Here is a 55272-nt window from a genome sequence, read left to right as displayed (position 1 = left end):
TACAACGCAATGGGTGAAATGGCTACGGCGATTGCGCACGAGTTGAGCCAGCCGCTTGCAGCGGTACGCAATTTCATCGAGGGTGCCATTCAGCGTTTGAGTCCACTCGACGCGGCAGTCGACGCGATCTGGGGGCTGCGCGCCGCGGACCGGCAAGCGGAGCACGCGGCTCATATCATCAAAAGCGTGCGTGAGTTTGTCGTGAAGCGCGAGCCGGTCGAAACACAAGCGGACTTGCGCGACGTGCTCGCCGATGTCGCGTACTTTATCCAGCTTCGCGCACGCGATGTCGGCATCGCGGTCGCGATCGAACAGCATGACACGCCATTACCGATACGCTGCGAGCGCGTGTTGATCGGTCAGGTGATTCTCAATCTTGCATTCAATGCGGTCGAAGCGCTGACGGGCGCGCAGCAAACCGCCGGCGTAGTGACACTTGCCACCTCCGCGCATGACGGCGTGGCCGAGCTTCATGTCATCGACAATGGCCCCGGTGTGGCAAATGAAGCGTTGGGTCGTCTGTTTGACGGCTTTTCTTCGTCTAAAGCGGGTGGCAACGGGATTGGCCTGTCTTTGTGCAAGAACATCGTCTCGCGTCATGACGGGCGAATCTGGGCGCAACGCTCGGCGTCGGGCGGACTCGATTGCGGTTTCGCATTGCCTTTGTCGTTGCGAGCCTGAAAACATATACGACCTGATCTAACTGCCTCGCAGACCTTCGGGTAGATAGATTTCGCGTGCGGGTATCACGGAGGGTGGCATCTCTGCAGGAAGGCGCGCATCGACGCATACAGATCTCGACGCGCGACACCTCGTCAAAGCAGGAAGCCGATTGCGCTTAGCGCGTCGGTGGAATCGATCAGACGGATAACTTTGTCGACCAGGCGCGGCTCGCCACTCGCCATGCTGATCTTGTGCGTGAGATTGGCGGCAAAAATTGTCGACACGCCACGCTTGTAGGCAATCACCACTTGCGACGAGTTCACTTCGACCAGATCGGCGCTGTCGCTCGACAGCGTGAATCGCGACACGGTACGCACCGTGCGCGCAGCATCCGATGCAGACGCCGAATAGCCCGACATCATCCGCTGAACGCGCTTTTCGCGCATGTCCTGATCGTCGTAGGCGTAGTTCAGTGTGGCTGCGTAGTCGGTCGCGTTCGGGTCGATCGGCACCACGTAGTGACCCTTCGGGTCCCACAATTCAAGCCACGCTCGGTAATCGCGGTGATCTAGCAATTCGGCTTCGCGCCAGATGAATTCGATTGCGCGCGCGAAGGTTTGCTGGGAAAAGAGTGCGTTGCGGTCATCCATCATGCTTGCTCCATCATTGCGCGCCATTGCCTGTAGGCTTCACGCATGCCGGTTTCGTCGGTTGCGTGTGCGGTTTTTTCTCCATTCGCCGAGGTGGTTTCGCGGTTCAGGCCGCGGTTGACGAGGATCGGCACATCCGGACCCGCGTGCGAGCCACGCTGTACTCGCTCCCATGCCTCTGCGTCGTCAGGGCTGCCGAAACCGAAGGGGCCCTGGAAGTGCTCGTGAATCCGCAGGCGTACGCGATTCGCTTCGTCCGGGCCGCCATCCATGGCGAGCGCGACGTGACGAATTTCGGTTTCTTCCGCGGAAATGGGACGCAGCACGCGGAAAAATGCCATCGACAAAGCAAGGTTCGGAAAGAGGTTGAGATTGAAACCGACCCCCATCAGCGACCGCACTATGCGGCGGACTTCTTCGGGTGTGTGCTTTTCGGCAAGCTGTGCTGCGAGTTCGCCAAAACGTTCAGGCAACGGCGCACCATCGTCCTGATCGAGATCGACGATTTCCGGCATCAGGACTGCGAGGCTGTGGCCATTGCCCAATGAGCGGCAGAACGCCTGATCGCTGGTCATGAAGCTGGTGATTGCAGCCGCGGTTTCGTCGTCGATCGATTTCATCCACGACTTGTGGACGACCGGGAAGTGATAGAGGTCGGTCGTGTTTTCGAGCTGGATTTTCCAGTTGCCCTTGAATTTGAACTTGTGCTCGCCGTTCGCCTTGATCGGATAGCCCGCGCCCTGTTTCATGAACAGGTCGATCCACGGCTTCGCACCGCCGAGAAAATCTTCCAGCGGTTCGATCGACTCGTTAAAGCTTGCGAAGATCAAGCCTTGATAGATGCCGACGCGCAACTTCTTCAGCGGTAAATCTCCCTTCTCGCAGACGCCTTCGTAGCCATCGCCATAGGGCAACGCGCGCAACGTGCCGTCGAGCGCGTAGGACCAGCTGTGGTACGGGCAGGTGAAGCCTTTCGCGTTGCCTTTGTGCTCTTCGCAGACGGTCGCGCCGCGATGTCGGCAGCGGTTCTGCAACACGTGCACCGCGCCCGTCTTGTCTCGCACCACGATGACGGGCTGACGGCCAATTGTCGTCGTGACAAAGTCGCCGGGCTTCGGCAATTCGCTTTCGTGTGCAACCCAGATCCACGTCTTGTAGAAGATGCGGTCGAGTTCGGCTTCGAACAGATCGGGATCGTAGTAGAGGGAAGGCGCAATGCGATCGCTGTCGGCGCGCCTGGCCAGCGCGCTGGTGTCGATGGTTTGATAGGTGGGCGTGCTCATTGGGTTCGCTGTGGGAAAGTAGATGAGTTGATTGAGCGGCTAACAACGAGGATGGCGGCGTACTCGGCGAATCAGCACATCCTCTCGTTGACATCAGTCTCGCTTTCCGAAGATCATGCGTCAAATCGATTAAAAAGCGGTCGGCAAATAAGCGCGATCTATATCTTGAGATTCCCCATGACCTCCATCGACCACGTTGATCTGAATCTTTTGCGCGTGTTTCATGCGATCGTCGAAGAGCGCAGCCTGACGAAAGCGGGCGAACGCCTCGCGTTATCGCAACCTGCAGTGAGCTATTCGCTCGGACGCTTGCGCACACTATTCGACGACCCGCTGTTCGTGCGCACGCGCGCGGGCATGCAACCCACGCCGGTCGCGCTGGAACTGGCTGAAATCGTCGGCCGTGCGCTCGACACCGTGCGGCAGGCGTTGCGTTACGCCGAGCGCTTCGACCCGGCAACGAGTACCCGCACGTTCCGTCTTTCGCTTTCTGACGCAGGAGAGATGGCGTATTTGCCGGCTATTTGCGCGGTATTGCACGAGGTGGCGCCGCGCGTGAAATTGCTGGTAGAGCCGTTGCCGGTCGAAGAAATCGAAGAAGCACTTCGTTCGAGCAGGCTCGACTTCGCGATCGGCAATCTGCCGTCGCTGCTGCCGCGCACGCGCCACGTGCTGCTGTTTGAAGAAGCCTACGTATGCATGACGCGCAAACGCAAAGCGTTGCCGTCCGGCAGTACATTGAAGCTCGACCAATTTCTCGCCGCATCGCACGTGCAGGTGCGTTCGCTCGAACATAGCCACCGTGAACTCGACGATGCACTGCGTGCGCAACGCGTAGGACGCAATATCTCGCTAGTATTGCCGCATTTCGTGGCGGTGCCGGGCGTGCTGGCAGTCACCGATCTAGTCGCCACGCTGCCCGAAAGGCTCGCGCATATCCTCAATCGGGGTGACGCATTCCGAATCTATGCATTGCCGGTGCAACTCCCCAAGGCGGCAGTCACGATGCACTGGCATGAGCATTTTCACGAAGACGAAGGCATCGCATGGATGCGCGATCTGATGACCGGCATCCTCGCAAACTTCGATAAGAAGCGCTGAATCTCAGAGGTCGAGCACCAGCACGGGCGAGCGCGAACGTGAGATGCAACAGCAGATCACATTATTGCTCGCGCGCTCGGCTTTGCTCAGACAATGGTCGCGATGCTCCGGCTCGCCGCTGACCACGTCGACCATGCAGGTGCCGCATACGCCTTCGCCGCATGAAGTGTCGACTTCGATACCGATCGAAGCGAGTGCGTCGACGATCGATGTTTTTTCATCGACGCGAACGGTTTGGCCCGTGCTGGCAACACGCACGTCGAAGCAGTCGAGCGATGCCCCGGTCGCGGTGGTGGGCTCGGCTTTGAAACGTTCGAGATGAATAGCCTCTGCGGGCACGCGCGTTTCAGCGATTTCGACGACAACGTCCATGAACGGTGCCGGACCGCACGTGTAGACATGCGTATTTGTTCCCGCGTCGCGCACGCATGCATCGAGTTCTGCGCGAAGGGTTTCGCGCTCCACGCCGACATGGAGTTTGACGTGCTGATCAAAAGGCGCACGCGTGAGTAGCGTCATGAATGCGGCATGCACTTCGCTGCGCGCGAAATAGTGCAGCGTGAAGCGTGCATTTCTCGCGAGAAGCCGGTAAGCCATGGAGAGCAACGGTGTAATCCCAATGCCTGCGCCGATCAGAATGTGTTCGTCCGCGCTTTCTTCAAGCCGGAAGAGATTGCGCGGCGCGCCTACCGACAACTCAGTGCCGATCGTCACTTCCTCATGCAATGAACGCGAACCGCCGCGCGATTGCTCTTCCTTCTTCACGGCGAATACGTGCGAATCGAGGCAGGCGGGGTCGCCACAAAGCGAGTACTGACGCGTGATGCCGGACGGACTGGTGACGTCGATGTGCGCGCCGGGATCGTAGCCGTCGAAGGGCAGGCCGTCGAGGCGCGAGATGCTGAACGACCGCACGCCATGTGCTTCCTCGCGCAGGGCATCGACCCGGACTTTCAGGGTGGGAGCTTGCATGATGCCTTCCGTTGCATTGATAGAGACGATGCACCGAGGTTAGCGTCACGTGATGGATAAGCCAAATAGATAAAAAAGTGTCGAGGGTATCAGTACCGTTTATTTTTAACTGATGCCGAAAACGTGAAACGGCAAACGGTTTCCGTTTGCCGTTTCTTTGTGTTTGCTTTAGCCGGTCACCCGATTGAATGTCGGCGCACGGCGAAGACGCGGCTCGTCAGTCCGTCAAAAACGAAGCGCGTAACGTATCGGCAAAGATGCGAGCAACACAAGCTCACATCACGACGACAGGTTCAGCGCGTTGGTCAGGTCGCCCATGCCCGCTTGTCCGCGCGCAGCCATCGCATCGTCGCGCATGCGGATGCCATCGAGTGTCTCGAGATCGAACACTCGTGTGATCAGCCGCAGGATCGACGCAGTGTCGTACACCGTGTGATCGACATAGCCTTGTTTCGCGAACGGCGACACCACCAGCGCCGGTACGCGCGTGCCCGGCCCCCAGCGGTCGCCTTTGGGCGGCGCGACGTGATCCCACCATCCACCGTTTTCGTCGACGGTGATGACCACCACCATGTTTTCCCATTGCGGGCTGGCGCGCAGCGCTTTCACCGCGTGCACGATATGGCGGTCGCCCGAGGCAACGTCGGCGTAACCAGCGTGCATGTTCAGATTGCCCTGCGGCTTGTAGAACGTGACGGCGGGAAGCTTGCCGGCGCGAGCATCGGCGAGAAAACGGTTGGTGCTTTCGTCGTCGCCGAGTCCGCCGTCGCGCAGATGTTTCGCGCGCGCAGCCGTGCCCGGTCCCAGATTCGCAAAGTAGTTGAATGGCTGATGGTGATACTGGAAGTTGGGAATCAGCGGCGTGCCGTCGTTCGTGTTCTTGCCGCGCATGTCCAGCGTCTGCTGGAATGCTCCGGCATACCACGCCCAACCGATGCCGCGCTTGTCGAGCTTGTCGCCGATGTTCTCGTGCACCTGCGGCGGCACGGCCATCGCGTTGCTATCCTGCGTAAAGTCGACCACGCCGTTAGCGCCGACCTTATAGGGCGTGGGGGCGAACGGCGGCATCATCGTATTGACCGCATAGCTGACGGTGCGGCCGTCCGTTAACGTTTCCGGCGGCGTCAGTGCACTCGGGCCGAACTTGGGGATGCCTTCCATCGCGCTTTTCGGCGATGTGGCGAGCGGCTTCAGATTGGGATCGTCGGGTCGTCCGCTGACGGTCTCCGCGATCTGGAACTTCGCGATGCTGTGCGCGGGGTCGGGGTAGACCGGCGGCATCGCCGCGATCAGATACTGGTGGTTCATGAACGAGCCACCAAACGCGCCCTGGAAGAAGTTGTCGCACAGCACGAATTCGCTGGCGAGGTCCCACATCCGCAGGTCATAACTGGTATTGGCGTAATGACCCATGGTGAAGGCCGCCGAGTCCGCCCATGCGACAAACATATCGTTCTTGCCGCCGTTGATCTGCATCTGGTTCTGATAGAACACGTGCCACAAATCATGCGTGACGAGTGATAGCGGCAGATTCTCGCCATTCGGGCCTCTTAGCGGGAACGGCCCGTTCGGCAGGTTGGTCTGGAATTGCTGGCCAGCTTTGTACGTCACGCCGTCCACGGTCTGGTCTTTCGTCAGCCAGCCACCCGGCACCGGGGGCAGTTGCGGCAGCACGGTCGAGCCGTCGCGGTCGCGTTGCAGACAGTCGTCTGGCGTCAGGCTGGAAAGCGGACGTTCGACGCCGGGAAAATCGGCGAACAGATTATTGAAGCTGCGATTTTCGGCGTAGATCACGACGACCGTCTTGACCTTGGAGCGCAGTGCCCGATCGAACTGCGGTCCCGCTGCGACGCCGGTGACGGCGCTCGTGCGCGATGCCGGCTGCGCACAGCCGGCCAGTCCGCCTCCCACCGCCACCGCGGCAACACCGCCGAGAAAGTGACGGCGGCCCGGACGCTGGGGCGCTTGCGTGGCGTTGGTGTCGGCTTTGCTGTCGGGGTGTTCGTTTTCGGAGGAAGGAGCAGGCGGTTCTTGGTTTTTCATCTGTTCTCCAGGGATGAGGGAAACAATTGCACGAAGCTTGCGCCGGGCGTGGCACATCGCCCGGTTCCGTCAGCGAGCAGCCGCTCTTTAGCCGACGGTCGGGGCCCTATCTTTGCGTGCCGTTCGTGACATTCCCATGACAGAGAAAAATGTGCAACCGGATCGGGGAGGTTTTGGAGGGGCGTTGCGCCAGGTGGGGACCGCACATTTCTCATTGAGGATACGGGGACGGGGCGCGCCGTCTCACCCCACCTGATCGCGAATATGCGTGGCGGCATAGATGGTTGCCTGATTGACAGGCGTCTTTATTCCGCACGCATAGCGGCAAGGAGAAGTCAGATCACGCTTGCCGGCCTGCCATCACACCGCCGTCCACCGGCAGTATCGTGCCGGTAATCCACGAGGCGCGAGGTGACGCCAGGAACAGGATTGCTTCGGCGACGTCGGCCGGCTGACCGTTACGGCCAAGCGGATGGAACGCATTGAACGAAGGCAGCGTGCTCTTCACCTGATCTTCAGTCATGAACGTGTTGTAGACCGGCGTTTCCACAACCGCGGGCGCCACCGTGTTGATGCGGATGTTGGCGGAAGCGAGTTCGATGGCCAGGTTGCGGGTCAGCGCATGCACGCCCGCGTTCGCTGCGGAATAAGCCGCGGAGGGCGTCGCGCCGATGGCCTGGAGCGCCCACAGCGAGCCGGTCTGCACGATGGCGCCGCCTCCGCGCAGCATCATGGCGCGAGCGGCCGCCTGTGCCATGAAAAACTTGCCTTTCAGGATGGTGTCGAGAAACCAGTCGTACTCAGCTTCGTCGACTTCAAGGAACGGCTTTGGGCGGAACACGCCCGCGTTGTTGACGAGAATGTCGACGCCGCCGAAGGCCTTTGTCGCGAGGTCGACCAGCGCCTGGGCAGTGGCGGGCGATGCGATGTCGCCCGCGAAAGTGCGGACCCTGGTTCCATCCGGATTGATATCGCTGGCGGCCTGCACCAGCTTGGCCGCATCACGGCCGCCGATGACGACTGACGCCCCCGCCTCGACGAGGCGGCGCGCGACCTCCTTGCCAATACCCGATCCGCCGCCGGTGACGATCGCTACATGAGAAGAAAAACTGTCCATGGTGAATCTCCTTGATGAAAGTCCGAGCCCTGTCGCCAGCATGGCTGCCATTGCTCATTTCCCACAATTAAGCTTAATCTGCAGTACCATTATTGGTAATGCGGCGTTGCCGGACAACCCAGATTAACTTCGCAACCGGTAAAGAAAAACTTTCAATCATGACGTCTCCGGTTTACCTGAATGCGCTGCGAGCGTTCGAGGCGAGCGCCCGCCATCAAAGCTTTTCCGCTGCCGCGTCTGAGCTCAACGTGACCCCCGCAGCCGTCGGGCAACTGGTGCGTAGCCTTGAAGAATGGCTTGGCGCACCGCTGTTTCATCGCAGCAATAGCGGGCGAGCGCGTCTCCTGCCTACCGAGACTGCGCAGCGCGCACTACCCGATATTCGCGAGGGATTCGACCGGCTGAACCTCGGTCTGATGAGACTGCGGGAGGGGTCGGCAAACGGCGTGCTGACGGTCACAGTCAGCCCCGCCTTTGCGGCGAAATGGTTGTTGCCGCGCATCGACCGCTTCCAGGCCGCGTGGCCGGATACCGACGTGCGACTCGATACCAGTCTGAAGCCGCTCGACTTCGCCGCACAGGCTATCGACATTGGTGTGCGCTACGGAATGGGTGCGTGGCCAGGTCTGCTGGCCGAAAAGCTGCTGGACGAGGAGTTGTATCCAGTCTGCTCACCAGCATTGCTGGCGAGCCATCCGGGCGTGCGCAAACCGGCCGATCTTGCCGGGCTGACGCTTATCCACGATCAGTCGATGGAAAGTCACGCGGGGTTCGCAACGTGGGACGCGTGGCTCAGGGCGGCCGGCATCAGGGGTATCGCGACGCGGCGCGGCTTGCGTATCAATAACTCCGCAGCGGTGTTGCAGGCCGCTATCGACGGACAGGGTGTGGCGCTTGGCCGTAGCATCATGGCGCGTGACGATCTGGCAACGGGCCGATTGATACGGCTCTTTCCAGACATGACGCTGGCCTCAGATCTGGCCTATTACGTCGTCTATCGCGCCGAAAGCGCGACGTCGCCAAAGCTGGTTGCGTTTCGTGACTGGCTCTTTGAAGAGGCGTCGGTTGGGTAGGCAGCGCATGGTCGGCGCTTCTCGTGTTCTCGTGTCTGGTGCTGATCCTGCATTTCAAGAGCCGCGCGCGCCGATTGCAACTCGACACTTTTCTTCGCGATGGCGCGCGGCTCCGTTGGCTTATCCGACCGACGAGGCGACGCGTTGCTCAATCACCGCCACGTGCTTCGTCCGCACGGTCAATCTGTTCGACACGCCCGTCACTCCGCGCACCGATCGCGCTGCGTTGGCGGCGCGTGAGATCTGCCAGGTTTCCGGTACCGTGCCTGTGAGCGTCACGACGCCGCGGTGCGCCCGGATGCGAATCTCTGAATCGACCATATCCGGTACGCGCCGGATGGCGCGCCGAACGTCGAGGATAATCGCGTCAGCTGATCTGCTTCCCGGCGGCGAGGTCGAGACCGTCATCATGTGCGCGGCTCCCGTCGCGACAGTTGGCGTGCCTGCCACGGTCTGAGCACTCGCACAGGTCGCGCAACTCACCATGACCGCGATCAGCGTTGCACTGAAGTTTCTGCTAACACCATTTCTGTTCATGCTGCCCCCTGTGGGTTCTTTCGACTCGGCAGTGGAAAAAGAAAAGAGTTGGGCGTGGTCCCAACAGTGCATCACGCGGTCGACAGATTGCGTGGCGCCGTCGTGCAGGTGTCCACGCAGCAAATCAAGTTGCACGATGCCCGTCATACACAAAAACTCGCAGCACATGCCGCTTAAGCGCGACGTGTCCCTTGCATCTTACGCAAGTCTGCTAGCGAGACAAGAGGTCTCGTCGTACTTGTGCTGCGCACGGTGGAGAAAAGGCACGCGATAGCGGCGGTGCGTGCCTTACTTCTGCTGGTCCGGCGACAAAGACGCAACTGTTAAACTCGCTCTGTCTTCGGCGTAAATGTCTCTGAGTAAAATTCAATCATGAAGAGTAGTTCGACCAGTGGCCTTGTCTATTCCACCGAGAGCGGGCGGATGTGCGCTGAATGCCGGCGTGCGCTAGCGGAATGTATCTGCAAGACGGTTGCGAAGACGCGGCCGGTCGGTGACGGTGTGGTGCGAGTGAGTCGCGAGACCAAGGGCCGGGGTGGCAAAAGCGTGACGATCGTCAAAGGCCTGGCGCTCGATCCCGTTGCGCTGGCATTGCTGGGTAAGCAGTTACGCACGGCATGCGGCTCGGGCGGAACGGTCAAGGACGGCGTGATCGAAGTGCAGGGCGACCATTGCGAGCGGATCGTCGAAGCGCTCAAGAAGCACGGCCACAGCGCGAAGCGGGCAGGTGGATAGGTCGGTACCTGATCGAAGCGCGTTGCCTATCGCGCTAAGTGGCAAGTACGTCGGGATGCACTTGCTCCACATGAGTGCCACGGTCGTCAGCAATCTGGTGACTTGCTCTCCGCACCGGACCGCACCCAGCACCGCCCCTTCAACCATTCACAATCGTCTCCACTTTCCTGCGCTCCATTCCTGCAGGCGGTTCCCATCCCAATCGCATCGAAACCGCGATCGCTTCTTCCTGAAGCATCGATTCCCACTCGCGCAGACGTTCGTCGGTGACACGCGGACTCGGCCCTGACAGGCCAATCGCGGCTGCCACCGAATTGTCGTGTTTGAAAATCGGCGTGGCAATGCAGCGTACGCCTACGCTGAACTCTTCGTCGTCGAACGAGACGCGGCGCTCGCGCACCTGCGACAGATCACGCGTGACCGAGCCGATATCAGTGAGCGTGCGGCGCGTGAATGCTTCGAGATTCAGCGATGGCAGCAAGCTTTCGATCACCGCTTCCGGTTGAAACGCCAGCAGGCTTTTGCCGAGCGCGGTGCAATGCAGCGGCGCGAGCGTGCCGATGGGGGCATCGATACTCACGCCGCGAAGCGGAGCGGCCTGGTCGATATAGAGCGCGCGGCCACCAACCAGCACCGCGATGTGTGCGCACTCGCCCGAGCGGCTTGCCAGTGACTCCAGCGAACTGCGCGCCGCGTTGCGCAAATTCAACCGCCTGAGCACCTTTTGCCCTAAGTGGACCAGCGTCAGACCGAGCAGATAGCTTTTGCTGACCGGATCTTGCGACACGTACCCCGCCGTTTCCAGTGTGCGAAGCATTCGCGACACCGAACTCTTGTCCATGTCGACTTGACGCGCCAACTCAGTGACGCCGACTGGGCCGTCGGCGTCTGCCAGTGCTTCCATGACGCGCACGGCTTTGATGACAGATCGGATTTCCACTGTTGCCTCTCATTCGAATTGGTCGCCAATGCGACTCGCTGCTCATCATGATAGCGATCAACATCATTTTGTGCCACCAGATGATCTTGTGTTGTGTATAGCGCAACGCCATTGGTCAATGTCTGCCTGACAAAGGCACCCAGCACGTCATAACTTCCGTTAAGCCGCCAAAACATAACGATCTGAAGAATCAGGGTTAGTTCTACCCAGATAAAACACGCAACAGTGTTGACGATAGTGAAACGCGCTCCTATATTTAATTCGTCCGGCATCACATGGACCCGATAGACGCAGCTAAATGGGGCTTCTAACCCCTCAAACAGGAGACAACCATGTTTAGCGTATCAAGGCGTGGCGCGCTGTTGCGCGTCTTGGGGGCCGTGCTGCTGTCGTGCGCGGCAAGCTACGCGGTGCCGGCCGCCGCGCAGTCAAAGGAGGTCACGATCGGCGTGTCGATTCCCACGCTCGACAATCCGTTCTGGGTCCGCGCGGTGTCGTTTGCGCAGCACGTGGCGACGCAGCTCAATGCAAAGCTGGTCGTGGTCGGTGCGGAAAATCGTGAAGAAAAGCAGATTAGCGATGTGCAATCGCTGATTTCGCGCGGCGTTCAGGCGCTGGTCGTCACGCCGCAGTCGACGGCCAGCGCGCCGGGTCTGATCCGCATCGCCAATCGCGCGAATCTGCCGATCATGATCGTCGACCGTTATCCAGGCTTCGCAGCCGATAACAAAGATGCGCCCTATCTCGGCTTCATCGGCCCGGATGACGTGTACGCGGGCCGCTCCATCGCAGACCATCTGATTGCGGCGGGTTCGACGAAACTGGTCGCACTGGGCGGCCTGCCCGGTTCGTCGGTGGCCGAGGGACGCCAGAATGGGTTGAACGAAGCCATCAAGGCGCATTCAGGTGTGCAGCTCGTGCAATACATCGGCGTCGGCGAATCGGAAGATCTCGGCTACAAGGCGATGCAGAACATTCTCGCTGCGCACGGTAAAGGCCAGATAGACGGTGTGTGGTGCTACAACGACGCGTTGTGCCTCGGTGCCTTCCGGGCGATTCGCCAGGCCGGCCGGTCGGATGAAATGAAGATCGCGGGCATGGACCTCGTGCCACAGGCGCTGGACCTGATCTCACAGAAGACCAACTACATCTTCTCGACTGGCGGACACTGGCTGCAACTGGGCTTCGCCGTGATGGTCGCTTACGACAAGGTGAACGGCCATGATCCGATCGACCGGAACATCCGTCTGAGTCTGCTCGACATCGACTCCGGTTCGTTTGCGAAATTCAAACAGCAGTTCATCGATTCGCAACCGCCGTACAACGTCAAAGATTATTCGCTGACCTACAACCCGCAGGCGAAGAGTCAGACCTTCCCGTTGAAGATCAAAGAGTAAATCAATGTCCACGACGAACCACTCCTTGCCCGCAGTGCCGCCCACCAAAAAGCGCTTCGACTACAACGAGTTCGTCGCGCATTACATCGCGTATCTCGCACTCGTACTAGTGGTGCTGGTGTTCGGAGTGCTCGCGCCGGATCGCTTCCTGACGCTCGCGAATCTCGGCACCGTGCTGCAGAACGGCGCGGTGCTGTGCCTGGTCGCGATCGGGCTGACGTTCGTGATCATCGGCGGGAGTATCGATCTGAGCGTGGGGTCGGCGATGGCGCTCGCCGGCGTGTGCGCCGCGTATTTCACGCCGCAACTGGGTGTATGGGCTTTTCCGATCGCGATGCTGGTGGGCGGCGCGATCGGTGCGGTCAACGGCGCGCTGTTTGTCTGGGGACGCATTCCGTCGTTTGTCGTGACGCTGGGTATGTTGTCGATGGCGCGGGGTGCGACTGTCATGCTCACGCAAGGCACGCCCGTGTCGATCTCGCTGACAAGCCCGTATAACGCGCTCGGCAATCCACCCGTGCCGTTTCTGTTCATGCTGGTGGCAGCGGTTTTGACGGCTCTGCTGCTCAAGTTCACTACATTCGGCCGCTACGTCTTCGCGATTGGCGGCGATGAAGAGAAAACACGCATTCTCGGCGTGCCGATCCGGGGTGTGAAGTTCGCGATGTTCATTCTCGCCGGCGTCATGGCCGGAACGGGTGGCGGCATTCTCACTGCGCAGATCGGCTCGGGCAGTCCGACTACGGGCATCGGTTTCGAGTTGATGGCGATCTCGGCGGTCGTGATCGGCGGTACGCCTTTAACGGGCGGTATGGGTTCGATTGTCGGGACAGTGGTCGGCAGTCTCGTGATGACCGCGCTGGCAAACGGCCTCGTGATTCTCGGCGTGTCGACCAATGTGCAAACAGTTCTGACGGGCGCGGTGCTGATTGTGTCGGTGCTGGTTTCGATTCGTCGCGGCAGGATTCGCATCATCAAATAGCTGGCTTATTCATTCAGGAATGAACATGGCACAAGAGAAGCAACTGGGAATCGGTTTGATCGGCGCGGGCGCGATCATGCGGTTGAGTCACATCCCGACTGTGATGAAGTCCGGGATTGCGAAGCTGGTGGGCATTTACGATCCCAGTCGCGAACGCGCCGATGCGCTAGCGGAATCGAGCGGCAGTCGCAGCTTCGAGACGCTCGACGCATTGCTCGATTCGCGCGAGATCGACGCGGTGATTATTGCAACGCCGAACAATCGTCACGAGGAAGCGGCTGTCGCCGCAGCGAAAGCGGGCAAGCATATCCTCTGTGAAAAGCCGCTTGCTATCGATATTCAATCGGCAACACGCATCGTCAAAGCCGCCGAAGAGGCGCACGTCGTGTTGCAGGTCGGTTTCAATCAGCGCTTCTGGAGCCAGGTGCAGATTGCGAAGCAATTGATCGACTCAGGTTTTATCGGTGACGTGCATGCATTCCGTTCGGTCTATTCGGAGAAAGCATCGGCGTATCCCGCCGCGTCGCGCTATCGCTACGATCTTGCGCAGTCGGGCGGCGCGACCATTATCGATCTGACGATTCATCGCATCGACCTCGCGCGTCATCTGGTCGGAGACATGACAGGCGTGTTCGCGGAACTGTCACATCATGTGCTGCCTGAAAAGGTCGACGACAACGTGTGGTTATTGACGCGCTTCGCCAACGGCGCACGCGGTGGACTGTCGTCGGATCGCTATTCGCCCGCAATTGGCGACGGCACGGATCTGTACGGTACCGAAGGCTCAATTCATATTGCGAGCGAAACCCTTAATCCGTTCCATGCCGCACCGCTCGCTGTTTACACCGAACGCAAAGCGGCCGACCTGCCTGACGTTCTGCGTGACGCGCATTATCCGGATGCATGGTGGAACACGTTCGAGGGTGGCTGGATCAAGATCTTCCCGCCACGTAAAAGCCCGTATGCCGGGCAATTTGCCGAGTTCTGCCGATGCATTCAGGAAGGCGCGGTGCCACTCGCATCAGGCATTGACGGATTGCGCGCACAGGAAGTGGTGCAGGGTGCGTACATCTCGAAGAATGAAGGGCGCTGGGTCGACTTGCCGTTACCTGCCGACGCACCGTTCAATCTGCCGTCGTACTGATACACACGCATACGGATAGACCGTTCACACGGCACGCAAACCGTCGAGAGAAGGAGAACACATGTACGCAGCATTTCATACGGTGGGGCTGCCGGGGCGCACGCTCACCGACGTGGTCGGCGCGGTGAAGCGCGCGGGCTATGCGGGCATCGAACTGAATGCCGAAACCTTGCCTTGGGCCGACGCGCATATTACGCCGGACACCTCGCCACAGGAGCGCACGAACGTGCTCAAGGCGATACGGTCAGCGGATCTGAAAGTGGCTGCGGTGGGCGCGCATATTCCGATGTTGCATCCTGATGCGCAACGCCGCCGCGCTGCGATCGACTTCGTGAAAGGCTGCAGCCAACTCGCGGTGGAAATGGATACGCGGTACATCCACATTCTTTCGGGACCGCTTGCCGCCAGCACGAGTGAAGAAGTCGCGTGGCGCTGGTTTGCCGAAGCGGTCGCGGAAGTGGTCGAACATGCGTTGTCGCTGGAGGTCGACGTGGGTATCGAGGCGATCGCCGGTCATCTGTTTCATAGCGCCGATGACTATGCGCAGCTTGCCGCCGATCTGCCCGGCGTGCCGTTCAAGGTGAATTTCGATCCGAGCCAGATCGCGGTGCAGGGCGCGAATCCGCTGGAGATCGTCAACCGTTTCGGCGATCGGATCGCGCATGTGCATATGAAAGACGGCGCCGGTCATTTCCCCGATTTCTCGTTTCCCCCGCTGGGCAGAGGCGGAATCGATTTTGACGCGCTCGTTGCCGGTTTGCGCGGAATCGGCTACGGCGGCGCGTTGTCGGTGGAATATGAAGCACAGGTGTATGGATTCCAGTTGAGCGAACAGCAGATACTCGACGAAAGCCGTGCGTTTCTTGCGCGGTTCGACGTGTGACCGCACTGTGACCCCACCGTGACCGCACCGACAGGACTCGATGACATGCGCTCAGAACACACACAACCCTTCATGCAATTGCGTTCGGTCGGCAAACGCTTTGGCGGCGTCGAGGCGTTGCGCAACGTCGACCTCGATATTCATTCGGGCGAGGTATTGGGGCTTCTCGGCGACAACGGTGCGGGCAAGACGACCCTCGTCAAAGTGCTGGCCGGTGTTCACTCATTGAGTTCCGGCGAGATCTGGTGCAAGGGGCAATCGGTCGATATCTCCGCGCCGAAAGTGGCGCACGAACTCGGCATAGAAACCGTGTTCCAGGATCTGGCGATGGTGCCCAATCTAGGCGTCACCGATAACTTCTTTATCGGCCGCGAGATCACCACGACGCTGATTCCGAAACTCATCAAGGTGCTGCGCAGCAAGGCGATGCATGCCGACGCGCGCGAGACGTTGAACCGGCTGGATATTCATATTCCGTCGCTGAAAGTGTCGGTGGACAGTTTGTCCGGTGGTCAGCGACAAGCCGTTGCGATTGCGCGCGCGATCCGCTGGAAAGCGAACCTGGTGATTCTCGACGAACCCACCGCCGCGCTCAGCGTGCCCGAACAGAACAAGGTGCTGGAGTTGACGCGCTCGCTGGCGAATCAGGGCGTCGCGGTGATCTATATCACGCACAACATGAGCGACGTGCTCGCAGTAACCGACCGGATCGCCGTGATGTATCGCGGACTGAAAGCCGGGGAATTGATTACCGCGCAAACCAGTCAGGGCGAAATCGTCGAGATGATCATGTCGGGCAAGCGGAGCCGCGCATGAGGGCCCGGCAGACTTCTATCGCGCGGGGGCATGCGCGCGACGAACGGAATCAACGCGACGATGCCGCGCCTGCCGCGCCGGAAGATGCTGCGACAGCCGAAGTGCGGCAACGGGCGCGAGCGATTGCACGCGCGGGTGACGTAATGAACGCGATCGCTGTCGGCACGTTGAATGCATCGCTCGATGTGACCGTTTCCGAAGCGCTCGTGCTTGCGTTGCTGCGTCAGAACGTGAGCAAGTATCTCGGCATTCTGGGACACGGCACGACCGACCTCGGCAACATTTTGCGCATCTATTCCGAAGAGCGCGTCACGCGTTTTTATCAGTGCCGCAACGAAGTCGCGATGGCGCATGCGGCAACCGCGCTTGCGTGGGTGTTTGGCGAAACGCCGGCTGTTGTTACGTCGATTGGACCGGGGGCATTGCAGGCGTTTGCCGGATCGCTGGCCACGGCGTCGAACGGAGTGGGCGTTTATCACATCTATGGCGATGAAACGACGCATGGCGAAGGCTACAACATGCAACAGATTCCCGGCCCCCGGCAGAATCAGTTTCTACGTCTGACCGAAACCATGAGCGGCGCGTATACGTTGCACACACCGGAGGCATTGCGCGACGCGATGCGGCGTGGCACGGAGACTGTGCATCGTCCGTATTTTGCGGGCCCGTTCTTTCTGATGCTGCCGATCAACGTTCAGCCGAGGCGCGTGCAATTGCGTATCGACGCATTGCCGGAACGCATGCTGATGCCGGTACTGGCGCCCGCGCATAGCGATGCTTACGATTCAGCGTGTCTGTTGATCGAGCGTCATCAGCGCATTGTTATCAAAGCGGGCGGCGGTGCGCGCCGCTATGGCGCTGAACTTGCGCGTTTAGCCGAAGCGGCCGGTGCGGTTGTCGTGTTGTCGCCGAATTCGCTGGGTGTGCTGCCTGATGCGCATCCGCGCAATATGCATGTGGGCGGCAGTAAAGGTTCGCTGTCGGGAAACCACGCGATGGAAAACGCCACCCTGCTGATTGCGATTGGCTCGCGAGCGGTGTGTCAGGCCGACTGTTCGGGCACAGGCTATCCGATGGCCGAAGCGGTGATCAATATCAACGGCGACATTCACGATGCGAACCACTACAACCATACGATTGCGTTGACCGGCGACATTGGCGCCGTGGTCGACGGGCTGATTCTTGCTTTGCAGCGGCGAGCAGCAAAGCCGCTCGTCCGTAGTGACTGGATAAACGCGTGCATCGCTAAAAAAGCCGAATGGAACGCGTTAAAGCGCTCGCGCGTCAGCGGCGTGACGTTGATGGACGCTGCGTGGAACAGAGAAGTGCTGACGCAACCCAGCGCGATTTACGCGGCGGCGTCGTTTGCCAAACGCGTCGGTGCGGTCAAGCTGTTCGATGCGGGCGACGTGCAGGCCAACGGCTTCCAACTCGCCGAAGACGATCTTCCGGACGACACCTTCACCGAAAGCGGCGCGTCATACATGGGCTTTGCCGCGAGCGGACTGCTTGCTGGCGCGTTCGCGAACCATAGCCGATACATGATGGCGTTCACCGGCGACGGCTCGTTCATGATGAATCCGCAGATTCTGATCGACGCTGTGGTGCACGGTGTGAAGGGCATGCTCGTGCTGTTCGACAACCGCCGTATGGGTGCGATTTCATCTTTACAGGTCGCGCAATACGGCCCCGACTTCGGCACTCACGACGATGTGCGGGTCGACTTCGTCGCCATGGCCAATTCGGTGACCGGCGTGAAAGGCGTATTCGGCGGCTGGTCGGCGCAGGAGCTGGCAGCCGCGCTCGACGAAGCCTATCGTCACGACGGTCTGTCGGTCGTGCACGTGCCGGTCTACTGGGGACGTCTCGACGAAGGCGGCATGGGTGCCTATGGACGCTGGAACGTCGGCCCCTGGGTGCCCGCCGTTGAAAAGCTGTATGGCGACCAGACGCTCTAGCACCAACGAGTAAGCAGCTCATAGCGAGGCCCCTATGTACGACGACCACGGTTTGTTTATCGATGGCGAGTGGCGGCGCGCGTCGTCAGGCGCGACTGTGCCGGTCATCAATCCGTTCGACGGCAGTACGCTAGGCGCGATCCCGAGCGCCAGTAGCCGCGATCTCGACGACGCACTCGAAGCGGCGCAACGCGGCTTTCGCGCGTGGCGCGCGGTGCCGGGCTGGGACCGCGCCGCGTTGCTGCGCCGCATCGCGGACGAGATCCGGCATCGCGCCACGGACGGCGCGCGTTTGATGACGCTGGAAACCGGCAAGCCGCTCGCGGAATCGAAGGGCGAATTCAACGCGATGGCCGATCAGTTCGACTGGTATGCGGGCGACGCGTGTCGCGTGTTCGGCCATACGCTCGACGGCCGCGATGCTGCGACGCGTTTGCATGTGCGCTTCGATCCGGTCGGTCCGGTGGCTGCGTTCACCGCGTGGAATTTCCCGGGTTTGCTACCCGCACGCAAGATCGCGCCTGCGCTAGCTGCCGGATGTTCGATCGTGATCAAGCCTTCGGAGGAGGCCCCTTCAGCGACCTACGTGATCGTCGAAGCTGCGCTCGCAGCGGGATTGCCGCGCGGCGTGCTGAACGTCGTCACCGGCGACCCGCCTGCGATTTCGGCGCATCTGATCGGCTCACCTGTGATCCGGAAAGTAAGCCTGACTGGGTCGGTGCCGGTCGGCAAACAGATTCTGCGGATGTGCGCGGACGGTGTGAAACGCGTCAGCATGGAACTGGGCGGCCACGCGCCGGTACTCGTATTCGAAGATGCCGACCCGGTTGCAGTCGGCACGCTATGCGCCCGCACGAAGTTTCGCAATGCCGGACAGGTCTGCATTTCGCCGAGCCGCTTCTATGTTCATCAAAGCATCAAGGCTGCGTTCGAGCAGGCCATGGCCGATGTTGCCAGCGGCTTACGAATCGGTAACGGTCTCGCAGCGGAGACCGAATTCGGCCCGATGACCAACGAACGTGGCCGCGCCCGGGCATTGACGCTGGTCGACGACGCCGTGAAAAAAGGCGCCACGTTACGTGCCGGCGGGCGGATTCCTCCCGAATTGACGAGCGGATTCTTCTTCCAGCCCACCGTGCTGGCCGACGTGCCCGAACATGCCGATATCATGACCTGCGAGCCTTTCGCGCCCGTTGCGCCCATCGCGTCGTTTTCATCGTTCGATGAAGTGATCGGGCGCGCCAACAATGTGCCGTTCGGTCTGGCCGCTTACGTGTTCTCGAATTCGCTTAGCGTCGCGACGCGCGCCAGCGAAGCGCTGGAATCAGGTATGGTAGGCGTGAATGACATGCTGCTGGCGTCGGCGGAAATTCCGTTTGGTGGCGCGAAGGAAAGTGGCATCGGGCGGGAAGGGGGACAGTTGGGCATACGCGATTACCTCGAACCGAAGTACATCAAGTTTCGTCTTCAGTGAGTGTCTCAATGAGCGATCAGAAGAAAGACAAAGAGCCGAAAGCCGATTCAGCCCCAGTGGGTTTCGCACGCGGACTGACGAACTACGGCGACCGCGAATTCAGCGTGTACCTGCGGCGCACGTTTGCCAGTTCGATGGGCTATAGCCGCGAGATGCTCGACCGGCCGATTGTCGGCATTGCGCATTCGGCGAGCGGTTTCAACAATTGTCACCGCCACTTTCCTGAAATGATCGACGCGGTCAAGCGGGGCGTGCTGGCCGCTGGCGGTTTGCCGATCGAGTTTCCTACCATCTCGCTCGGCGAAACCTTTCTGGCGCCGACCAGTTTGAAGTTTCGCAATCTGATGTCGATGGATGTCGAGGAAATGACGCGCGCCCAACCGATGGACTCGGTCGTGTTGCTGGGCGGTTGCGACAAGACCGTACCCGCGCAGTTGATGGGCGCGGCCTCGGCGAACATTCCCGCGATTCAGCTGGTGGCGGGGCCGATGTCGACGAGCCGTCATCGCGGTGAACGGCTGGGCGCGTGTACCGACTGCCGCCGTTTCTGGGCCAAATTCCGCGCGACCGAAATCGATGCGCAGGAAATCGACGTGGTCGAACGGCGTCTCGCGTCGACGGCGGGCACGTGCGCGGTGATGGGTACGGCCAGCACGATGGCGATCATCGCGGAAACGCTCGGCATGATGCCGGCGAATAGCGCCGCCTGCCCCGCGGTCGATGCAGACCGCCTGCGGATTGCCGAGGAAACCGGCCGCGCGGCGTTCGGGTTGATTGGCCACCCGATCCGCCCGAGCGAGGTGATCACGGCGAATTCCGTTGAAAATGCGTTGCGCGTGTTGCTGGCGATCGGCGGGTCCACGAACGCGGTGATCCACCTCACTGCGATTGCCGGGCGGCTTGGGCTGAAAGTCGATCTGCAACGGCTCAACGAATTGAGCGACACCACACCCGTGCTGGTGAACCTGAAGCCGACTGGCGAACACTACATGGAAGACCTGTACGCGGCCGGCGGCGTGCCGGCCATTCTGCGCGAGATCAAACACCTGTTGCATCTGGATTGCCGGATGGTAACCGGCGAGACGCTCGGCGACCGCCTGCACGACGTGAGTTGGGTCGATCACGCGGTAGTGCGCGAATTCGCGGACCCCGTGCGTGAGACGGGAGGCCTTGTCGCCCTGTTCGGCAACCTCGCGCCGCGCGGCGCCATCATGAAGCGCTCGGCAGCCGATCCGAAACTGTTCGAAAAAGAAGGGCGAGCGGTCGTGTTCGATTCGCTGGAGGACCTCGCGAACCGTATCGACAGCGACGCTCTGGATGTAACTGCGGAAGACTTTCTGGTGCTCCGCAATGCCGGGCCGACCAGCGATTCCGCGATGCCTGAAGCCGGTTATCTGCCCATTCCGGGCAAGCTCGCACGCGCGGGCGTGAAGGATATGGTACGGATGTCCGATGCGCGGATGAGCGGGACCGCGTACGGCACGATCGTGTTGCATATCACGCCCGATTCCGCTTCTGGCGGCCCGCTCGCGCTTGTGCGCAACGGCGACCGGATCAGGCTCAGCGTGGCGCAGCGCAAACTGGAATTGCTGGTATCGGACGACGAACTGGAACGGCGGCGCGCAGAGCAACCGCCGCGTGCGGCCTCGAAGGCGACCCGCGGCTATGCAAAGTTATACGAGCGGGAGATTCTGCAAGCGGACGACGGATGCGATTTCGAGTTCTTGAGGTAGCGTCGGCCGTAGCGCAGGGCAGATCTATCGTGATCAGAAGCTGACGAACGCGCGCACGGCCCGGTTGAATGCGCCGGCATTCGACACGTTCATCCCGTGCGACGCACCGGCGATGGTCTCGCGTTCCGCATAGTCGATCCACTCGGCGAGCTTTTCGACATTGTTGCGAAACATGCGTGGGCTTTTTTGTCCGTCGATCAGCAAGGTGCGGCATTTGACGTCACGTGCCGCGTCGCGCGAAAAGGCGGGCAGCGGATCGCGCAACTGCTTGGGCAGCGTGCTCGCGTTGTCGATGGCCATGGTGCGGAACGCAATCGGGCTCTTGCGCCAGGATCCCGGCACGCTTACCGAATCGACGAAAAGCTCCAGCCCCGCGTCGATTTCCTGACTCTCGATCAACTCGACGACGCGTGCGCGCAACACATTGGTCGAGGTCGGCAGCGACGCGTCCGGCATCCCTTCGATTTGCAGCGGACCGCCCGGGTCCGCGAGCGTCAGCGACTTGATGAGGCGCGGATATTCGCGGGCAACCTGGAACGCCACGTTGCCGCCGCGCGAATGGCCGATCAGATGGACGGGACCCAGGTCGATCGCCTCGATGAACTCGGCCAGTTCAGCGACGTGCGTCTGCCAGCCGAACTCGCTCTGGATAACCGCCTCGCTGGCCGGCCAGTAGTGGCTCAGGCTGACCGAAATACAACGGAAATGCTCGGACAGCGCCGCCGTTTGAGCGTCCCAGTACCGGTAGTCGCACAGCGATCCGTGCACGAAAACCAGCGGCTCGCCCTGTCCACACTCGACGTACGGCACGCTGATGCCCGATCCGATGGTCGCGAACGACAGATCTGCTACGGCAAGCACTGAGTGGTCGGTACGGGCGTTCATTTTGGGGAGGCTCCTTTTGCCGCCAATATGCCCGATGTCGTAAATTTAGAAAATCGCGTAATATTGATCGAAACTATCAATTTATCTGATACCAACTCAATGACCATGAAGGCCCTCGACCTGGACGTGATGGCGATGATCGTCGCCGTCGCCGACACGGGCAACATCAGCCGGGCGGCAGAAGTCGTGCATCGGTCGCAGTCGGCGGTCAGCATGCAGATCAAGACGCTTGAGACGGCGCTGGGCAAGCCGTTGTTCGTCCGCAAACCGCGCAATGTCGTGCCGACCCAGGACGGCGAGGTGCTGCTGACGTACGCCCGCCGCATGCTGGCCTTACGCGACGAAGCGTGGGCAGCGGTGGTGCGGCCGGACGTGACGGGGCGCGTGAGCATCGGCGTGCCGGACGATTACGCGTCGTCGCTGCTGCCGCCGATCCTCAAAAAGTTTTCCGTCACTTACCCGAAAGTGGAGATTCAGGTGGTCGGCTTGCCGAGCGTCGCCCTCGCGCCGATGGTCAAAGACGGCTCCGTCGATCTGGTGTGCGCGACGCGAGTCAAGGGTTTATCGGGCGAGTTCATCCGCTTCGAACCGATGGAGTGGGCGGCCGCGCCGAGCGCGCATGAAATATGGCAGGAAAGGCCGTTGCCGATCGCTGTGTTTCTGCCCGGCAGCGTTGCGCGGGAAAACGCGATCCGTAGCCTTGAGCGCGCGAAGATCACTTACCGGACCTCGTATGAAAGTCCTAGTTTGTTGGGACTGATTTCGATGGCCGAGGCCGGACTCGCGGTCGTCTCGCTGGCACGATGTGCCGTGCCCGCGCACTTCATGCTGCTCGGGCAAGCGCAAGGCTTGCCAAAGATCGATGCGCTCGAAATGGTGCTGGCGCGAAGCACCGGCTCGAAGCGGCCGCCTTGTGAGTTCCTTGCAGAGGCGATTCTGTCGGAATTGAGGCGTTAGGAGCCGGGCAGGAGACGAGCTGCCGCAGCCGTTGTGGCCTCCTGGCTGGCTGCTCGCTCGTCGTACGCAGACTCCGTCATGACGCGACGTTTTCTCCGGGCGCGACTCAGGAAAAAAAGCGGGACGAGGGTAGTTGAAAGTATTTCATTTTGTGTGGTCACAATACCTTCCTGAACGCAGGTACCCAGAGAAGGAGGCCCGCAATCAGATAGCACACGAAACAAGCCACGCTTCCCGTCACGGCAAATTTTAGAAAAGGGCTTGCTGGAATGTTTTTCCACATCAACGCCACGCCAACCAGCACGGGCGGATGAATGATGTAGATCGTATAAGCGCGCCTCGACAGTGACGACCATAAACCATCAAGTCGGTGGAAGTGTCGCTGAAAGCCGTCCAACAGAATAAGAATGATGCCCCACGCGACAAGCGGCTCCCAGAAAGCATAAACGACCGCAAGTGGAAATCCGCGTAATGCAGGGAACGGTTTGCCGGCGAAATAAACAATGGGCAGCACAGGTAGAGCGATTAACGCAATACGCCACCATAAGCGAACCTGTCGTTCTGGCAAGTGCTCGATCCAACGCGCACGCGCCGTACCGTAACCTGCCGCATATAACACGATATAGCTCGCGAAGTACCCCAACTGCAAGCCCCACACATTGACGCCAACAGGCCATACCGAGCGCAGCGCAAGTGCAGCGGCGCCCGTGAGAAGCGCCGCGATACACAGCATTGAATTGGAAGGTACCAGGTTTCGGAGATTCTGGAGTCGCGGACTACCGTTATAACCTGAAAGGATCCAACGTCCCGCGACAGTCGCTGCGCTGAATAGCAGCAAAGCCTGGGCGAACCACATAGGCCCATTTTCGAATGTGCCTTTCCGCCACAGGTAGATCAGGGTTCCGAAAAACGGCTGCCCTGCACGGGTTGCCGCCAACGCAATGGTGATCGGACCGAGGAGCAGTCCATACACGAGCAGCGGTGCCCCCAGCCTGAGCAACCGGTCCGCGAGAAAGCGCGTTGAACCTTTCTTATCGATAGACCTGGCGGTGTAGTGTCCAGCCAGCAGGAAGAAGAGGCCCATGAAGAAAGCCTGATTGACGGAACAGAACAGCACCAGCACAACCGATGTGAAAGATTTGTCCGGTGGTATTTCGTGGTAATACCAACCGCCAATCGCGCCATAGGTAATAGCGCAGTGATGAAAGACCACGAGCAGCGTGATGCAGGCTCGTAATGCATCCAAACCTGAATTTCTGGTACTTGTCTTTTCTATCGACTGAACCTTGAATCCGGCAAAAGAGCTGTTCTGCGTGCTCATCACACCGCCTGCTAGTTTATTTAGTATCTGGTCTGAACAGTTGGCAACGAAACGGCTTTGATCGCGGCGATACAGGAACATGCTGATTGCCGATAAATTACGCGACTGTGCTTACATATAACTAACGCAACGGCGACGGAATACGCCCGATACACGAAATGAGCGAGTCGGGATCGATCGCTGGCCGCGCGATACCCGCGAAGTCATCGATTGATTGAATTCCAGCGAAGATCAGATTATTGTGTCGTCTGATACAGAAAGGAAAAGTCGATGCCAGTCACGGGTAGACCCAGAGAGTTCGATCGCGATGCCGCGCTGCACGCCGCCATGCTGGTGTTCTGGCGCAAGGGCTTTCTTGCGACCTCGATGAACGATCTCTGCGAGGCGATGGGGATCCGTTCTCCAAGCCTCTACGCAGCGTTTGGCAGCAAGGAGAGTCTCTACATCGAGGCCGTGCAGCGCTACAACGCTGGCGCTCGTTCGTTGATCTGGGATCACATTAAAGACGGGCCCACGGTGCGGGAAAGCGTGCGCAAGGTGTTGCTTGCCGCGGCGGACGTACTGTCTGGCGATGCCGGAAATCCGTCGGGCTGCATGGTAAATCTGGCGACCGTCGGGTACGAAGGTTTAGGGGCGGTCGCGCAGGCCGTCGAGGAGGCGCGGCTCGGCGGATTGAAGGCGTTGCGTTCAGGAATCAAGCGCGCAGTGGCCGGAGGCGAGCTGCCCCGGTCGACGAACGTCGACCGTCTCAGCCGTTTCTATCTGGGCGTGATTCAAGGAATGGCCATTCAGGGCCATGACGGCGCGACCCGGGCAGACCTGGCGGGCATCGCAGAGGCGGCGATGCTCGCGTGGCCCGCGACTAGCTAGCGGTTCACAGGCCGATCTTGTTGGGCAGCGCACGTTCTCACTTTCGTGCGCTGCCCGGGAGTGCTACTCGTCACGAGCCGCTGTCAGGCGTTCGCGCCGCCGTCGACAGTCAACACGGCGCCCGTGATATAGCTGGCGCTGTCGCTAGCAAGGAAAACCACCGCTTGCGCGATGTCGTCACCCTTGCCGTAGTCCCCAGTGGCTGTGAGCGCTTTGAGCGTCGGCGCGAATGGGCCTTCGACCGGATTCATGTCGCTGTTGATCGAACCGGGTTGCACCAGGTTAGCGGTAATCCCCTTCGGACCGAGCTCTCGCGCCAACCCTTGCGTGAACGCAACCAGCGCCGACTTCGAACCCGCGTAGACGCCAAGTATTGAGGTGGGCACACGATCAGCGAAATAGCTGCCGATCGAAATGATGCGACCGCCAGCTTTCAGATGGGGAATCGCAGTCTTGCTTGCCACGATTGGCGCGCGAACGTTGATGTTCAGCGTCGCATCGATGTCTTCGATGGAGATGTCCTTGACGTCGCCCATGCGAAGAATGCCGGCATTGTTCACCAGAATGTCGAGGCCACCTAGCGCTTCTACCGCTTTCTCTACCGACGCCTGAACCGCAACAGCGTCTGCACTGTCGGCTTGAATTGCAATACTCCGTCGGCCTTTCGCTTCGATGTCTTTCACCACACCTGCAGCCAGTTCAGCCGATTTCTCATAGGTGATTGCCACGTCAGCGCCTGCGGTTGCAAGGGCTTTTGCGATCGCAGCACCGATCCCTCTGCTCGCCCCGGTCACCAGCGCACGTTTTCCAGTCAGCGTCATCGTTTACTCCGTTTTGTGTTGGTCGATACATAAGTCTATGGGCTCTTCTCAACGACCGTCAAGATATTTCTGTGTTGATCGTTACGTAAGTCGAAGAGAAAGGAAGGGGGGCGCTCGGCGTTACTTCGTCGAACCGAATAGGGCAAGCGCGAACGAGTCCGCGCCGTGAGATCTACGCGGCAGCGGAGTCGTCAAACAGGTGCTGAATCTCGGAGTAGGGCAGCGGCGGGACATTGTGCGCGTCAGCGTCAGCGCGACCGTGCGCAAGAAAGTCCCGCGCCATCGCTTACGCGATCTCGCGCACGAACGGAGTCGACGTTGGGAGAGTGGACTTCATTGGGCCGGTGAATGCGTTCGATGCTTGAGCAGCAGTGGGCTCAAGTCGTCGCATGAAGCATGCGAAACGGCGAAAGCCACCACGTTTTCCGGCGAGGATCGGGTGACGAGCTTTGGGAGGACGAGCGACCCCGAAGCGGACCTCCAGCGTTCCGCACTACGGGTAGTCGATTCATGATCGGGGTAACAAACGAAGTCCAGGCGGCAATGAACTCAAAGGCACGCGTTCACACCCGTCAGCGCTGCGGGCCTCCATGCCTCATCTGCTGACGGCGTTAGTACGTTCAGCCGGCGGTTAAGACGTCGTTATTTGCAGCAGATCGCGCGCGGTGCCTAGGAGGCCATCGGCGATCTTGCCCGAATCGATCTGGTAGCTGCCGTCACGCAGCGCGGCCTTGATCGACTCGACCTTCGTCGTGTCGATGTCCGAATCGCCTGGCGTGCGCAGCGCGGACATTGTCGAGAGATTGACCGTCGAATTCTCCGCGTCGGCAGCGTTGACTTGTTGCCCGGACTCTACGGCGCCCTCTGGATCGCTACTATTCGGTGCACCTTGAGCACCGTTCTGCGGAGCCGCGAGCGCGTAATTGCTGGATTCAATCTTCATGGTATATATCCCCCACTTGTTGATTCCTTTAACGGTCCCGCGTTTGAAATCTTCACCTCGTCCGTGGAGCGTAAAATCTGTCCGCAGTCCGTCGCAAGCCGCCAGGCCTTGCTGGGCGGGCCTTCTGGCTATCTGGAGCAAATTGAAACAAAGTGTGAGCAATCCCACATAACGGCGATAAGCTGACCGAACCTCAAGGCGTGGAAGTAGCGATCGTGGCCGACTGGCGGCATCATGGATGGTCTGCAAGCGAATCACGATTATCTGACGCAGCGTCACACCTCGTGGTCTGCTATCCCTTGTCGCACGGGCACGCTCGGTCACTGGCTGGCGAGCCGTTATGAACCCAGGGTGCCGCTACACTTGAGAGCAGCACGCTGCGCCCCAATTTACTTCTCGTGAACAAACGTACCCGCCGCCCTTTGCCGCCTCAATGGCCCTTTCCGCCTCGTCGCGATGTCGCTGGCCGCTCGTTCGGCGACCTCGTCGCGCTGCACTATTGCGGCGCGGAGTCGTGGCTCTGGCGATGCCGGTGCGGCGGCCATGTGACTGCTGCGCTGAAGGCCGTGGAAAGCGGTGAAGTCCATGATTGCGGCTGCCGGGAGCAGCGTCGCGTGTGGCGGTCACGACCGGGCTCACCTGCGCTGAAGAGCGGCGAGGTTTTCGGCCAACTGACAACGGAGCGCTATGCGGGCGATGGATTGTGGACCTGCCGGTGCGAGTGCGGTGGCGAGGTAACAGTGAGCGCCGGGCGTCTGCGAACGGGCAAGGCGCGCTCGTGCGGCAGTTGCCTTATAGCTTCGACCGACCGGGCGGCGTAGCCCGCGTGACTTGATTGTGCGATTGTCAGGTGACAGGTGAATAGCCCGACACTGCCGAATGGCCGAATCTGCTCCGGCTTCTGCCCGGAGGCACTGGGCAAACCGGCAAAATTTAACTCGTCGGTGAAAGAGGGCACCAGCCGAACCCATCGGCGTTGCCTCGCTGAAACGTCTAACGGACGTCAACGGGACCAACCCGCTTATCGTCGCTTCGACAACGCGCTGCTGCCAGTTTTGAGCCACTCGCCAGGCTTTTGTCGGCCTATGCAAAAGTCGGTGAAAAAAGATCAGCCCGGCAAACCGGCCTGACGCCGCTGCAGGAAACGGCGGACGGCAGGATCCCGTTCGAGGCCGATCGCCATTTCGTAGGCGTTGCGAGCGTCCCGATGCGCACCCGTCCGCGCAAGCAGTTCTGCGAGCGCCGCCCAGTACGGTTGATATTCCGCGAGCCGCGCGTCGGCCGCCACCTGCGGCATCGCGTCGAGGCCTGCGTTTGCACCGTGCAGTTCCGCGACGGCGAGCGCCCGGTTGACCGCGACCACCGGCGAGCCCGTGAGCACCGCCAGCGCCTCATAAAGCTGCACCATCGCGGCCCAGTCGGCGTGCCCCGTGCGGCACCGATGGACATGCGCCGACTGCAACGCCCCTTCGAGCTGATACCGCCCAATCGAGCCCAGCGCGCTTGCGCGCCGCAGCAGCGCTTCGGCCTCGTCGATCATCTGCCAGTCCCACAGCGCCGAATCCTGCTCGGCAAGCGGCACGTATTCACCTTCGTCGCTGCGCCGTGCGCGACGCCGCGCCTGCGCGTGCAGCATGAATGCCACCAGGCCCAGCGTTTCAGGCTCCTGCGGCAGCAATCCCGCTGCGAGCCGCGCCAGAAACATCGCTTCATCAGTGAGATCGCGCCGTGCGACATCGGTCCCGCCCGGATCCGTCCAGCCTTCGGTAAAGGCGGCGTAGATGGCGTCCAGCACAGCGTCGAGCCGTCCGGCAAGCTCCTCACGCTCGGGAATGCTGAACGGAATGCCGGCCTCGCGGATCTTACTTTTGGCTCGCACAAGACGCTTGCCCATCGCGGCGGGCGACATCAGGAACGCCGACGCGATCATCTTCGCATCCAGCCCAAGCACCACCTGCAGCATCAATGGCGCGCGGATGCCCGCCTCGATGGCAGGATGCGTGCAGGCGAACATCAGCGCGAGACGATCGTCCGGGATGTCGGCGTCCGCGTTGCCGTCGTCGAACTCATCCCCGAGCAGCAACAACTGCACGGCAGCCGCCTCACCCGAGAGGCGGCGCCTGGCAGCGTCGATCATCTTGCGCCGCGCGACGGTCAGGAGCCACGCTTCCGGATTCGACGGACAACCGTCGTGCGCCCAATTGACCAACGCGGATGCAAACGCCTCCGATAGCGCATCCTCGGCAGCCGCCACGTCGCGCGTACGGGCTGCCAGAAAGGCGACGAGCTTGCCACGGCTGCGCCGCGCGACAGCATCCGCCGTGTCGCGTGCGTCCTTGTCGCCGGACAAGCTCATCGGCTCACACCTCGCTTGAGATGCCGTCCACGGCTCACCCAGCCGCGTGCCAGAGCGGACGCACCTCGACCACGCCGTGACTCGCGGTCGGGCAGCGGGCCGCCCACGACAGCGCGGCATCGAGATTGGGCACGTCGATCAGGTAGTAGCCTCCCAGTTGCTCTTTCGACTCCACATAGGGTCCATCCAGCACCTGCGACTTGCCATCCGCGATACGTACGGTCGTTGCCACCGCGGTTGGCTGCAGACGCCCGCCGCTGACGAGCGCGCCGGCCTTCTTCAATGCCTCCGTGTACGCCGCATAGGCCGCTACGCCCTGGTCCTGTTCGGTCTTCGTCAGGCTGTTCCAGCCGCCTTCATTCGCATAGAGCATCAGCATGTATTGCATCTGGAATCTCCGTCATGGATTGAGTTGTCGGTGAGCAATGTGCTTCACCTGACCAATGACGCTCGAACCCCTGCGATTTGGACATCCGCTACGTCGCTGAAGAGAGATTCGATGCGGGAAACGTGATTTTCGCTGCAGGTGTCAGGGTGTCAGGGTGTCAGGTTGTCAGGTTGTCAGGTTGTCACGTTGGCGCGAAGAGCGCCAGACGACCGTCGCCGGACGTCCGCGAGACGATTGCAGGGCGCGGCTCACCGACCCTTGCGTTCGACGCAAGCGTTGGCAAATGCTGCGCCGCTCTCTCTCATCGCAAACACACATTCGACTTCATCCTTGTATATTGATGAGACATCTCGGCACCCAGACCGCCAGCCAACCCGTAGCCTTGGGTCGGCTGATCTGACGATATGGACAATCATGAAATACAAGGACTACTACGCCGTGATGGGCGTTCCGCGAGCCGCCACCGACGCGCAGATCAAAACCGCTCACCGCAAGCTCGCGCGCAAGTTTCATCCCGACCTGAACAAGGACGCCGACGCCGAAGCGCGCTTCAAGGAGGTCGGTGAGGCCTATCAGGTGCTCAAGGACCCGGAAAAGCGGGCCGCGTTCGACGCGCTCGGCACCGGCCTCAAGGATGGTGATGAAATCAGGCCCCGTCCGGATGTCGGTGACGGCTTCGAATATCGCGGTGGCGGCGACCCGCAAGATACGCAAGATACGGAAGATTTTTTCAGCGACCTCTTCAATGCGCGCGCGAGACACGCATCCCGTCCCCGTGCGCCTGAGTGGCCGGGCGAAGATCATCACGCAAGCGTGTCGGTCAGCCTCGAGGACATCTACAACGGCGCAAAGCGGACCTTTACGCTGCAAATGCCCGTTATCGACGATCAGGGGCACGTGACCTATCAGACGCGCACCCTCGATGTGTCGATACCGAAGGGCATCCTCGACGGACAGCGGTTGCGACTCGCAGGACAAGGCGGCGCCGGCATCGGCAACGCTCCGCGCGGCGACCTGTACCTGGAGGTCACGCTCGACGGGCATCAGCGGTACAGCGTCGATGGCCGCGATGTGTCGATCAACGTTCCCCTCGCGCCATGGGAAGCCGCGCTCGGCGCCGAGGTCGTCGTCCCCACACCTGCGGGACAGGTCACTGTGACCGTCCCGGGCGGGTCCGCCGCGGGACGACGTTTGCGGCTCAGGGGTCGGGGCATTCCCGGCAACCCGCCAGGCGATTTCTACGTCGTGCTGGGAATCGTGCTGCCCCCCGCCGACACCGACGCCGCCAAAGCGGCCTACAGCGCGATGCGCGCGGCGTTCGACTTTGATCCGCGTGCGCATTTTTACGGGTGATCCATCATGAACGAAAACGAGTCTGTCTATCTTCAGGGTGACATCGTCGAGGAACACGTCGAGTTCACGCTGATTGAACTGTGCCGCATCACGGGTGCTTCGAGCGATGATCTTGTCCGCTGGGTCGAGGAGGGTGCATTCGAGCCACAAGGCGCGCGCCTCGAAGAATGGCGCTTCAGCGGCACATGCCTGCGCCGCGCCATCACCGCGCAACGACTGACCGTAGACCTGGAACTGAATGCGCCGGGCGTAGCCCTGGCGCTCGATCTGCTCGATCAGATCGACGCTTTGCGCACGCGTCTTGCTCGCTTTGGCGGATAGTGGCGGCGCGCTAGACGCGACCCGGGGATTCGTAATCGACATGCTCGCCTTCGATAGAAAGACTTCGGGTCGGCGGGTTTGTCGCAGACTGACTGCTGTCGCAACTCGGGCCGATCCGGCCGTTCGAGATTGCGCCAGGCGAATCTTCGCTGCCCATTGTTCGTGCCGCTCGCGACGATCGCGGCGGCATGTAGGTGAAGGTGCCGGGGAATTCTGGACGTGATCTCTACGAAATCCGGTTCGGGACGGTCGACGCCGCGCGTTTTGCCGTCATTCACCACTAGTTTCGCCGGCCCCGCAGCCGGTACGCCGGTGCGCCAGTACCTGCGTTGTTTTATGGCCGGCAGGCGCGCGCAAAGCGCAGCCGGATCGGAAAAGAGACAGCCCCGAACGTCAGGTCGGCTATCATGCCTATCCTCTTCGAAGTAGCTCCTTATGATTTCCGTCCGTAATCTCACGCTGCGCCGCGGCGTCAATGTCGTACTCGACCGCGCGACCGTCACCTTCACTCCTGGCGAAAAAATTGGTCTTGTCGGCCGCAATGGCGCCGGCAAGTCGTCCTTTTTCGGCCTTCTTAACGGCACGCTGCACGAAGATAGCGGCGAGTTCTCGATTCCATCCGCATGGAAGATGGGCCAGGTCGCGCAGGATATGCCTGAGACCGAGCAGAGTGCGACCGACTTCGTCATCGAGGGCGACACCTTGCTGCTGGCCGCGCAGGCCGAAGTCGCCGCCTCCGAGGCCAGCGACGACGGCATGCGCATGGCGCACGCCTACATGGCCCTGCACGACGCCGGTGCGCATGATGCCCCCGCCCGTGCGCAGGCGCTGATCCTGGGCCTGGGCTTCACCGCCGAGCAGCTTGACCATCCGGTCAACAGCTTCTCCGGCGGCTGGCGCATGCGACTGCAACTGGCGCGCGCGCTCATGTGTCCGTCCGACCTGCTGCTGCTCGACGAGCCCACCAATCACCTCGACCTCGACGCGCTAGTCTGGCTGGAAGCCTGGCTCAAGCGTTATCCGGGGACCCTGGTCATGATCAGCCACGACCGCGAATTCCTCGACGCGGTGACACAGGTGACGGTGCACGTCGACAACGCCAAGCTCGTGCGTTATGGCGGCAACTACAGCAAGTTCGAAGAGATGCGCGCTGAGCAACTGCTGTTGCAGCAGGCCGCGGTGGCCCGGCAGGCGGACAAGATCGCCCATCTGCAGAAATTTATCGACCGATTCAAGGCCAAGGCCTCGAAGGCGAAGCAGGCGCAGAGCCGGGTCAAGGCGCTCGAACGCATGGAGAAGATCGCACCGGTGCTGGCCGATGCCGAATTCACCTTCGAGTTCAAGGAGCCGCTCAACGTCCCGAACCCGCTGTTGTCGATGCTGGACGCGAGTTTCGGCTATCCGGCGCCGGCCGACGCAGTGCCGGGCACCCCGCCCACGGTCATCGTGCAGGGCATCAACCGTTCCGTGCTGGCCGGGCAGCGCATCGGCATTCTCGGTGCCAACGGGCAGGGCAAGTCGACGCTCGTGAAGACGGTGGCGCACGCGCTGGCGCCGATTGCCGGCGAAATCAGCGAAGGCAAGGGCCTGAACATCGGCTACTTCGCACAGCAGGAACTCGACGTGCTGCGCCCGCTCGACACCCCGCTGGAACACATGATCCGCCTTGCCAAGGACACGCCGGTGCACCTGCGTGCCCCCGGTCAGAGCGGCACTGAACAATCGCTTCGCACCTTCCTCGGCACTTTCAGCTTCAGTGGCGACATGGTCCATCAGGCGGTCGGCACGATGAGCGGCGGCGAAAAAGCGCGGCTCGTGTTGTGCATGATCGTGTGGCAGCGACCCAACCTGCTGCTGCTCGACGAGCCGACCAACCACCTCGACCTGGCCACACGCGAGGCGCTAGCCATGGCGCTCAACGAATTCGAGGGCACGGTGATGCTGGTCAGTCACGATCGGGCCCTGCTGCGTGCCGTATGTGATGAGTTCTGGCTGGTCACCAAGGGCGGCGTCGAGCCCTTCGACGGCGATCTGGACGATTACCAGCAGTTCCTGCGCGACGAAGCCCGTCGCATGCGCGAGCAGGCTGCGGCGGCGTAAAAGGACATCGCCTGAGATACCCCTAAGGCGGGTATTGCATGGCAGGCGAAGCGGGGATGTCCGCCAGGGCGTTCGGGAGTCGCGCGGACAGGCGCGCTCCGCTGAAGCGAGCGTAGGCCGCCATTCAACGTGTCGGACTCCAATCGAACGTCGCCGAGGTCATCTCGGCTCCGAGCAGAGCGGGGGGAGTTCTGGCGCGTCGAGCCCTGCGAACGGATCCCTCCAGGCGGGGATCTCCATGAGCCGCGCATGCCACGCTTCAACGTGTGAAAACTCGGCGAGCGGTAGGCCAGCGAGTTGGGCGAACGGGAGCACGCAGGCGACGCGAAAATCGGCGTAAGTGACCTCGTCGCCGACGAGCCAGTCCCTGCCCGCGAGATGCTCGTCCAGAATCGCGGCTGAGGAGGCGAATTCGCACAAGCCCGCTTCGAGGATTTCCTGCCTGACCGGCCCCAGGCCGTAACGTTGTTTGGTCACCCGTTCGAAATGAACCTGATCGCAGGCACGCACCAAATGCCAGTAGCCCCAGCTGATCCAGCGGATGAGGTCGGGCATGGCGTCGCCTGTCGGCCAGAAACTCGACCCGGCGAGGCGTGAGAGCCGGCAGGCGATCGCGTCCGCTTCCCACAGCGCCGTTTCCCCTTCGACCAGAATGGGCAGGCCGCTGTTTGGATTGAGCTTGAGGAACTTCTCGTGCTCTCCGGGTGCGAACGGGGAAGCGAATTCAAATTCGACCGGTGAGTTCAGATAACGCGCCACGGCAACGGCAACGCGCGGATTGTAGTTGCGGCTGAAATAGAGCTTCATGGCGCGGTCGTTCACGAGGGATTGGTTAGGTCTTTTATCTCGATGGAGGCCTGCTCGAAGGCCATGGCGATTCTACGCGCACCAATCCAAAGCGGTTTGGCGAAATCGGGTGGTCTATGCTCTTCGCTTAAAAATCTTCTGGGGAGACCAGTTCGCGCCGCTATCGCTGCATCAATCGAGAAGGCCAAACTTTGGGCCAACGAGTCTCTTTTCTCTGCTCGGCCTTCTCGTTCACCGCTTATTTCAACGTCGTTGACGTGCCGACCGCGTGACGCCTTTTCCGGCAGGAACCAGTTCAATATCAGCGCGCAGATTCCGCCTGTCGCGACGCCCGATTCGAGCACGTTCTTCAGCGCGTGCGGCAGGCTGTTGAGAATCTCCGGCACCTGTGAGACGCCGAGCCCCAACGCGAGCGAAATCGCGATGATCAGCAGCGCCCGGCGGTCGAGGCGAATGCCCGCGAGGATGTTGATCCCCGACGCGGCCACAGCGCCGAACATCACCATCGCAGCGCCACCGAGCACTGGCTCGGGCACGGCCTGCAGCATGCCCGCGACTGGCGGGAACAAGCCCAGCACGATCAGCATGCCGGCAATCCAGAGGCCGACGTAGCGGCTGGCGATCCCCGTCAGTTGGATGACGCCGTTGTTCTGCGCAAATACCGAACTTGGAAACGTATTGAAAAAGCCGGCCAGCAAAGAATTGAAACCGTTGACCAGCACGCCGCCTTTAATCCGTCGCATCCATACGGGCCCTTCGACCGGCTCTTTCGAAACCTTGCTGGTGGCAGTGACATCGCCGATCGCTTCGAGCGAGGTGACGAGATAAATAATCAGCATCGGCACGAACAGCGACCATGAGAAGCCGAGGCCGAAATGCAGCGGCGTCGGAATCTGAAACAGCGCCGCTTGCCGCGCCCCGGTGAAATCGAGCCGGCCCATCGCGCCCGCGACGGCATAACCGATGGCCAGTGCGATGACTAGCGCGGTGCTGCGAATCCAGGCGACCGGCACACGGTTCAGCACGATGATGGTGCCCAACACGACGCCGGAAAGTGTCAGGTTGCCGACGCTCGCGAAGTCGCCCTTCGAGATCGCGCCATAGCCGCCTCCCATGCTGATCAGGCCGACCTTGATCAGCGTGAGGCCGATCAGCAGCACGACGATGCCGGTGACGAGCGGCGTGATCAGGCGCTTGACGAACGGCAGGATGCGCGAGACGGCCATCTCGACGAAGGAACCCGCAATGACGACGCCGAAAATGGCGGCCATCACGGTTTGCACCGGCGTTCCCTGCTTGACCATCAGGCTGCCGCCCGCGATGAGCGGGCCGACAAAATTGAAGCTCGTGCCCTGAACGATCAGTAGACCCGCGCCGAGCGGCCCGACGCGTTTGCATTGCAGGAAAGTAGCGATGCCGGAGATGACGAGCGACATCGACACAATCAGCGTGGTGTCGCGGCTGGAAACGCCAAGCGCCTGGCAGATCAGGAGGCCAGGCGTCACGATAGGCACGAGGATCGCGAGCAGATGTTGAAGCGCGGCAACGAATGCGATGGCCGGTGCGGGGCGGTCATGAGGACCGTAGACGAGATCGGCGGAAGATTCGACGCCATCGGCTTCATGGGAAGCCGCGGATGAGGCGGATGAGGCGGGTTGCACAGTGCGGCGTTGAAAAGGGGAAAGCCGAGCATTCTATCGTAGGCGCCGGGGCGAATCGCGACGCTCCTCGAGTGCGGACGGCAGAAAATATTCCGACTGTCCCTCGCAATCATTCTGACGACCTGGCCATCGGTCATTTGACCGATACCCTGGCAGCGCCGTCCCTGCGATCCTTGCGTTCATACCAGTCACTAGCCCCGACTGGAAGGTGCTCAGGCATCTGGACCCTGGCTGAACTCAGCGCATTGCCGAAGCGCAGTCAGGGTGACAACTGGCTCGGCGGATCCTGACCCGCCCGCCCACCAACATCTCTTATTCCACCCTGTTAATGGAGCATCTATGTCTATCCGTATCAAGCTCGCTGCTTCTGTCGTCGCACTCTCGCTTGCCGGTGCATCGTTCGCACAATCTCCAGCGGCAAAGCCGGAACGCATTCGCGGCGACATCGTGTCGTTCTCGGGCGATACCTTGACCGTACATCGGCGCAGCGGGGACACCGTGACGCTCACCTTGAGCGACGCGTCGAAGGTAACCGCGGTGAAGCCAATCCAGCTCGCCGATATCAAACAGGGCTCATATGTCGGCGCCGCGGCCATGCCCGGTCCCGACGGCAAGCTGACCGCTACAGAAGTGCTGGTGTTCCCCGATGCCGCACGCGGAACGGGCGAAGGGCACTATGCCTATGATCTGGGAGCCAACAGTTCGATGACGAATGCCAATGTGGACACGGTCGTCGAAGGCACGAGTGGACGCGATCTGAAGCTTTCGTACAAGGGGGGCAGCAACACCGTCACGGTGCCGACCACGGCGCCAGTCGTGACGCTTGCGCCTGCCACGCGCGCTGACTTGGTTGCCGGCAAAAAAGTGTTTGTCGTCGCTGCACCGGCTAACGGCGGAGCCCGTTCCGCGCAATTTGTCGTGGTTGAAAAGGACGGCGTAGCGCCGCCGATGTAATGGCGAGCGCGGCCGTCAAAGCAACCCCAGCGTCGATGCTTTAAGCGTTGCCGCTGCGCGCGACGAGCATTCGAGTTTGCGAAACACGTTTTCGACATGGGTGCGCACCGTGCTTGGGCTGAGCGTCAATTCACGGGCGGCTTCCTTGTTGCTGGCCCCGCGCGAAATAACCCGTAGGACGTCGATTTCGCGCGCCGTTAATCGCACACTCTGCGATGCGCTGCTGACCGGCTTTCTGACGACGCGCACATCGTCGGACAGCAGCGCATTCACCACGTCGACGTTCAGCCGACCGCGTGTGGCCTCGTCACGCAACTGTCGTGCGGCTTCCTCATTGGAAAGTGCCGCGCGCCACGGACGGCCCGAGCGCAATGCGACATACGTTACAGATGCCGCAAGCACGTTCGCTTCCAGCGTCAGCGATGGATCACGAGCGCCACGGAAATAGCCTGAGCCGTCCGACCTTTCGTATGCATACGACGCTAGTTCGGCCGCTTCTCCGAGCGCGCCGGCCTGCTTGCCCGCGCGAGACGTCCAGTAGGGCACCAGCCTTACCTTCTCCCACGCGCTTTCCGATAGACGTTCGTTCGTATTCCAGATCTGGTTAGGCACAGATGCACGGCCAATACCGTGAATCAACCCCGCGCGATAGACGCGCGCGTGTGCCGATTTGTCTTGCGTGAGCCGGGCGCAACATTGCGCCGCCGTCGCAGCGACTGCGCGTGAGAAGCCTGTCATCCAGGGAAGCTTGAGATCGATGACGTCGGCGATCAGCTCCACGTCAGTGTGCTGTTGCATGCGAGATGTTGTCAGCATGGCGTCCAGATCGGCGGCCGTTGCGTGCTCCAGTTCCGTGAGCCAGCGCGCCGCATGGCGGGCTGCGGTCTCGACGAGTTGTGCTGGATAGCGTGAGCCGGCGCGCTGCGCGATCAGATCGAGCATGCGCTCGATGCCATAGACCCGGCTAAACGTTTCCATGTCGCCGGCAAGCGCGACGATGAGCACCGCCATCGGCGCTGCTTCGCGGGCGTGACGAGCGGGCAGGCCGTGCCCGTCCCACGTCTCGAAGATGCGGCGCAACGCCGTTTCTGTCGAATCCGCAAGGCCCAACATGCGCGCCACTTCGCCGGAGACTTCGCAGTGAATTTGTGCGAGCGGAGAAAGCACCGCGCTTGCGCCACCCAGCGCCTTGAGGGAGTCGGTCCAGCCGGGGCGGTCTTCAACCATTGCAATACGGATGGCGATGTCATCACCGAAAACGTCGGCGAAACCCGCCGCGTTGGCTGTGCAACCCGACCAGCGCAGCAGTGACGTTTCGCGAACTGCATCGTTCGTCGTTGGGTCCGCCCCGGATTCGGCAGCGAGGCGGGTTGCAAGCCATGCAGTGCGTAGCGAATGGCCGGTGGGTTGTCCCATGCTTAGATCGCCGATAAAGGCGAGGGCTTTCACAGCATCGAACACGCGCACCGCCGAAAGAGTGGCGTTGTCGTCGGTCATCGAGATGGATGGATCAGTGCGGGTCGAACAGAGCGCCAACTATACGCCAACCTTTCAGGACGCATCGGTCATTTGACCGATGTCGGCCACGCAGGCCGAGTGCGATGATCTCTATCAATACAGACTTCCTGTCTCGATGACGCTCTTGCGGATCTGCCGAGAGATCATCGCACCACGAAAATTTTCTAAGGAGTTTCAATGACTGCTCATTTTTCGGAAACCACTCGTCTTCAGGGTGAGCGGTGGCTCAAATACTTTTACTTTACCCGTGCCGCGTTCTCTGCCGTCTGGGTTGCGCTTGCGTTCACCATTGGACAGCACGTCACGGCGATCGGAGCCGCACTGCTTATTGTCTATCCCGTATGGGACGCGCTGGCCAATTACGTCGATATGTCGCGCAGCGGTGGAGTGCGCGAAAATTTTACGCAGGCTTTCAATGTCTTTGCTAGCTCGGCTGTCGCAATTGCGGTGATTGTTGTGTTGCACATCGACACAAGCTCGGTGCTCGATGTATTCGGAGTCTGGGCCGTTATGTCCGGATTGCTTCAACTCGCCACGGCTGTCCGCCGCAGGAAGCGTTTTGGTGCGCAATGGGCAATGATTCTGAGCGGAGGCCAATCGGCGTTGGCGGGTGTGCTTTTTATCGCGCAGGCCCATGCACCGGTGCCTCCCGCGATTGTCAAAGTGGCCGGCTACGCAGGCGTAGGGGCGATCTATTTTCTTGCCTCCGCGTTGTGGCTGTCCGTCGGACAACTTCGGCGCAAGTTTGCCTCGATGCCTTGATGATGTTGATATGAATGCACTTCATCAATGAACGCGGCGGCTGTTCCGCTTGAAGCGTTCATTTCGACCGTGCGTGTTGCAGTGACGGTTTAGGATCAGGAGGGCGGGTTGCCTGATTCACGAAGCTGCCATCCGACTGTTCCGTGCCCAATCCGGCGGTATCATCGAGCGAAGCCGCTCGCAGCAAGCCCCGTGCGCGTTGGCGATTGCCGGGAAGTCATTGATCAGGCGCGCCTTTTACGATCAAAGCGCCAGATCTGACACCCGAAGAACGACCACCCCACAGGGTCAGTCTGGTCGTTCTATGCCGAAATCGTCATTGCCAACGGGCCGTTTCGACAAGACGGCTCTGCGTGCCCGCCTTACGATGGTCGCCATGAAAACCCTCACTGTCATCGACTCGCATACCGGTGGCGAGCCTACGCGGCTCGTGATCGAAGGCGGCCCAGAGCTGGGCCGTGGTCCGCTTTCGGAACGGCTTGAAATTTTCCGGCGTGATTTTGATCGCGTGCGCGCAGGCGTGGTTAACGAGCCTCGCGGCTCCGATGTCATGGTTGGCGCGCTGCTATGCGAGCCGCACACTGCAGACTGCACGGCTGGCGTCATCTTTTTCAACAATGTGGGCTTTTTGGGCATGTGCGGGCATGGCACGATCGGCCTGATGGCGTCGCTCGCCCACATGGGGCGCGTGGCGCCGGGTGTCCATCGCATTGACACACCGGTCGGCGTCGTCGAAGCGCAACTGCATGACGACCATAGCGTGACCGTGCGCAATGTGCCGGCCTTTCGTTATCGCCAGGCCGTACCTGTCGACGTTCCAGGTGTGGGCCGCTTGCATGGCGACATCGCGTGGGGCGGAAACTGGTTCTTCCTCGTCTCTGATCATGGTCAGAGCCTTGAGTTTTCCAACGTCGAAACGCTAACGGATGTCAGCTGGGCCATTCGTGAGGCGCTCGAGGCTAACGGGATCACCGGCGAGGACGGAGCGCTGATTGATCACATCGAATTGTTCGCGAAGTCCAGTCGACCCGGCATCGACAGCCGTAACTTCGTGCTGTGTCCCGGCAAAGCCTACGACCGTTCGCCCTGCGGCACTGGGACGAGCGCGAAGATTGCCTGCCTCGCGGCCGACGGTCAGCTGGAGGCGGGTGCGTTGTGGCGCCAGGAGAGCATCATCGGCAGCGTGTTCGAGGCGAGCTACGAGACGGGCGCTGATCTTGCGCCCGGGTACGTGCGCCCAAGTATTCGCGGCATGGCTCATGTCAACGCAGAATCTAAGTTCATTTTCTCCGACCAGGACCCGTTCGCGTGGGGTATCAACGCGTGATGGTAACGACGGCTTCTCGTCCTGACGTGGTTGTCATTGGCGCGGGTATTGTCGGAGCCGCGTGTGGGCACGAACTGGCACAGCGAGGCGCGAACGTTCTCGTGATTGATCGCGCTGGCATTGGTGGCGGAGTGACGGCTGCGGGGATGGGCCATCTCGTCGTGATGGACGATTCGGCCGCCGAGTTTGCGCTCTCGGCATGGTCGCGTGAATTGTGGCTTGAATTGGGGCCCCGGCTCGATGCGCGGCACGCGTTCGTCCGGTGCGGCACAGTGTGGGTCGCCGCCGACGACGAGGAATACGAGTTGGCCCAGATCCGCCAGCAAGCGCTTACCCAGCGGGGGGTTGCGTGCACGATGCTGGATGCCAGGCAGGTGCGGGAGGCCGAGCCCGAACTGCGCGAGGGCTTGCGCGGCGGCATGATCGTGCCCGACGACGGCGTGGTCTATGCGCCCACCGTCGCCGCGTGGCTGCTAGAGCAGCCGGTGAAGGGGCGCATCGACTGCCGGCTAGACACCGCCGTAGCGCGTGTGGATCGCGCCGGCGTGGTGCTTGCCGATGGCGAGACGATCGCGGCGGGCGCAGTGTTGATCGCGAGCGGCTTGCAGGCGGTCGAACTTCTGCCCGGTCTGCCCATGCAGGGAAAGAAAGGCCACCTGCTGATCACGGATCGTTACCCCGGCACTGTGCGTCATCAGATTCTCGAACTCGGTTATATCAAGAGCGCGCACAACTCCAGTGGCACCTCGGTAGCGTTCAACGTTCAGCCGCGTCCCACTGGGCAATTGCTGATCGGCTCATCGCGCCAATTCGACCATGTCGATGCCGCGATCGAACCAGAAGTCCTCTCCCGGATGCTGCTGCGGGCTACCGAATATTTACCGAAGCTGCGCTCGCTCAACGCCATCCGTGGATGGACCGGTCTGCGACCCGCGACCCGTGATGGCCTGCCGCTGATCGGCCCGGCCGCTCAGTTCGCGCACGAAGGCTGCCATCCGTCGACATGGCTGGCCACAGGCCACGAGGGGCTTGGCGTCACTACGGCGCTCGCCACGGCCAAACTGATCGCGGCGCAGATCCTGTCCGCGGAAGACGGCTTGCGAATTGACCCCGCGCCGTATCTGCCCGCGCGCTTTTCGACCATGGGAGTTGCGCATGGCTAACGCGACCGTGACGGTTGTGCTCGACGTCGATGGTCGTCGTGTTGCCGTCGCAGCAGGAAGCTCCGTGGTAACCGCTATCGCGATCGCAGCGGGCAGTGCAGGTGTCGTCACGCGCCGCTCCGTGCATGGCGCGTTACGCGGTCCTTTGTGCGGCATGGGCGTGTGTCAGGAGTGCCGCGTGACTATCGACGGCGCACCGCATCGGCTTGCGTGCCAGACGATAGTCGAGACCGGTATGGCAGTGACGACTGGAAGGGACGGACAATGAATTTCGACATCCTGGTGATTGGCGCTGGGCCAGCAGGGATGAGCGCCGCGCATGTTGCGGCGAACGCAGGATCGACGGTCGGCATCATCGACGACAACGCGTTGCCGGGTGGCCAGATCTGGCGTCAAGGTCCGGACCATCCGCCAACAGGGCGCGCCAAAGAACTGGTCGGTGCGCTTGCACAGCGCCCAAACGTGACGCTTCTGAGCGGCTCGCGCGTCGTCCAGGCGCTAGCGGGCCAGCGTCTGCTCATAGAGGACGCTAAGCGCGGCGTGACGATCGGCTACAACACGCTGATCCTTGCGACCGGCGCACGCGAGCGCTTTCTGCCTTATCCTGGCTGGACATTGCCCGGTGTCACCGGCGCGGGCGGCTTGCAGGCGCTCGTGAAGGGCGGCATGTCAGTGCACGGCGAGCGAGTCGTGATTGCGGGAACCGGACCCCTGCTTTGGGCTGCTGCCGCGACTGCTCGCGAGCATGGTGCACACGTAGCGGCGATCGTGGAGCAAGCCGCTCCGCAATCGGTTCTACGGTTCGCCGCTGGCCTCGTGCACACGCCTGCAAAGGTTCTGCAGGCTTTGCGCATGCGTTTTGATCTGCGGCGCACGCGTTACCTGTGTGGCGCACACGTTCTGGAAGCCGGCGGTGAAACGCAGTTGACGCACGTACGCGTACGCAAGGGGAGCGAGGAAATTCGGATCGATTGCGATCGTCTCGCGTGCGGCTTTGGACTTCTGCCGAATGTTCTGGTGGGGACGGCTGTTGGCTGCCGTGTCGAAGAAAATCTGAGCGGTACGTCGCTGATGGTTGATGCGTCGCAGGCGACCTCCGTGCCCAATGTGTACGCGGCGGGTGAATGTACGGGTGTGGGTGGCATGGAGTTGTCGTCAGTCGAAGGCCGTATTGCTGCCTACGCGGCGCTCGGCAATGACGTCGCAGCGCAACGGCTCTTTCCAGAGCGGGAACGATACAGGCGGTTTGCCGCGCGAATGCACCATGCGTTCGCGCTCGATCCGACATTGCGCAAGCTCGCCGCGCCCGACACATTGCTATGCCGCTGCGAAGACGTAACGTTCGGCGAGGTCGCGCGGCATCGTTCGTGGCGAGATGCGAAGCTGCATACGCGCTGCGGGATGGGCCCGTGTCAGGGCAAGATATGCGGCGAAGCCGCGGCGTTCTGCTTCGGATGGCCGAGCAACGGGCAGCGCCCCCCTTTCTCGCCAGCAAGAATCGAAACCTTGCTCTGCGTGAAATCGAATGAGTAGGCCGCCTCCAGGATCGCAAGCCGGCAGCATCGAAAACAGAGACCGTCTGTCTCCGACGATGCGCAAGCCGCCATGGGACGGCATAATCAGGCCGGTTCCGATTGATGGCTTATTGCAATGCCCGAAATAGTCCTGCCCGCTGCACTGGAGAACACGAGCTTGCCTGAAATGGTGGCGTATTTTGCGCTGCTGGAGCCGCTGTTCGACGCAATGCCTGACGTGGTGTTTTTCGTCAAGGACCATGAGGCGCGCTATGTGCTCGCTAACACGACGCTGGCGGCGCGTTGCGGCTTCAAGGACAAGCGTGCGCTGAATGGTAAAACGGCGGAGCAGCTTTTTCCCGTACGTTTTGGCCGTATCTACACAGCACAGGACGAGGCTGTTTTGCGCTTGCGCACCAGGATGATGGACCAGCTCGAGTTGCATCTTTATCCGGGGCACCGACCGGGATGGTGTCTCACGTCAAAAGTGCCGCTGCATGACGCACAGGGCAGAGTGCTCGGTGTCGCCGGAATCTCCCGCGATCTTCAGGCCGCCGAGAGCACCCACCCCGCTTATAAGCGCCTCGCGATAGCAGCGAAATACATTCAGGACAATTACGCGCAACCGCTCAAGCTCTCAAACCTCGTCACTTTGATCGACATGTCGGTGGCACAGATTGAGCGGTATTTCGACAAGATATTCCATCTCACGCCACGGCAGATGTTGCTGAAGACCCGTCTCGACGCAGCCTCCGAGTTGCTGGCGAGCGATCTCAACATTACCGACATCGCTACGCGTTGCGGATATACCGACCACAGCGCCTTTACGCGGCAATTCAAGGCCACAGTAGGCGTTACGCCACGTCAGTATCGCGAACTGCTGAATCCCAGGGCATGCAGTACCGTTCCGTCAACGGAATGAGCTGGCAGTATTTCAAACGTTAGCTGCGTTACCTCTCCTGCACTAGAAATATTCGGGTAGTCCCCGATAGCGCGTCATCGCGCGACTCGCATGGTGCGCCCACGCAATTCGGACTATGCCGAATTCGTCCCTTTGTGTCGCGAAAGCCCCCAAGCCTCATTGAATTTGGATAGCGATACTTCTTCGTATCGCCAGCGTATTTGGCGCTTTTTTCACGAAGGAGAGTGTCGCCGTGCGTCGTAACACGATTCAATGGACCGGGCAGTTCCCGTCGTCAGCATTCGGTTCAAGCCTGTTCTCCCAATTGATGCCCATTCGTGCGATCGCGTAGTCAGCAACCGTGTGCGAGCTAGGTACGGCGTTGCTGCGTGCGGGCGGCGTAGTGCGCTATCCCGTGTATTCGCACGGCCCGCTGCTGGGTTGTCTGATGGGCTTTGTCACGCTCATAGCGTTTTCAAGCCCGATTGCCATTGAAGTAGTGGCAGCGCGGCAATACGCTGTCGCATTGTTTTGTCGTATCCGTATCAAATGACGTGATTTAAAGCCGGGGAAATTGCCACCTCAATGACAGGGATGATCAGGTGTACTTTTTTGAGTACGGCGTCCTTTTAAATAGGGTGACAAAAAGAACTTATGTTCCATGACCAACGCGCAGTTCTGAGGAAATGAAAATGAAATTGAAAAGTGATTCGGGTTGCGGTTTTCCGTCGCGTACGCGTGACTTTGCCACCGTCATGGCGGGAATCGTTTGCGGTGCGGTCGCGCTTGGCAGCACGACCGCCTTCGCGCAGGCCACCGACGTCAAGATCGGTTTCGCTGCACCTCTCACCGGTGGTCAGGCTCATTACGGCGCCGACTTCAAGACCGGCGTAGAAATGGCGATCGCGGATATGAATGCGACGAACCCCGTCATCGGCGGCAAGACGGTGCATTTTGTGCTCGACGCGCAGGACGATCAGGCTGACCCGCGTACCGGCACGACAGTCGCGCAGAAGCTGGTAGACGATGGCGTGGTCGCTGTGATTGGTCACTACAACTCCGGCACGAGTATTCCGGCGGCATCGATCTATGCGAAGGCCGGCGTTCCTGAAATCGCTATGGCGACCGCGCCCAGCTATACACGTCTCGGTTTTCCCACTACGTTCCGTCTTTTGACATCGGACACGCAACTCGGTGGAGTGCTAGGTGACTACGTGGCGAAGGAGCTCAAGTTCAAGCGCTTTGCTATAGTGGACGATCGCACGGCCTATGGGCAAGGCGTCGCGGAAGAGTTCAGCAAGGCTGTAAAGGCGGCCGGCGCAACGGTAGTCGACGAAGAGTATACGAACGATAAGGCTGTCGATTTCCGGGCGATTCTCACGAAGATCAAGGCGTCGAATGTCGATGCCGTGTTCTATGGCGGAGCCGATACACAGGCAGCGCCCCTTCTCAAGCAGATGCGCTCGCTCGCGATCAAGGCGCCCCTGATTGGCCCGGACATGGTTCAGTCAGAGAACCTGATCAAAATTGCGGGTTCGTCAGCTGAAGGAACGCTGGCAGCGTCGGAAGGCAGCCCGCTTGCTCAAATGCCGAACGGCAAAGACTTTTCGGATCGCTATACGAAGCGTTTCGGGCACCCCGTGGAATTGTATGCACCGTATGCGTACGATGGCACGATGGCAGTCTTCAACGCGATGAAGACTGCCGGGTCCACCGATCCGCACGTTTACCTGGCAGCGCTCAAGGCGACGAAGATGAAAGGCGTCACGACGAACGAGCTTTCCTATGATCAGTATGGCGATTTGAAGTACGGCGGCGTTACCGTGTACAAAGTCGTCGGCGGGAAGTGGATTCCGTCACAAACCGTTGGTATCAAATAATCTATGCCACGCGGGGAGCGTGTATGTCGCTTCCCACGCGTAGGGAGGGATGCCCTTGCCGCGACGTAAGGGTGTCTCGCCAACCTTGGCAATCAGTTGTCTTAGTGCCGAATGCGGTTCGCATCCAACGAACATTGCCAGCAAAACTAACGAGCGGCAAAATCAGAGATCAGAGACGTCGCCGGGACAGGATGAATTGCTCAAGCTCTACGCAGGCGTGATCGATGTGTCGTTTCAAAAGAGCCGTGGCGGCGCGCACGTCGCCGCTTTTGCATAGTCCCACGAGTTCCCCGTGTTCTTCTTCTGCGCGCTGACAGCTCTCGACGCTCAGAGACAGTTGCAAACGGGTGTAACGGTCGGTTTGTTGCAATAGGCTTGTGACGATTGCCAGAGTACGCGGTTGCTCTGCTTTCGACATAAGCAAATCGTGCAGCTTTGTATTCAGTTCACCCCATCGCGCGGAGTGCTGTGCGTGCAGCTCCGCTTTGTACTCAGCAAGGATTGCGTCGAGTTCTGCGAAATCGGCTTGCGTGAGCTTCGGTGCTGATTTTTTCAGTAGCATGGGTTCGAGCAATCCGCGCAACATGAAAAGCTCGCTAATCTCGGCGATGGATAACTCGGATACAACCGCGCCTTTATGAGGGACGATTCTGACCAGTCCTTCCCCTTCGAGTTGGACGAGAGCCTCTCTCACCGGTATGCGACTAACGCCGAATTCGGCGGCGAGCGCATCCTGTCTCAGTTGAAATCCTTCGGGCAATTCACCAGAGATGATCTTGCGACGCAGCGCGTCCGCAGCCTGCTCTGCGACGGTAGTGGCCTGGAGGCGCGAACTGGTGACTGGTGCATTCATCATGTAGGGATATCGCTCGGTGATTCTTCGAAGGGAAATCGTATACATTATATCAGCAGCACCCCACCGTCTGACTCTGCCCCCTCGTCCAGTCCAGAAGCGAGCTAGAAACTTTTTGGTCCGACGTCGGGACCTCCGCGGAATCGCCGAATACAGCGGTCGGTTCCAGTCGCGGCTGAACGCCGTCGCCATCCAGGCGACGGCTACATGACCAGTCCAGCTTACGCGTTGTTTTCCTTCGCCCAGCTTGCATACCACGTACGGAACAACCCGTACTGCTCTTCGGCGTAGCGCCGCTGGGACTCGCTCAGCACGTCGGTCTCGTTGAAATGGAGGGTGTACTCCTTGTCGCCGTTCAGGACCATCAGATACTTGTAGTACAGGACGAGGTCGGTGCCTTCGTCGAATGACGAAAGCACGGCGAGTGCTGACTCGAGTTCTCTCGCCTGACGGCGTGCGACCACATCTCCCTTGCGCGCCTTGTTGCACAGGTCGACCAGATGCAGCACTTCACGCGGCAATGCATTGCCGATGCCCGTGATGGCGCCCGTCGCACCGCAATTCACGAAACCATGAAACACGTGCGTGTCGACGCCGGCCATCAGAGTGACGTCGTCACTTTGGGAGGTAATGTGTTCGGCGGCATAGCGCATATCGGCTGCGCCGCCGAATTCCTTGAATCCAATGAGATTCGGGTATTTGGCGCGCAGTTCGAAGAACAGGTCGGCACGCGTGGCAAAGCCGTAATACGGGCTGTTGTAGATGACGGCCGGCAGTGACGGCGCGGCTTCAAGAATTGCCGAGAAGTGGGCTTTCTGCGCAGTTGGCGAAGAACCGCGCGACAACACGCGCGGGATGACCATCAAGCCTTGAGCGCCCACCTTGGCCGCATGAGCAGCGTGAGAAACAGCCTCTTTCGAGTTGACGGCGCCGGTGCCGACGATGGTCGGAATGCCCGCAGCAACCAGACGTGCGACACCTTCCTGCCGCTGAGCTTCCGTCAAGAGAGGCCAGTCGCCCATCGAACCACAGTAGACGACAGCGCTCATTCCGAGCTCAACCAGTTGCCGACCCTTTGACACCAGAGCGTCGAAATCGGGTTGGCGATCGGCGGTACACGGCGTCATGAGGGCGGGAATGGTGCCGGTAAAGATGTTGTCGCTCATTGCGTTTCCTTCAAACGATAAAGTGAATGATCTGAAGTCACTGCGCCACGGACGTAGAACAAACTCGATGCAGCGGCAGAGAAAGCTGAAGCGGGAGACCGGAAATAGCTCTCGCGCGACCATGGATTTATACTACCTCACATGGATATTTTATACAATCCGGGTTGTGAACCAACGGATTGCGGCTCTCTACCAAGGTGTCGTCAACATAGAGATTGCCGACAATCAGGCGATGATTTACCTCGTTCTCATCAGCCGGTTTGGGAAGATCCGGAAGAGAGAGGGTAGTGAATCGACGTCACTGATGGCACAGGAAGTTGTTGAAAAGCGACCTGCCTGCCGGTCCCCGCCGCGTGTCTCGCGTATTAGGCGCAACTGGGGTTGTCTAGATGCGGCGGCAAGTAGCTGAATCGGTTCACCGCACCGACGATGTTTGCGTCGGGTATTGAAGAAGTCATTCGTGCCTTCACGGCATATATCGAGTGCATCGATATCACTTCGATGATAAGGGTGCGGCCTCGGATATATAGCCGCACTCCCAGCGCAGTCAACCCAAACTACCCCGCGACTCCGCGAGCGGTGCCACGGACGCGCCGTTGATTCCATGCCGCGACAGCGCGTCGGCGACGAATCCCGAGGCCTTCATCTCTTCTACAAAGTTGCTCAACGCGTTCGCCGCCGCGCCGCCGCGGCTCTTCGGCGTTCCCATGGCCTGCTGGATCACCATAAATCGTTCATCGAGCAACCGGAGTCCGCTGGTCTTCCGTGCATCTGCTTCGAGTTGTTGTTCTACGCCCGCTGCGACTTCCAGATTTTGTTCGAGGAAGGTCTGCACGACAGTTGGCGAGGTCGGCGCGCGAACGATCTGAGCCGCCTGCAGTTCCCGGGTCAGAAAAAGGTCGTAAGCGCTGCCTTTGCCAACGGCGACGCGATTGTGCGTCTGATCGACATCGCGATTTGTTCTGACCGGCGATTCGTCGCGCACCAGGTAGAAGCCTTCGATCAATACATACGGTGCCGTGAACGCGATCTTTTCTCCGCGCAACGGATCGATGGCAAAGAAGCCGAAATCGGCGCGCTCTTCACTGACCGCTTGCACCGATTGGCCGGCTGTATCGAAGACCACCAGTTCCAGTTCGACGTTGAGTCGATCGGCAAATGCCCGTGCAAGGTCGATAGAAACGCCAAAGGGTGCGCCAGATTGCGGATTTCTATTAACGAGAATCGGGTTGCCGAGATTGATCGACGCCCGGAGCTTGCCCGTAGGCGTGAATGCGGCGACAACGGCTTGATCGATTTTCATGGGTGATTTCGTGACGGAGTAGCCGCTGGTAGTGCGCTCGTTAGATACGAGCGAACAGCAAAATTAGATCGCAGAGGATACCCCGAATCTCGCCTCTCTAGCTTTGCGACACCGCGTTCGACGCACGGAGGGTTTCGCAACTGACGCTCGCGTCCGTCATGTCCGCAGTTTTGCGCCGCAGATTGAGCGCGGCCGAGTGCCCCCGAATACACCGTTGATACCGTCGCCGGGATAGCCATCTGCCCGCCGGGCCCCCCGCGCATGAAGACGCTCGATGATGAAGTCGCCGCCAGTTGGACGCATGGGCGGTCTCCGGCATATTCCAAGGTGAGGAAATGCCGTTGCCGGCGCGCGTGCGCAAGGATCATTCCGCGACAAATCGAGCTGTAATTTTTTTGTCGGTGGCGGCACACGTATTGCGGGGGATAGGCGAAGTTGGGGAAAATCTATGTCCGTGGTCCTACTCGTCGATGATGATATTGATTCCCTGTGGGCCCTTCGACTCGTTGTCGAGGCGCAAGGGCATCACGTTTTGCTGGCTCGCGATGGCGAAGACGCACTTAGTAAAGCGTCCCGGTATCTGCCCGAAGTGATTGTCACGGACTGGCATATGTCCCGCCTCGATGGCATCGGTCTTTGCGAACGGTTGAAGCTCTACCCAACGTTGGCGGGTATCGCGGTGGTCTTCACGTCGAGCGAGTTACCGCCTGCCCATCTGTCTACGCTGTGGAAGGTCTTCATTCGCAAGCCTCTCGATCTCACTGTGGTCGAGCAGTGCATCGAATCGTTCATCACGAGGCGCTTGAGCGCGCCACAACACCGGCATGCGCCGATTCCCGACAAAGGTCGTTGGCCCGCCATGTCCTTCAGGAACTGGCCATAGGTTGGTCGCCGGCATGTCTGTCAATCGAGTCCGATGTGCGGGATGCCGAAATAAAATCCGGCGACGGATCGAAAGCGAGACGCTCGAAGCTAGCTGCGACGAATTGACGTGCTGGATGGAACGAGCGTTGCTCGCTATTTGAATGACTGGGATCGTGCAACGTGTGCGTCCAGATCAAAATTCCATGGAGGCACAAGATGCAGATCAAACAAATGGTGAGCGTGACATTCCTGGTGGCTGCGTGTTCACTCACGTCAGCCCTGGCTGCAGGCGCAGGCGCAGGAGGAAGCGGCAGTGGCGGCAGCAACGGCAGCGGTGCGGGACCATCGGGGGCGGACGTTTCGGGAGGGGGCGGAAATAATCCGGCTGCCGGGGCGATGGCGGCTTCTGGCCCTGCGATGCATTCCAGTACCGTGAAGAAATCAACCCACAAGTCGACGAAGAAACCTATGAGCAGCGGCGGCAATTCGGCTGATCAGGCGAAAGGAGGTGGCTAGCCCAATGCCATCTGGATGAGCGCATAGCGTTTATCTGTTGCTGAAAAAACGTCCGCCGATTTATCGGTGGACGTTAATCGTTGGCGGATTAATTTGCCGACGCTGACTCGATCACGTTCCGTCCGGCGGATACGAGACACTTGTGACACGCGCCGCGACGAGTTCGTGAAGCCGGCAGGTATGGATTCGCCTGTACTGCGACAGGGATGCGCGATCGGGCGACAGTTAGGCAGCGATTCCTGACTCGTGAGACTAGCGCTCGCCGTCCAGGCACGCTAGATGCGGTGACAGAAGTGTTGCTTTATGCACGGTGGTCTTCAAAGGAGGCATGTCATGTCTACCCAATCCTATGCGCCATACCGCGGCTGCCAAATCGAAGTTCATGTCACGCCCGCCAAAACACATGTCATTGGGGGCATGGCGCGGCGATATCGCGTGTCGTGGACCGTTTCGTCGCCAGCTCATCTGGATCAGGCGGTTGCAAGTTTTCCCGAACAGTTCAACTTCCTCTCCGAGCACGAGGCGTTCAGGTATGGTGAAAACCGCGCTCACACGTTTATCGATTCGATCCTCGCCGTTCCGGTGGATAGTCCAATGACGCGTGCAGCGTTCGAGCCGCGTGACGATACGCGGCGCGTCTGAACATTGCCGTATCTATCGATTGCACTGCATCGTCCACGCACGCTGCGCGTGGCGCTGGCCGCACTCGTCTTCGCAAACGCTTCTAGTCTGCAACGCTGGCCGCTGCACGTGTCAACGGAAGCGCACCTTGCGCGGCAACGCCACAGCCGTCTCGCTGTACGTTGGCGGCATCTCCATCCGTATTCTCTAGTGCGTCATTCATCTCCAACGATTTTCTGTTTATAAAAAGAAGTACGACCGTTTTCATTGACATATTTTGTTGTTGACCAACCGCAAATCGGCGTGCCGCTCCATAAACGCGGAGACGTGACACGCGTTTGCGTGGCAAAAGACCTAGGTGGAAAGATCGCAAGTGAAGACGCTGCGGTCCGGGTCGAGGCTCGTTAGCACGCTGGCCATGGTTCCGTCGCGATTCCACTCCAGCCACTTCGCGTAACAGGTCTGCGTGGGCGGAAAAGTGGTGGGAAGCCTGTGCCATTTTTCCCGATTGAGCAGGACCCACAGGATCGCGTCCAGTACCTGGCGGGGATGCCTGCGCGGTCGTCCACGACCAGCCGTCACAGGCTCGAACAGATGGCAGACCGTGTGCCATTTCTCGTCAGACAAAGGGACTTGCAACATCGAACTTCGATTTCTAGAGTCTGAACCCTAAATATCCTAACCTGTCCCATTTTCTTAAGCGGCCAATATCTGGGCTAAATAACGGGGCGGCATGAAAATGTCGTCGATCGGCGACAGGAGGGTTGCTTCATAAACTGCTTTGGTGCAGTGCACGATCGAAGCCCTGCGTTCGCAGACACGGCACGATTGACCGCGCCGAGTAATCATCTGTTGAATCCGCTCTGCGGGAATCAAGCTGGAGTTCGGGTAGAGCAATGCCCGATGTGTCGATGCTCGTGCAGATGCGGACGACTTTGTGCCAAGCTTCCGTGCGTGTATCTAATCTCATTGCATTAAGGCGAGGGCGACTGTGATGAACGAAACCGATCTCTCCGACATCTACCGAGGCTATATTGCCTGCCTGAATAAGCAGGACTGGCCGAAATTGGAGCAGTTTGTCGGCGACGAAGTGACCTACAACGGTAAAAGGATCGGCTTGTCGGGCTATCGCGAGATGCTGGAGAAAGACTTCCGCGACATCCCGGATCTTCATTTCGACATTCAGCTACTTGTTTGTGACGCATCAACCATCGCGAGCCGGCTGCAATTTGACTGTGCGCCTGCCGGCACATTTCTAGGACTGCCGGTTAACGGAAAACGAATCGCGTTTGCCGAAAATGTTTTCTATGAGTTCCATCAAGGGAAAATTGCTCAGGTGTGGTCGATCATAGATAAAGCGGCGATCGAAACTCAACTGCTTTCAACTCATCCTCCGCATTGATTGGAAGCACAGGTTGAATATCGCTACACCGCTGACGCGTAAATCCTGCAACCTGTCTGACATGAAGTTTTTTCGCGTCTTTATCGATGGGGCACATATCTGTCCACCAGATAGCAGCCATGCTCAATGCCTGCCCGCAACGCTTCCGATTCTGTCAGCCACTCGGGCGTGGCTGGTTCGACGTGCGGCAAGTCGAGCGGTTGACCGTCGACGCTGGCCGAAATAGCAGCCAGCCAGGCGCCTTCCGAATTTCTATGGGCAGTCACCGTCAGAACGACGCCTCGATGCGCGACACGCATCGCGCCACTTGTTGCCGGATCCGGCGTGTCCCGCGCGCGGTTGTCCGCATCGGAGTGTCCCGCCATGTCGGCGGCCGACGCGGCGTCGCCGTCGATGCTAGCGACGGATTGACCGGAAGTATTTATCTCAACCATATATGCCTCTGCGTGGAGATCGCTGCAGGTCTCGTGGAGCAACATGCATACCTAATTTCTGCAGACTATTAAACACAAGAAGAGCTGTTGATTCGCCCTACGCAATTGCCGCACACCCAGCTCAGTCGTGCGGGGCGCTGAGGCCCGTTCCTTGCGGAGCCCAGAAAGAAGCGCGATACCGCGTCACCGTCGCCTGTACACGCCTGTTGCAGACGCTCTGCGAGGATGAGACCCGCCGGATCCATCGTCATGCGAACTGTTCTGCGATGAATGGGGATTCTCGTGGTTGTGTGGCGTGGTAAATAGCGCGCCGGTCCGATCGAAAACCCATGGCGCGCGACCGCCGGCACTTTATTCGGAGTCACCGTGTCACTCCAGTCAAATCTCAGCAGATGGCGAAACGTAGGCCAGTTTTGCATTGAACGGGTCGCGGACTATAGCGAACTGATCGCATTGGAAGTGGACCACACAAAAAGGCGCTTGGTGCGCGAGGTCGGCGCCATCGTCGTGATGGCGGTGGCCGCCCTTTTCGCGCTGTCTTTCCTTTGTATCGCGGTCATTGCGACAGCGTGGGGGACGCCGCATTTTCTGACCGTGGTGTGGGGCGTTGCCATCTTGTGGGTAGTGGTGGCGTTTGTGTCGTTCCTGGTGGCTCGCGCGCAAAAGCTGTCGGAGCCTTTACACATTGTGCAGTCGGAAATCCGCAGCGATCTCGACGCGCTCAGGGAGTCACTCAAATGAACCGCCAGGCATTGAGCAGTCACGACGACCACGCGGCACTTCTGCTGCGAATGTCGCAATCCCGCGATGCACTGCGTGAAGCAAATGCGATTGGGCTGAACCCGCGCCGGCAAAAAAGGAATGCGATGACGTCGGCCACCGGCGCAGCGGTCGCTCTCGCCAATGCGCCGCACGTGACATTTGTGCTTGCGTTATGCGTCGGTGCGCTGACGTTCGGCCCCTCTCGCGCATTGCGAATCTTTCTGCGAGCGGGTGCCTCCGCGTGGCTTGCCAACAGTGCGAAGAGGGTCACTCGCCGGTAACGCTCAGGCGTGCCGCTGCTTACGCGCCGCTGTCGCTCGGGTGGTGCGCTTTTGGGAGTATCGACATGAAATTCGCAAACGTGGTCGCGATGTCTATTCTGGCCGCCGGGCTTGTATTGAGCGATGACTCATTCGCGTTGGGCAGCGCGATCGTTGTGGCTCCTTCGGGGCCGGCGGCTGAAGCGGACGGAGCCAGTTCGGCCGTGCGCTCGGGAATGTCATCGGACGATAACGCGCGGAAAGAGGGTGCGCGTGCAACGGATAGTCATTCTGCGCATCGGAGTGCGTCGAATGCCGCGTCGAGTCCGGCGGGGACGATGCAGCACGCGCCGCAGTAGGTTGAACGTTTCGTTGCCGGCACCTTTATAGCGCTTCCAGAGCGCAGGGAGAGTGTGATCAACCAGGATCGACGCTCAATTCCCCGATCTCAGTTTCCGTTTGCGTTCAGCAAAATCATCCCATGTATGTTCGACAATGCCTGTTGCCAGGTGCCGCTATTCTCCTCGGCGTCCTGATCGGCGAGTAAAGGCTTTAGCAACGAAAGCAGGTCCTTGGAGTCGGACGAGGTCGTTGGCGTGTCGACATCCGAAACAAGCACACCCTTCAGGTATTCGGATTGGCGCGTAGATTGATTCGATGATTTGTCGAGCGTCGCCTGAATGAGGTTGCCGCGCTGAGTGGTGATATTGACCGTGCTGCTCGCGTCGTCGTTGATCTGAATATAGTCGTAACTCTGTGACGCCAGCGACTTATCGAGTTTGACTTCG

General features: G+C 60.3%; 53 protein-coding genes and 2 pseudogenes (2 of these 55 only partly in view). 33 read left to right on the top strand and 22 right to left on the bottom strand.

Going from position 1 to position 55272, the window contains the following annotated elements; translation table 11 throughout:
* A protein-coding gene (locus tag LMG28727_RS26995; protein WP_201645377.1) for a PAS domain S-box protein crosses the window boundary here: on the top strand, positions 1-681 show its 3' portion. 798 nt of this gene lie to the left of the window's left edge; 681 of the gene's 1479 nt are visible here — the last part of the coding sequence; its start codon lies beyond the left edge, outside the window; its stop codon occupies positions 679-681.
* 134 nt (positions 682-815) lie between these two features.
* Here LMG28727_RS26995 and LMG28727_RS26990 read toward each other — a convergent pair whose 3' ends face one another.
* Both LMG28727_RS26990 and LMG28727_RS26985 read right to left on the bottom strand, forming a co-directional pair.
* Positions 816-1316 carry an aromatic-ring-hydroxylating dioxygenase subunit beta gene (locus tag LMG28727_RS26990; protein ID WP_201645376.1) on the bottom strand — a complete coding sequence of 167 codons (501 nt, stop codon included), beginning with the start codon at positions 1314-1316 and terminating at the stop codon, positions 816-818.
* The gene (locus LMG28727_RS26985) at positions 1313-2596 is read right to left on the bottom strand and encodes an aromatic ring-hydroxylating oxygenase subunit alpha (protein WP_201645375.1); all 1284 of its coding nucleotides are present in this window, start codon (positions 2594-2596) and stop codon (positions 1313-1315) included. Before LMG28727_RS26985 ends, LMG28727_RS26990 begins: the two co-directional genes overlap by 4 nt.
* A gap of 177 nt (positions 2597-2773) precedes the next feature.
* On the opposite strand from LMG28727_RS26985, the gene LMG28727_RS26980 reads away from it, so the two are divergent.
* On the top strand, positions 2774-3697 hold the full coding sequence (locus tag LMG28727_RS26980; protein WP_201645374.1) for a LysR family transcriptional regulator: 924 nt from the start codon (positions 2774-2776) through the stop codon (positions 3695-3697).
* Between the two features lie 3 nt (positions 3698-3700).
* Here LMG28727_RS26980 and LMG28727_RS26975 read toward each other — a convergent pair whose 3' ends face one another.
* From LMG28727_RS26975 to LMG28727_RS26965, 3 genes are all read right to left on the bottom strand, one after another.
* The gene (locus LMG28727_RS26975; RefSeq protein WP_201645373.1) at positions 3701-4669 is read right to left on the bottom strand and encodes a PDR/VanB family oxidoreductase; all 969 of its coding nucleotides are present in this window, start codon (positions 4667-4669) and stop codon (positions 3701-3703) included.
* Positions 4670-4948: 279 nt separating this feature from the next.
* Positions 4949-6712: an acid phosphatase gene (gene acpA, locus LMG28727_RS26970; RefSeq protein WP_201645372.1), complete on the bottom strand. Its 1764-nt coding sequence runs from the start codon at positions 6710-6712 to the stop codon at positions 4949-4951.
* A 340-nt stretch (positions 6713-7052) separates the two neighbouring features.
* Positions 7053-7829: an SDR family NAD(P)-dependent oxidoreductase gene (locus LMG28727_RS26965; protein WP_201645371.1), complete on the bottom strand. Its 777-nt coding sequence runs from the start codon at positions 7827-7829 to the stop codon at positions 7053-7055.
* A gap of 158 nt (positions 7830-7987) precedes the next feature.
* Between LMG28727_RS26965 and gcvA the strand changes: the two genes are divergently transcribed.
* Complete coding sequence (gcvA, locus tag LMG28727_RS26960) at positions 7988-8902, top strand: transcriptional regulator GcvA (protein ID WP_201645370.1); 915 nt, start codon at positions 7988-7990, stop codon at positions 8900-8902.
* A 120-nt stretch (positions 8903-9022) separates the two neighbouring features.
* Here the strand turns inward: gcvA and LMG28727_RS26955 are convergent, their stop codons facing one another.
* Positions 9023-9586: a BON domain-containing protein gene (locus LMG28727_RS26955; RefSeq protein ID WP_236592377.1), complete on the bottom strand. Its 564-nt coding sequence runs from the start codon at positions 9584-9586 to the stop codon at positions 9023-9025.
* 225 nt (positions 9587-9811) lie between these two features.
* On the opposite strand from LMG28727_RS26955, the gene LMG28727_RS26950 reads away from it, so the two are divergent.
* Entirely contained in the window at positions 9812-10174 is a 363-nt protein-coding gene (locus tag LMG28727_RS26950; protein WP_201645369.1) for a translation initiation factor Sui1, read from the top strand.
* Between the two features lie 139 nt (positions 10175-10313).
* Here LMG28727_RS26950 and LMG28727_RS26945 read toward each other — a convergent pair whose 3' ends face one another.
* Positions 10314-11114: an IclR family transcriptional regulator gene (locus LMG28727_RS26945; protein WP_201645368.1), complete on the bottom strand. Its 801-nt coding sequence runs from the start codon at positions 11112-11114 to the stop codon at positions 10314-10316.
* 332 nt (positions 11115-11446) lie between these two features.
* Between LMG28727_RS26945 and LMG28727_RS26940 the strand changes: the two genes are divergently transcribed.
* The 8 genes from LMG28727_RS26940 to LMG28727_RS26905 all read left to right on the top strand — a co-directional run bounded on the left by LMG28727_RS26940 (position 11447) and on the right by LMG28727_RS26905 (position 21501).
* Positions 11447-12511 (top strand): substrate-binding domain-containing protein, encoded by a 1065-nt coding sequence (locus LMG28727_RS26940; protein ID WP_201645367.1) that lies wholly within the window; start codon positions 11447-11449, stop codon positions 12509-12511.
* 4 nt (positions 12512-12515) lie between these two features.
* Positions 12516-13493 carry an ABC transporter permease gene (locus tag LMG28727_RS26935; RefSeq protein ID WP_201645366.1) on the top strand — a complete coding sequence of 326 codons (978 nt, stop codon included), beginning with the start codon at positions 12516-12518 and terminating at the stop codon, positions 13491-13493.
* Positions 13494-13518: 25 nt separating this feature from the next.
* Positions 13519-14637, top strand: a complete 1119-nt coding sequence (locus LMG28727_RS26930; RefSeq protein WP_201645365.1) for a Gfo/Idh/MocA family protein — start codon at positions 13519-13521, stop codon at positions 14635-14637.
* 61 nt (positions 14638-14698) lie between these two features.
* On the top strand, positions 14699-15520 hold the full coding sequence (locus LMG28727_RS26925) for a sugar phosphate isomerase/epimerase family protein (protein ID WP_201645364.1): 822 nt from the start codon (positions 14699-14701) through the stop codon (positions 15518-15520).
* Positions 15521-15565: 45 nt separating this feature from the next.
* Complete coding sequence (locus tag LMG28727_RS26920; protein ID WP_201645363.1) at positions 15566-16336, top strand: ATP-binding cassette domain-containing protein; 771 nt, start codon at positions 15566-15568, stop codon at positions 16334-16336.
* Positions 16333-18294 carry a thiamine pyrophosphate-dependent enzyme gene (locus LMG28727_RS26915; RefSeq protein ID WP_201645362.1) on the top strand — a complete coding sequence of 654 codons (1962 nt, stop codon included), beginning with the start codon at positions 16333-16335 and terminating at the stop codon, positions 18292-18294. The genes LMG28727_RS26920 and LMG28727_RS26915 overlap by 4 nt, the downstream gene beginning before the upstream one ends.
* Positions 18295-18328: 34 nt before the next feature.
* Positions 18329-19768, top strand: a complete 1440-nt coding sequence (locus LMG28727_RS26910) for an NAD-dependent succinate-semialdehyde dehydrogenase (protein WP_201645361.1) — start codon at positions 18329-18331, stop codon at positions 19766-19768.
* 8 nt (positions 19769-19776) lie between these two features.
* Complete coding sequence (locus tag LMG28727_RS26905; RefSeq protein ID WP_201645360.1) at positions 19777-21501, top strand: dihydroxy-acid dehydratase; 1725 nt, start codon at positions 19777-19779, stop codon at positions 21499-21501.
* A gap of 33 nt (positions 21502-21534) precedes the next feature.
* Here LMG28727_RS26905 and LMG28727_RS26900 read toward each other — a convergent pair whose 3' ends face one another.
* Positions 21535-22386: an alpha/beta fold hydrolase gene (locus LMG28727_RS26900; RefSeq protein ID WP_201645359.1), complete on the bottom strand. Its 852-nt coding sequence runs from the start codon at positions 22384-22386 to the stop codon at positions 21535-21537.
* Between the two features lie 105 nt (positions 22387-22491).
* On the opposite strand from LMG28727_RS26900, the gene LMG28727_RS26895 reads away from it, so the two are divergent.
* A complete protein-coding gene (locus LMG28727_RS26895; protein WP_201645419.1) occupies positions 22492-23343 on the top strand; it encodes a LysR family transcriptional regulator in 852 nt (283 codons plus the stop codon).
* 157 nt (positions 23344-23500) lie between these two features.
* Here the strand turns inward: LMG28727_RS26895 and LMG28727_RS26890 are convergent, their stop codons facing one another.
* The gene (locus LMG28727_RS26890) at positions 23501-24745 is read right to left on the bottom strand and encodes an acyltransferase family protein (RefSeq protein WP_236592375.1); all 1245 of its coding nucleotides are present in this window, start codon (positions 24743-24745) and stop codon (positions 23501-23503) included.
* Between the two features lie 189 nt (positions 24746-24934).
* Between LMG28727_RS26890 and LMG28727_RS26885 the strand changes: the two genes are divergently transcribed.
* Complete coding sequence (locus tag LMG28727_RS26885) at positions 24935-25534, top strand: TetR/AcrR family transcriptional regulator (protein WP_201645358.1); 600 nt, start codon at positions 24935-24937, stop codon at positions 25532-25534.
* An 83-nt stretch (positions 25535-25617) separates the two neighbouring features.
* Here LMG28727_RS26885 and LMG28727_RS26880 read toward each other — a convergent pair whose 3' ends face one another.
* The 4 genes from LMG28727_RS26880 to LMG28727_RS26865 all read right to left on the bottom strand — a co-directional run bounded on the left by LMG28727_RS26880 (position 25618) and on the right by LMG28727_RS26865 (position 30042).
* Complete coding sequence (locus tag LMG28727_RS26880) at positions 25618-26355, bottom strand: SDR family oxidoreductase (RefSeq protein WP_201645357.1); 738 nt, start codon at positions 26353-26355, stop codon at positions 25618-25620.
* Positions 26356-26986: 631 nt separating this feature from the next.
* Positions 26987-27298, bottom strand: a complete 312-nt coding sequence (flgM, locus tag LMG28727_RS26875) for a flagellar biosynthesis anti-sigma factor FlgM (protein ID WP_201645356.1) — start codon at positions 27296-27298, stop codon at positions 26987-26989.
* 1108 nt (positions 27299-28406) lie between these two features.
* A complete protein-coding gene (locus LMG28727_RS26870; protein ID WP_201645355.1) occupies positions 28407-29654 on the bottom strand; it encodes an RNA polymerase sigma factor in 1248 nt (415 codons plus the stop codon).
* A gap of 34 nt (positions 29655-29688) precedes the next feature.
* Positions 29689-30042, bottom strand: a complete 354-nt coding sequence (locus LMG28727_RS26865; protein WP_201645354.1) for a YciI family protein — start codon at positions 30040-30042, stop codon at positions 29689-29691.
* Positions 30043-30456: 414 nt separating this feature from the next.
* On the opposite strand from LMG28727_RS26865, the gene LMG28727_RS26860 reads away from it, so the two are divergent.
* The 3 genes from LMG28727_RS26860 to LMG28727_RS26850 all read left to right on the top strand — a co-directional run bounded on the left by LMG28727_RS26860 (position 30457) and on the right by LMG28727_RS26850 (position 33816).
* Positions 30457-31395 carry a DnaJ C-terminal domain-containing protein gene (locus tag LMG28727_RS26860; RefSeq protein WP_201645353.1) on the top strand — a complete coding sequence of 313 codons (939 nt, stop codon included), beginning with the start codon at positions 30457-30459 and terminating at the stop codon, positions 31393-31395.
* A 6-nt stretch (positions 31396-31401) separates the two neighbouring features.
* Complete coding sequence (locus LMG28727_RS26855) at positions 31402-31716, top strand: chaperone modulator CbpM (protein WP_201645352.1); 315 nt, start codon at positions 31402-31404, stop codon at positions 31714-31716.
* Positions 31717-32151: 435 nt separating this feature from the next.
* On the top strand, positions 32152-33816 hold the full coding sequence (locus tag LMG28727_RS26850; RefSeq protein ID WP_201645351.1) for an ABC-F family ATP-binding cassette domain-containing protein: 1665 nt from the start codon (positions 32152-32154) through the stop codon (positions 33814-33816).
* A gap of 159 nt (positions 33817-33975) precedes the next feature.
* On the opposite strand, the gene LMG28727_RS26845 is transcribed toward LMG28727_RS26850, so the two are convergent.
* Together LMG28727_RS26845 and LMG28727_RS26840 are read right to left on the bottom strand one after the other, a co-directional pair.
* On the bottom strand, positions 33976-34623 hold the full coding sequence (locus LMG28727_RS26845; RefSeq protein ID WP_201645350.1) for a glutathione S-transferase family protein: 648 nt from the start codon (positions 34621-34623) through the stop codon (positions 33976-33978).
* A 275-nt stretch (positions 34624-34898) separates the two neighbouring features.
* Positions 34899-36284 (bottom strand): annotated as a pseudogene (locus LMG28727_RS26840) (uracil-xanthine permease family protein); the annotation flags it as partial.
* A gap of 339 nt (positions 36285-36623) precedes the next feature.
* On the opposite strand from LMG28727_RS26840, the gene LMG28727_RS26835 reads away from it, so the two are divergent.
* A complete protein-coding gene (locus tag LMG28727_RS26835) occupies positions 36624-37238 on the top strand; it encodes a hypothetical protein (RefSeq protein ID WP_201645349.1) in 615 nt (204 codons plus the stop codon).
* A gap of 15 nt (positions 37239-37253) precedes the next feature.
* On the opposite strand, the gene LMG28727_RS26830 is transcribed toward LMG28727_RS26835, so the two are convergent.
* Positions 37254-38735 (bottom strand): HD domain-containing phosphohydrolase, encoded by a 1482-nt coding sequence (locus LMG28727_RS26830; protein WP_201645348.1) that lies wholly within the window; start codon positions 38733-38735, stop codon positions 37254-37256.
* Between the two features lie 198 nt (positions 38736-38933).
* On the opposite strand from LMG28727_RS26830, the gene LMG28727_RS26825 reads away from it, so the two are divergent.
* From LMG28727_RS26825 to LMG28727_RS26790, 8 genes and pseudogenes are all read left to right on the top strand, one after another.
* A complete protein-coding gene (locus LMG28727_RS26825; RefSeq protein ID WP_201645347.1) occupies positions 38934-39518 on the top strand; it encodes a DUF308 domain-containing protein in 585 nt (194 codons plus the stop codon).
* Positions 39519-39885: 367 nt separating this feature from the next.
* Entirely contained in the window at positions 39886-40845 is a 960-nt protein-coding gene (locus LMG28727_RS26820; RefSeq protein ID WP_201645346.1) for a 4-hydroxyproline epimerase, read from the top strand.
* On the top strand, positions 40845-42008 hold the full coding sequence (locus tag LMG28727_RS26815) for an NAD(P)/FAD-dependent oxidoreductase (protein WP_201645417.1): 1164 nt from the start codon (positions 40845-40847) through the stop codon (positions 42006-42008). Before LMG28727_RS26820 ends, LMG28727_RS26815 begins: the two co-directional genes overlap by 1 nt.
* A complete protein-coding gene (locus LMG28727_RS26810; protein ID WP_201645345.1) occupies positions 42001-42276 on the top strand; it encodes a 2Fe-2S iron-sulfur cluster-binding protein in 276 nt (91 codons plus the stop codon). Before LMG28727_RS26815 ends, LMG28727_RS26810 begins: the two co-directional genes overlap by 8 nt.
* Positions 42273-43541 (top strand): FAD-dependent oxidoreductase, encoded by a 1269-nt coding sequence (locus tag LMG28727_RS26805; protein ID WP_201645343.1) that lies wholly within the window; start codon positions 42273-42275, stop codon positions 43539-43541. Before LMG28727_RS26810 ends, LMG28727_RS26805 begins: the two co-directional genes overlap by 4 nt.
* A 117-nt stretch (positions 43542-43658) precedes the next feature.
* Positions 43659-44444: an AraC family transcriptional regulator gene (locus LMG28727_RS26800; protein ID WP_236592373.1), complete on the top strand. Its 786-nt coding sequence runs from the start codon at positions 43659-43661 to the stop codon at positions 44442-44444.
* Between the two features lie 343 nt (positions 44445-44787).
* A pseudogene (locus tag LMG28727_RS26795) lies at positions 44788-44955 on the top strand (aspartate:proton symporter); the annotation flags it as partial.
* Between the two features lie 223 nt (positions 44956-45178).
* Complete coding sequence (locus LMG28727_RS26790) at positions 45179-46303, top strand: branched-chain amino acid ABC transporter substrate-binding protein (protein ID WP_201645415.1); 1125 nt, start codon at positions 45179-45181, stop codon at positions 46301-46303.
* A gap of 169 nt (positions 46304-46472) precedes the next feature.
* Here the strand turns inward: LMG28727_RS26790 and LMG28727_RS26785 are convergent, their stop codons facing one another.
* Complete coding sequence (locus tag LMG28727_RS26785; protein WP_407945872.1) at positions 46473-47159, bottom strand: GntR family transcriptional regulator; 687 nt, start codon at positions 47157-47159, stop codon at positions 46473-46475.
* 218 nt (positions 47160-47377) lie between these two features.
* Complete coding sequence (locus tag LMG28727_RS26780; protein ID WP_201645341.1) at positions 47378-48322, bottom strand: dihydrodipicolinate synthase family protein; 945 nt, start codon at positions 48320-48322, stop codon at positions 47378-47380.
* Between LMG28727_RS26780 and LMG28727_RS26775 the strand changes: the two genes are divergently transcribed.
* Positions 48309-48731 carry a hypothetical protein gene (locus LMG28727_RS26775; RefSeq protein ID WP_201645339.1) on the top strand — a complete coding sequence of 141 codons (423 nt, stop codon included), beginning with the start codon at positions 48309-48311 and terminating at the stop codon, positions 48729-48731. The two genes, LMG28727_RS26780 and LMG28727_RS26775, sit on opposite strands and share 14 nt — an antisense overlap.
* Before the next feature lie 138 nt (positions 48732-48869).
* Here LMG28727_RS26775 and LMG28727_RS26770 read toward each other — a convergent pair whose 3' ends face one another.
* Positions 48870-49625, bottom strand: coding sequence for an ABC transporter substrate-binding protein (locus tag LMG28727_RS26770; RefSeq protein WP_201645337.1), 756 nt, complete (start codon positions 49623-49625; stop codon positions 48870-48872).
* Positions 49626-50073: 448 nt separating this feature from the next.
* Between LMG28727_RS26770 and LMG28727_RS26765 the strand changes: the two genes are divergently transcribed.
* The 3 genes from LMG28727_RS26765 to LMG28727_RS26755 all read left to right on the top strand — a co-directional run bounded on the left by LMG28727_RS26765 (position 50074) and on the right by LMG28727_RS26755 (position 51647).
* Complete coding sequence (locus LMG28727_RS26765; RefSeq protein ID WP_201645336.1) at positions 50074-50508, top strand: response regulator; 435 nt, start codon at positions 50074-50076, stop codon at positions 50506-50508.
* A 197-nt stretch (positions 50509-50705) separates the two neighbouring features.
* Positions 50706-51005: a hypothetical protein gene (locus LMG28727_RS26760; RefSeq protein ID WP_201645334.1), complete on the top strand. Its 300-nt coding sequence runs from the start codon at positions 50706-50708 to the stop codon at positions 51003-51005.
* Positions 51006-51338: 333 nt separating this feature from the next.
* On the top strand, positions 51339-51647 hold the full coding sequence (locus tag LMG28727_RS26755) for a hypothetical protein (RefSeq protein WP_201645332.1): 309 nt from the start codon (positions 51339-51341) through the stop codon (positions 51645-51647).
* Between the two features lie 333 nt (positions 51648-51980).
* On the opposite strand, the gene LMG28727_RS34840 is transcribed toward LMG28727_RS26755, so the two are convergent.
* On the bottom strand, positions 51981-52268 hold the full coding sequence (locus LMG28727_RS34840) for a transposase (RefSeq protein WP_201645331.1): 288 nt from the start codon (positions 52266-52268) through the stop codon (positions 51981-51983).
* Between the two features lie 352 nt (positions 52269-52620).
* On the opposite strand from LMG28727_RS34840, the gene LMG28727_RS26745 reads away from it, so the two are divergent.
* On the top strand, positions 52621-53028 hold the full coding sequence (locus LMG28727_RS26745) for an ester cyclase (protein ID WP_201645330.1): 408 nt from the start codon (positions 52621-52623) through the stop codon (positions 53026-53028).
* A gap of 80 nt (positions 53029-53108) precedes the next feature.
* On the opposite strand, the gene LMG28727_RS26740 is transcribed toward LMG28727_RS26745, so the two are convergent.
* Positions 53109-53462, bottom strand: coding sequence for a DUF6566 family protein (locus tag LMG28727_RS26740; RefSeq protein ID WP_236592371.1), 354 nt, complete (start codon positions 53460-53462; stop codon positions 53109-53111).
* A 366-nt stretch (positions 53463-53828) separates the two neighbouring features.
* Here LMG28727_RS26740 and LMG28727_RS26735 point away from each other — a divergent pair, with 366 nt between their 5' ends.
* Positions 53829-54203 carry a phage holin family protein gene (locus LMG28727_RS26735; RefSeq protein WP_201645329.1) on the top strand — a complete coding sequence of 125 codons (375 nt, stop codon included), beginning with the start codon at positions 53829-53831 and terminating at the stop codon, positions 54201-54203.
* Between the two features lie 367 nt (positions 54204-54570).
* Complete coding sequence (locus LMG28727_RS26730) at positions 54571-54843, top strand: hypothetical protein (RefSeq protein ID WP_201645328.1); 273 nt, start codon at positions 54571-54573, stop codon at positions 54841-54843.
* An 89-nt stretch (positions 54844-54932) separates the two neighbouring features.
* On the opposite strand, the gene LMG28727_RS26725 is transcribed toward LMG28727_RS26730, so the two are convergent.
* Positions 54933-55272: the 3' portion of a hypothetical protein gene (locus tag LMG28727_RS26725; protein WP_201645327.1), read on the bottom strand. It continues 1205 nt past the right edge of the window; only the last 340 of its 1545 coding nucleotides appear in the window; the start codon falls outside the window, past its right edge; the stop codon is at positions 54933-54935.

It is taken from the genome of Paraburkholderia metrosideri (genome assembly GCF_904848625.1).
GTDB classification, from domain to species: Bacteria; Pseudomonadota; Gammaproteobacteria; order Burkholderiales; family Burkholderiaceae; genus Paraburkholderia; species Paraburkholderia metrosideri.
Note: the sequence above shows the minus strand (reverse complement) of the source record. Positions and strands in the feature narration are given on the sequence as shown.

What these genes read in the sequence shown, in the direction of transcription:
- LMG28727_RS26990 (WP_201645376.1), bottom strand. Translation starts at nt 1,316, where the DNA reads ATGATGGATGACCGCAACGCACTCTTTTCCCAGCAAACCTTCGCGCGC.
- LMG28727_RS26985 (WP_201645375.1), bottom strand. Translation starts at nt 2,596, where the DNA reads ATGAGCACGCCCACCTATCAAACCATCGACACCAGCGCGCTGGCCAGG.
- LMG28727_RS26980 (WP_201645374.1), top strand. Translation starts at nt 2,774, where the DNA reads ATGACCTCCATCGACCACGTTGATCTGAATCTTTTGCGCGTGTTTCAT.
- LMG28727_RS26975 (WP_201645373.1), bottom strand. Translation starts at nt 4,669, where the DNA reads ATGCAAGCTCCCACCCTGAAAGTCCGGGTCGATGCCCTGCGCGAGGAA.
- acpA (WP_201645372.1), bottom strand. Translation starts at nt 6,712, where the DNA reads ATGAAAAACCAAGAACCGCCTGCTCCTTCCTCCGAAAACGAACACCCC.
- LMG28727_RS26965 (WP_201645371.1), bottom strand. Translation starts at nt 7,829, where the DNA reads ATGGACAGTTTTTCTTCTCATGTAGCGATCGTCACCGGCGGCGGATCG.
- gcvA (WP_201645370.1), top strand. Translation starts at nt 7,988, where the DNA reads ATGACGTCTCCGGTTTACCTGAATGCGCTGCGAGCGTTCGAGGCGAGC.
- LMG28727_RS26955 (WP_236592377.1), bottom strand. Translation starts at nt 9,586, where the DNA reads ATGACGGGCATCGTGCAACTTGATTTGCTGCGTGGACACCTGCACGAC.
- LMG28727_RS26950 (WP_201645369.1), top strand. Translation starts at nt 9,812, where the DNA reads ATGAAGAGTAGTTCGACCAGTGGCCTTGTCTATTCCACCGAGAGCGGG.
- LMG28727_RS26940 (WP_201645367.1), top strand. Translation starts at nt 11,447, where the DNA reads ATGTTTAGCGTATCAAGGCGTGGCGCGCTGTTGCGCGTCTTGGGGGCC.
- LMG28727_RS26935 (WP_201645366.1), top strand. Translation starts at nt 12,516, where the DNA reads ATGTCCACGACGAACCACTCCTTGCCCGCAGTGCCGCCCACCAAAAAG.
- LMG28727_RS26930 (WP_201645365.1), top strand. Translation starts at nt 13,519, where the DNA reads ATGGCACAAGAGAAGCAACTGGGAATCGGTTTGATCGGCGCGGGCGCG.
- LMG28727_RS26925 (WP_201645364.1), top strand. Translation starts at nt 14,699, where the DNA reads ATGTACGCAGCATTTCATACGGTGGGGCTGCCGGGGCGCACGCTCACC.
- LMG28727_RS26920 (WP_201645363.1), top strand. Translation starts at nt 15,566, where the DNA reads ATGCGCTCAGAACACACACAACCCTTCATGCAATTGCGTTCGGTCGGC.
- LMG28727_RS26915 (WP_201645362.1), top strand. Translation starts at nt 16,333, where the DNA reads ATGAGGGCCCGGCAGACTTCTATCGCGCGGGGGCATGCGCGCGACGAA.
- LMG28727_RS26910 (WP_201645361.1), top strand. Translation starts at nt 18,329, where the DNA reads ATGTACGACGACCACGGTTTGTTTATCGATGGCGAGTGGCGGCGCGCG.
- LMG28727_RS26905 (WP_201645360.1), top strand. Translation starts at nt 19,777, where the DNA reads ATGAGCGATCAGAAGAAAGACAAAGAGCCGAAAGCCGATTCAGCCCCA.
- LMG28727_RS26900 (WP_201645359.1), bottom strand. Translation starts at nt 22,386, where the DNA reads ATGAACGCCCGTACCGACCACTCAGTGCTTGCCGTAGCAGATCTGTCG.
- LMG28727_RS26895 (WP_201645419.1), top strand. Translation starts at nt 22,492, where the DNA reads ATGAAGGCCCTCGACCTGGACGTGATGGCGATGATCGTCGCCGTCGCC.
- LMG28727_RS26890 (WP_236592375.1), bottom strand. Translation starts at nt 24,745, where the DNA reads ATGTTCCTGTATCGCCGCGATCAAAGCCGTTTCGTTGCCAACTGTTCA.
- LMG28727_RS26885 (WP_201645358.1), top strand. Translation starts at nt 24,935, where the DNA reads ATGCCAGTCACGGGTAGACCCAGAGAGTTCGATCGCGATGCCGCGCTG.
- LMG28727_RS26880 (WP_201645357.1), bottom strand. Translation starts at nt 26,355, where the DNA reads ATGACGCTGACTGGAAAACGTGCGCTGGTGACCGGGGCGAGCAGAGGG.
- flgM (WP_201645356.1), bottom strand. Translation starts at nt 27,298, where the DNA reads ATGAAGATTGAATCCAGCAATTACGCGCTCGCGGCTCCGCAGAACGGT.
- LMG28727_RS26870 (WP_201645355.1), bottom strand. Translation starts at nt 29,654, where the DNA reads ATGAGCTTGTCCGGCGACAAGGACGCACGCGACACGGCGGATGCTGTC.
- LMG28727_RS26865 (WP_201645354.1), bottom strand. Translation starts at nt 30,042, where the DNA reads ATGCAATACATGCTGATGCTCTATGCGAATGAAGGCGGCTGGAACAGC.
- LMG28727_RS26860 (WP_201645353.1), top strand. Translation starts at nt 30,457, where the DNA reads ATGAAATACAAGGACTACTACGCCGTGATGGGCGTTCCGCGAGCCGCC.
- LMG28727_RS26855 (WP_201645352.1), top strand. Translation starts at nt 31,402, where the DNA reads ATGAACGAAAACGAGTCTGTCTATCTTCAGGGTGACATCGTCGAGGAA.
- LMG28727_RS26850 (WP_201645351.1), top strand. Translation starts at nt 32,152, where the DNA reads ATGATTTCCGTCCGTAATCTCACGCTGCGCCGCGGCGTCAATGTCGTA.
- LMG28727_RS26845 (WP_201645350.1), bottom strand. Translation starts at nt 34,623, where the DNA reads ATGAAGCTCTATTTCAGCCGCAACTACAATCCGCGCGTTGCCGTTGCC.
- LMG28727_RS26835 (WP_201645349.1), top strand. Translation starts at nt 36,624, where the DNA reads ATGTCTATCCGTATCAAGCTCGCTGCTTCTGTCGTCGCACTCTCGCTT.
- LMG28727_RS26830 (WP_201645348.1), bottom strand. Translation starts at nt 38,735, where the DNA reads ATGACCGACGACAACGCCACTCTTTCGGCGGTGCGCGTGTTCGATGCT.
- LMG28727_RS26825 (WP_201645347.1), top strand. Translation starts at nt 38,934, where the DNA reads ATGACTGCTCATTTTTCGGAAACCACTCGTCTTCAGGGTGAGCGGTGG.
- LMG28727_RS26820 (WP_201645346.1), top strand. Translation starts at nt 39,886, where the DNA reads ATGGTCGCCATGAAAACCCTCACTGTCATCGACTCGCATACCGGTGGC.
- LMG28727_RS26815 (WP_201645417.1), top strand. Translation starts at nt 40,845, where the DNA reads ATGGTAACGACGGCTTCTCGTCCTGACGTGGTTGTCATTGGCGCGGGT.
- LMG28727_RS26810 (WP_201645345.1), top strand. Translation starts at nt 42,001, where the DNA reads ATGGCTAACGCGACCGTGACGGTTGTGCTCGACGTCGATGGTCGTCGT.
- LMG28727_RS26805 (WP_201645343.1), top strand. Translation starts at nt 42,273, where the DNA reads ATGAATTTCGACATCCTGGTGATTGGCGCTGGGCCAGCAGGGATGAGC.
- LMG28727_RS26800 (WP_236592373.1), top strand. Translation starts at nt 43,659, where the DNA reads ATGCCCGAAATAGTCCTGCCCGCTGCACTGGAGAACACGAGCTTGCCT.
- LMG28727_RS26790 (WP_201645415.1), top strand. Translation starts at nt 45,179, where the DNA reads ATGGCGGGAATCGTTTGCGGTGCGGTCGCGCTTGGCAGCACGACCGCC.
- LMG28727_RS26785 (WP_407945872.1), bottom strand. Translation starts at nt 47,159, where the DNA reads ATGATGAATGCACCAGTCACCAGTTCGCGCCTCCAGGCCACTACCGTC.
- LMG28727_RS26775 (WP_201645339.1), top strand. Translation starts at nt 48,309, where the DNA reads ATGTTGTCGCTCATTGCGTTTCCTTCAAACGATAAAGTGAATGATCTG.
- LMG28727_RS26780 (WP_201645341.1), bottom strand. Translation starts at nt 48,322, where the DNA reads ATGAGCGACAACATCTTTACCGGCACCATTCCCGCCCTCATGACGCCG.
- LMG28727_RS26770 (WP_201645337.1), bottom strand. Translation starts at nt 49,625, where the DNA reads ATGAAAATCGATCAAGCCGTTGTCGCCGCATTCACGCCTACGGGCAAG.
- LMG28727_RS26765 (WP_201645336.1), top strand. Translation starts at nt 50,074, where the DNA reads ATGTCCGTGGTCCTACTCGTCGATGATGATATTGATTCCCTGTGGGCC.
- LMG28727_RS26760 (WP_201645334.1), top strand. Translation starts at nt 50,706, where the DNA reads ATGCAGATCAAACAAATGGTGAGCGTGACATTCCTGGTGGCTGCGTGT.
- LMG28727_RS26755 (WP_201645332.1), top strand. Translation starts at nt 51,339, where the DNA reads ATGTCTACCCAATCCTATGCGCCATACCGCGGCTGCCAAATCGAAGTT.
- LMG28727_RS34840 (WP_201645331.1), bottom strand. Translation starts at nt 52,268, where the DNA reads ATGTTGCAAGTCCCTTTGTCTGACGAGAAATGGCACACGGTCTGCCAT.
- LMG28727_RS26745 (WP_201645330.1), top strand. Translation starts at nt 52,621, where the DNA reads ATGAACGAAACCGATCTCTCCGACATCTACCGAGGCTATATTGCCTGC.
- LMG28727_RS26740 (WP_236592371.1), bottom strand. Translation starts at nt 53,462, where the DNA reads ATGGTTGAGATAAATACTTCCGGTCAATCCGTCGCTAGCATCGACGGC.
- LMG28727_RS26730 (WP_201645328.1), top strand. Translation starts at nt 54,571, where the DNA reads ATGAAATTCGCAAACGTGGTCGCGATGTCTATTCTGGCCGCCGGGCTT.